This is a genomic window from Candidatus Neomarinimicrobiota bacterium, from assembly GCA_036476315.1.
Taxonomy (GTDB): Bacteria; Fidelibacterota; Marinisomatia; order Marinisomatales; family S15-B10; genus JAZGBI01.
In genome coordinates this window covers 173015-218158 of sequence record JAZGBI010000098.1, presented here as the reverse complement: position 1 = coordinate 218158, position 45144 = coordinate 173015, and the positions used below count along the sequence as shown (strand labels likewise).

40 protein-coding genes (1 of these 40 running past the window's edge) are annotated in these 45144 nt (G+C 49.6%); 9 read left to right on the top strand and 31 right to left on the bottom strand.

Translation table 11 applies throughout. From position 1 onward, the window contains the following. Nucleotides 1–6: 6 nt before the first annotated feature. The 16 genes from V3U24_10680 to V3U24_10605 all read right to left on the bottom strand — a co-directional run bounded on the left by V3U24_10680 (nt 7) and on the right by V3U24_10605 (nt 13602). The gene (locus tag V3U24_10680; protein ID MEE9167908.1) at nt 7–405 is read right to left on the bottom strand and encodes an Hpt domain-containing protein; all 399 of its coding nucleotides are present in this window, start codon (nt 403–405) and stop codon (nt 7–9) included. A 3-nt stretch (nt 406–408) separates the two neighbouring features. Then, complete coding sequence (locus V3U24_10675; GenBank protein MEE9167907.1) at nt 409–1008, bottom strand: chemotaxis protein CheC; 600 nt, start codon at nt 1006–1008, stop codon at nt 409–411. 37 nt (nt 1009–1045) lie between these two features. Beyond that, nucleotides 1046–2704, bottom strand: a complete 1659-nt coding sequence (locus tag V3U24_10670; protein ID MEE9167906.1) for a chemotaxis protein CheA — start codon at nt 2702–2704, stop codon at nt 1046–1048. A gap of 125 nt (nt 2705–2829) precedes the next feature. Then, nucleotides 2830–3885: a chemotaxis response regulator protein-glutamate methylesterase gene (locus tag V3U24_10665; protein MEE9167905.1), complete on the bottom strand. Its 1056-nt coding sequence runs from the start codon at nt 3883–3885 to the stop codon at nt 2830–2832. A gap of 12 nt (nt 3886–3897) precedes the next feature. Then, entirely contained in the window at nt 3898–4257 is a 360-nt protein-coding gene (locus V3U24_10660) for a chemotaxis protein CheD (protein MEE9167904.1), read from the bottom strand. 158 nt (nt 4258–4415) lie between these two features. After that, on the bottom strand, nt 4416–4790 hold the full coding sequence (locus V3U24_10655; protein MEE9167903.1) for a response regulator: 375 nt from the start codon (nt 4788–4790) through the stop codon (nt 4416–4418). 14 nt (nt 4791–4804) lie between these two features. Next, the gene (locus V3U24_10650; GenBank protein MEE9167902.1) at nt 4805–5308 is read right to left on the bottom strand and encodes a chemotaxis protein CheW; all 504 of its coding nucleotides are present in this window, start codon (nt 5306–5308) and stop codon (nt 4805–4807) included. Between the two features lie 4 nt (nt 5309–5312). Beyond that, nucleotides 5313–7679, bottom strand: coding sequence for a methyl-accepting chemotaxis protein (locus V3U24_10645; GenBank protein MEE9167901.1), 2367 nt, complete (start codon nt 7677–7679; stop codon nt 5313–5315). Between the two features lie 45 nt (nt 7680–7724). Continuing rightward, nucleotides 7725–8585, bottom strand: a complete 861-nt coding sequence (locus V3U24_10640) for a protein-glutamate O-methyltransferase CheR (GenBank protein ID MEE9167900.1) — start codon at nt 8583–8585, stop codon at nt 7725–7727. Nucleotides 8586–8600: 15 nt separating this feature from the next. Next, the gene (locus V3U24_10635) at nt 8601–9014 is read right to left on the bottom strand and encodes a response regulator transcription factor (protein ID MEE9167899.1); all 414 of its coding nucleotides are present in this window, start codon (nt 9012–9014) and stop codon (nt 8601–8603) included. Between the two features lie 271 nt (nt 9015–9285). Further along, nucleotides 9286–9945: a response regulator transcription factor gene (locus V3U24_10630; GenBank protein MEE9167898.1), complete on the bottom strand. Its 660-nt coding sequence runs from the start codon at nt 9943–9945 to the stop codon at nt 9286–9288. Next, a complete protein-coding gene (locus tag V3U24_10625; GenBank protein ID MEE9167897.1) occupies nt 9942–11864 on the bottom strand; it encodes a PAS domain S-box protein in 1923 nt (640 codons plus the stop codon). Before V3U24_10625 ends, V3U24_10630 begins: the two co-directional genes overlap by 4 nt. A gap of 54 nt (nt 11865–11918) precedes the next feature. After that, complete coding sequence (locus tag V3U24_10620; GenBank protein MEE9167896.1) at nt 11919–12065, bottom strand: hypothetical protein; 147 nt, start codon at nt 12063–12065, stop codon at nt 11919–11921. 11 nt (nt 12066–12076) lie between these two features. Next, a complete protein-coding gene (locus tag V3U24_10615; GenBank protein ID MEE9167895.1) occupies nt 12077–12367 on the bottom strand; it encodes a hypothetical protein in 291 nt (96 codons plus the stop codon). 230 nt (nt 12368–12597) lie between these two features. Then, a complete protein-coding gene (locus V3U24_10610) occupies nt 12598–12996 on the bottom strand; it encodes a helix-turn-helix transcriptional regulator (GenBank protein ID MEE9167894.1) in 399 nt (132 codons plus the stop codon). Nucleotides 12997–13326: 330 nt separating this feature from the next. Continuing rightward, nucleotides 13327–13602, bottom strand: coding sequence for a tetratricopeptide repeat protein (locus tag V3U24_10605; protein MEE9167893.1), 276 nt, complete (start codon nt 13600–13602; stop codon nt 13327–13329). Between the two features lie 29 nt (nt 13603–13631). Here V3U24_10605 and V3U24_10600 point away from each other — a divergent pair, with 29 nt between their 5' ends. Beyond that, on the top strand, nt 13632–13829 hold the full coding sequence (locus V3U24_10600; protein ID MEE9167892.1) for a hypothetical protein: 198 nt from the start codon (nt 13632–13634) through the stop codon (nt 13827–13829). On the opposite strand, the gene V3U24_10595 is transcribed toward V3U24_10600, so the two are convergent. The 5 genes from V3U24_10595 to V3U24_10575 form a co-directional block, all read right to left on the bottom strand. Beyond that, nucleotides 13815–14828 (bottom strand): hypothetical protein, encoded by a 1014-nt coding sequence (locus tag V3U24_10595; protein MEE9167891.1) that lies wholly within the window; start codon nt 14826–14828, stop codon nt 13815–13817. The two genes, V3U24_10600 and V3U24_10595, sit on opposite strands and share 15 nt — an antisense overlap. Further along, nucleotides 14807–15847 carry a DUF5916 domain-containing protein gene (locus V3U24_10590; GenBank protein ID MEE9167890.1) on the bottom strand — a complete coding sequence of 347 codons (1041 nt, stop codon included), beginning with the start codon at nt 15845–15847 and terminating at the stop codon, nt 14807–14809. Before V3U24_10590 ends, V3U24_10595 begins: the two co-directional genes overlap by 22 nt. Nucleotides 15848–16001: 154 nt before the next feature. Next, on the bottom strand, nt 16002–19412 hold the full coding sequence (locus tag V3U24_10585) for an efflux RND transporter permease subunit (protein ID MEE9167889.1): 3411 nt from the start codon (nt 19410–19412) through the stop codon (nt 16002–16004). After that, complete coding sequence (locus tag V3U24_10580) at nt 19412–20575, bottom strand: efflux RND transporter periplasmic adaptor subunit (protein MEE9167888.1); 1164 nt, start codon at nt 20573–20575, stop codon at nt 19412–19414. Before V3U24_10580 ends, V3U24_10585 begins: the two co-directional genes overlap by 1 nt. 28 nt (nt 20576–20603) lie before the next feature. Next, on the bottom strand, nt 20604–22100 hold the full coding sequence (locus tag V3U24_10575; protein MEE9167887.1) for a TolC family protein: 1497 nt from the start codon (nt 22098–22100) through the stop codon (nt 20604–20606). 567 nt (nt 22101–22667) lie between these two features. Here V3U24_10575 and V3U24_10570 point away from each other — a divergent pair. Further along, the gene (locus V3U24_10570; protein ID MEE9167886.1) at nt 22668–23270 is read left to right on the top strand and encodes a DNA-3-methyladenine glycosylase I; all 603 of its coding nucleotides are present in this window, start codon (nt 22668–22670) and stop codon (nt 23268–23270) included. Between the two features lie 87 nt (nt 23271–23357). Here the strand turns inward: V3U24_10570 and V3U24_10565 are convergent, their stop codons facing one another. After that, nucleotides 23358–23927, bottom strand: coding sequence for a hypothetical protein (locus V3U24_10565; protein ID MEE9167885.1), 570 nt, complete (start codon nt 23925–23927; stop codon nt 23358–23360). Between the two features lie 449 nt (nt 23928–24376). Between V3U24_10565 and V3U24_10560 the strand changes: the two genes are divergently transcribed. Beyond that, nucleotides 24377–24589: a hypothetical protein gene (locus V3U24_10560; protein ID MEE9167884.1), complete on the top strand. Its 213-nt coding sequence runs from the start codon at nt 24377–24379 to the stop codon at nt 24587–24589. A 50-nt stretch (nt 24590–24639) separates the two neighbouring features. Here V3U24_10560 and V3U24_10555 read toward each other — a convergent pair whose 3' ends face one another. Further along, nucleotides 24640–24852: a hypothetical protein gene (locus V3U24_10555; GenBank protein ID MEE9167883.1), complete on the bottom strand. Its 213-nt coding sequence runs from the start codon at nt 24850–24852 to the stop codon at nt 24640–24642. Nucleotides 24853–25182: 330 nt separating this feature from the next. Then, entirely contained in the window at nt 25183–27264 is a 2082-nt protein-coding gene (locus tag V3U24_10550) for a T9SS type A sorting domain-containing protein (protein MEE9167882.1), read from the bottom strand. 384 nt (nt 27265–27648) lie between these two features. On the opposite strand from V3U24_10550, the gene V3U24_10545 reads away from it, so the two are divergent. Together V3U24_10545 and V3U24_10540 are read left to right on the top strand one after the other, a co-directional pair. After that, nucleotides 27649–28056: a hypothetical protein gene (locus V3U24_10545; GenBank protein MEE9167881.1), complete on the top strand. Its 408-nt coding sequence runs from the start codon at nt 27649–27651 to the stop codon at nt 28054–28056. 196 nt (nt 28057–28252) lie between these two features. After that, nucleotides 28253–29137 carry a haloalkane dehalogenase gene (locus V3U24_10540; GenBank protein MEE9167880.1) on the top strand — a complete coding sequence of 295 codons (885 nt, stop codon included), beginning with the start codon at nt 28253–28255 and terminating at the stop codon, nt 29135–29137. Between the two features lie 270 nt (nt 29138–29407). On the opposite strand, the gene V3U24_10535 is transcribed toward V3U24_10540, so the two are convergent. Continuing rightward, nucleotides 29408–30697 carry a pepsin/retropepsin-like aspartic protease family protein gene (locus tag V3U24_10535; GenBank protein ID MEE9167879.1) on the bottom strand — a complete coding sequence of 430 codons (1290 nt, stop codon included), beginning with the start codon at nt 30695–30697 and terminating at the stop codon, nt 29408–29410. A 591-nt stretch (nt 30698–31288) separates the two neighbouring features. After that, nucleotides 31289–34606, bottom strand: coding sequence for a carboxypeptidase regulatory-like domain-containing protein (locus V3U24_10530; GenBank protein MEE9167878.1), 3318 nt, complete (start codon nt 34604–34606; stop codon nt 31289–31291). A 268-nt stretch (nt 34607–34874) separates the two neighbouring features. Here V3U24_10530 and msrB point away from each other — a divergent pair, with 268 nt between their 5' ends. Continuing rightward, nucleotides 34875–35963: a peptide-methionine (R)-S-oxide reductase MsrB gene (gene msrB / locus V3U24_10525; GenBank protein MEE9167877.1), complete on the top strand. Its 1089-nt coding sequence runs from the start codon at nt 34875–34877 to the stop codon at nt 35961–35963. 18 nt (nt 35964–35981) lie between these two features. Here msrB and V3U24_10520 read toward each other — a convergent pair whose 3' ends face one another. Next, nucleotides 35982–36587 carry a class I SAM-dependent methyltransferase gene (locus V3U24_10520; protein ID MEE9167876.1) on the bottom strand — a complete coding sequence of 202 codons (606 nt, stop codon included), beginning with the start codon at nt 36585–36587 and terminating at the stop codon, nt 35982–35984. Between the two features lie 532 nt (nt 36588–37119). Between V3U24_10520 and asnA the strand changes: the two genes are divergently transcribed. After that, on the top strand, nt 37120–38256 hold the full coding sequence (asnA, locus tag V3U24_10515; GenBank protein MEE9167875.1) for an aspartate--ammonia ligase: 1137 nt from the start codon (nt 37120–37122) through the stop codon (nt 38254–38256). Between the two features lie 8 nt (nt 38257–38264). Here the strand turns inward: asnA and V3U24_10510 are convergent, their stop codons facing one another. From V3U24_10510 to V3U24_10500, 3 genes are all read right to left on the bottom strand, one after another. Continuing rightward, nucleotides 38265–38918 (bottom strand): nitroreductase family protein, encoded by a 654-nt coding sequence (locus V3U24_10510; GenBank protein MEE9167874.1) that lies wholly within the window; start codon nt 38916–38918, stop codon nt 38265–38267. A 94-nt stretch (nt 38919–39012) separates the two neighbouring features. After that, on the bottom strand, nt 39013–39228 hold the full coding sequence (locus V3U24_10505; GenBank protein ID MEE9167873.1) for a dodecin family protein: 216 nt from the start codon (nt 39226–39228) through the stop codon (nt 39013–39015). A 299-nt stretch (nt 39229–39527) separates the two neighbouring features. Continuing rightward, nucleotides 39528–40730: a PQQ-dependent sugar dehydrogenase gene (locus V3U24_10500; GenBank protein ID MEE9167872.1), complete on the bottom strand. Its 1203-nt coding sequence runs from the start codon at nt 40728–40730 to the stop codon at nt 39528–39530. Between the two features lie 245 nt (nt 40731–40975). Here V3U24_10500 and V3U24_10495 point away from each other — a divergent pair, with 245 nt between their 5' ends. Next, a complete protein-coding gene (locus tag V3U24_10495; protein ID MEE9167871.1) occupies nt 40976–42754 on the top strand; it encodes a 2-oxoacid:acceptor oxidoreductase subunit alpha in 1779 nt (592 codons plus the stop codon). Between the two features lie 13 nt (nt 42755–42767). Further along, a complete protein-coding gene (locus V3U24_10490) occupies nt 42768–43685 on the top strand; it encodes a thiamine pyrophosphate-dependent enzyme (protein ID MEE9167870.1) in 918 nt (305 codons plus the stop codon). Nucleotides 43686–43748: 63 nt separating this feature from the next. On the opposite strand, the gene V3U24_10485 is transcribed toward V3U24_10490, so the two are convergent. Next, nucleotides 43749–45144, bottom strand: partial view of a lamin tail domain-containing protein gene (locus V3U24_10485; GenBank protein MEE9167869.1) — the end only. 2864 nt of this gene lie beyond the right edge of the window; the window shows 1396 of its 4260 coding nt (coding positions 2865–4260); its start codon lies beyond the right edge, outside the window — the gene reads right to left on this strand; the stop codon is at nt 43749–43751.

The following is a 45144-nucleotide window of genomic DNA, read 5'->3' as shown; positions in this document are numbered from 1 at the left end:
TCACTCTCATAGCTTAAGAATTCTATTTAGTTGCTTCAGCAACTCCTCATAGCCAACAACTTCCTCTCTACCTATCAACTTCTGACACTTATTTACACCTGTGATAAGTAACTTGAGCTCACTTGTAGAAAATTCAGCTTTTCCTTCACTGGCATTTAAGAAAATACTCTGCAGGATTTCAGAGATTTCCCTCAGGCGGAAATAACCGACAACCTCAGAAGACCCTTTTAGTGTATGGGCATTACGGTAGAGACGCCGATAGATTGGCTCTCTGCCCCGTTCTTCACTGTCCTTATCTTGTTCTCCACTCAGAATAGACAAGTCCGTTGTCATTTCCTGTATTAAATCCTGAGCTTCTTCATGAAAGACTTCTAGAAGTTCATGATTAAATGTAAGATTTGTCATCACTCATTCCCTGCTCTGGCCTTGCTCATCCCGTGATCCCAATGCCTTGACTACTGAGTTCAAAGAACTCGGTTCTAGGATAAATATTAATTGCCCGAGAAATGTCTCCTCTTTTATGATAAATTCACTTTCCATGACGATTGCAGACTCCACCTCTGTAGGTAAGCGAACTACGATTTCATCAAGAATAACCCCGATCATATCGTGGTCAAATCCGGGGATTGAATATGTGATCCTCATTTTCAGTCCATCAGCCAGTACCCGCACATAAGACCCGGCTACAATATTTCCCAACTCCATTAGAGCTGACTGTCCCATCTCATCCAGGTTCTTATCCTGAGATGTATTCCTTTTTGTAAGAATATTGGCAATCTTCACAGATTGAGAATAGGAAAAGACCAAAGCCATACTTCCCGATATTTCGCCTGATACCGAGAAGGAGACCGCAGATACGTCCTTCTCCCTTTTCCCAAAGATGTCAGCAACTTTATCTAAAGACTCAACCATAACATTAGGTAGTGAGATATCCACTCTTCTTTCGCTCATCGTTGACAGACTATTGGCCGCATTGCCGGTAGCTATTGAGCAAATCTCTTTTAACACATCCAGTCGGATTTGATCAAATTCTTTGAAACTCATACTAAATCTCCTTTTTGAACAACGATGCGATATCTATTATAAGTGCTACCTTTCCCGTTCCCAGGATGGTAGCACCAGACGTGTTCTTGATTCTTGTCAACATTCCGGTTAAAGTCTTGATCACAACATCCTGTTGCCCCAAAAGTCGATCTACAATCAAACCGGCCTTGTTTGATCCCACTTCAACTACTACAATAGGAATCTTACCATTGTTGGATTGTTGTCCTGAAGTTGGAAAACCAAGTTTTTTCCTTAACTGGATAAGCGGAAGGACGGAATCTCTGTAGGAAATTATGTCGTGATGCTCCATGGTCCTTATCGCCTGTTTAGACACCTTTATTGTTTCAGCAATAAAGGATAATGGGATACAATAGGTTTCATTTTCAATGCCAATCAACATGGCCTGGACTATAGCCATAGTTAGAGGTAGTTTTAAAAATATAGTGGTTCCTTCTTTGGGCTTGCTATCAATGTTTAATGTCCCCCCCAAAGATTCCACTTTAACCCTCGATACATTCAGACCCATTCCCCTGCCGGCTGCCTCAGTTACTGTCTTTGCCCTGGTATATCCAGGGTAGGTGATAAGCATTGCTATTTCTTCCTCGGTAAGATCTAAAAGTTCTTCCTCGCTGATGACTCCCGTTGCTATTGCAGCTTCCTTTATCTCTTCTATGTCCATCCCCCGCCCATCATCGGACAGTTCCAAGACGACTGAGTTTTTCTCTCTTCGGGCGATCAGCTTAATCGTGCCCCTTCTTTCCTTACCAAGTTTTTTCCTCAATTTGGGTTCTTCAATCCCGTGAGTAACTGCATTTTTAATGATATGAATCAGCGGCTCATTTATCTCATCCTGTATGCTCCGGTCCAGACCGATGTTGCTCCCCTCAATGATCAAATCGATTTCCTTCTTCTGAGCCACTGCAATGTCTCTCACCAACCGGTGATAAGGAGAAAATATATGTTCCAAAGGTATAAGCCTGATCTGCATCATCTGATCCTGAAGCTGGGAAGTCAACCGGGACATTTGAGCCACCACTTCTTCCAGAGTCTCATTCTCAATTGCCTTCGATATCCGATCGAGCTGGATTTTATTGATAGCCAATTCACCCGTGATATCCATGAGGCTGTCCAGATGAGTCAAGGGAATGCGTACCGACTGAATTTCACCTGTGGAAGCAGTTGCCTCGATGTCTTTTCCTTCGTTCACCTCCCTGTAAAGATTATCAGACGATTCGGATCTTGATGTCTTTGTTTTCTTAGATTTCCCTTTATTTGATGAGATTGTGGAAGCAAGCAAATCAAATCTCTCAATCAAGGGAGCCACATCTATTGGTTCAATCTTGTTCCCCTGTACATCCTCAATCAGAGTATCCAGAGTATCCAGGGATTTGAAAAGTAAATTCACTATATCAGTCTCTGCCTGTGGTACTTCACTTTTCAACACTGCCAGGGTGGATTCCATCGAATGGGTAAGTTGAGCAATATTATCATAACCCATAGTCTGAGCCATGCTCTTAAATGTGTGACTCAAACGAAATAATTCATGGAACAGAGATACATCCGCTGGGTTCTTCTCCAGTTCGACCAGAGTTTTATTTTGTAACTGGAGAATCTCCCGCGCCTCAGAAAGGAATAGCTGCTGATATTCTGATATCTCCATCACTATCGTTCCGATAAACCGAATATTTTGTGAATAAAATCGAGCGATCTTTGGTTCACTGTAAGGTTCTCAGAATCAAATCTAAAATCTTCTTCCTTCATAATTTTGATGTAGACTGCACACTGTCAACTGTTAACTGTCTTAACGATCTCCTTCGCTATTTCAGGTAATGGAATAATCTTGTCGACAACCCCCGCGTCAATAGCTGCTTTTGACATCCCAAATACGATGGCAGTTGATTCAGCCTCTGCGATTGTGTAACCACCATGCTTCTTTATCTCCTTTAGACCTTCGGTACCATCATTTCCCATGCCTGTCAATACTACTCCAACCACATTCTTTCCATAAATGGGGGCAGACGAAAGCATCACTTCATCTGCCGATATTAGTCGGTTTTTTTCTTCTCGTGAAAGAGGAATCAACTCGATTAATTGTTTATTCTTTCTTTCTGAAACAATCCTGAAATGATGGTCGGCTGGCATAATCAGAACCTTTCCTTGCAGAACAGGCTCCAGATCTTCAGCAACTTTCACATCCAATACCGATTCCCAATCAAGCCTATTTGCAAAGGATTGGATGAATGCGGCCGGCATATGTTGAATTACGACCACCCCTGCAGCCAGGCCCACAGGTAGCTCCGGAATTATCTGTGATAAGGCCCTCGGGCCTCCTGATGAACTGGCAATGACTATAATCTTGTCAGAAGACTTGTGAACTGGTTTCGATACTCTCTCTACAGCCCTTCCCACCTTAATCGGTCTTAGTTTCTTCATATCAACTCTGACAGCAAGCTTTATCTGTTGGATTAACTCCTTTTTAAGGTCTTTGAAATTCGCAGAAACCGCTCCTTTGGGTTTTTGTATAAACCCCACGGCTCCATATTCCAGTGCTTTGATTGTTTGTTCACCCAGGAACGTGCTTAAACCAGTCACCATAATCACTGGTGTTGGGAATTGCTCCATAATGTATACCAGGGCAGTAATACCATCTATCTCTGGCATTTCAATGTCAAGGGTAACAACGTCGGGCTTGAGTCTGTGGACTGCTTTTAGGGCGTCAACGCCATCGCGAGCGGTTTGAATGACTTCCAGCTCTGGATCAGACTCGACTATGTTTGTTATAAGTTTTCGCATAAATGCTGAATCGTCCACAACCAGAACACGTGTCTTCTTTTTAACCATGTCTATTTCTTTTTAGCCTTCTTGACTGTTCAAGTTGGCACTGCTCACTACAACTGAACCATCCTTTGTGTCAAGTATGACAGAACGCCCAATATGACCACCAGTTTCCTCGAAGCTGATTTCAATACTGTGTGTATCTAGTTCTTTACGGACTGCCATGATATTTCGTTCACCAATATCCATATCACTGCTAGCGTTAATGATCTCTGGGAACATATTTGCACCACCAAATATCTTCGCTTTTATGTTTTGAATCTGCGCGCCCCTTCTCTGCATCTCGTTAACCATTCTGGCGATGGCTACATCTGTGAATTTTAGAGAATTGGCTTTATCCAAAGATTCTCCAGAAGAGGGAAGCACAATGTGAGCCATACCCCCGATTTGTGCCTCGCGATCATACAGAGCCACAGCAACACATGATCCGAGACCAATTGCCTTTAGCACGTGGGGGGATTGAGTGACTTTTATTTCACCTAATCCAACCGAAATGTCCATAGCCCGATGTAATATGCATACCTTATTAGTTGATCCTAAGAATTCACTATTGCATTAGTTACAGCCTTTGCTACATCGGAAGCTTGAAAGGGTTTGATTATAAAATCCTTAGCTCCGGCTTCAATGTATTCTTTGACTATTTCCTCTTGCCCCATCGTACTTATTATGATGATCTTGGTCCCGGAATCCATTTTTACTATCTCTTTTACGGCAGAATATGTATCAACTCCTTCAACCTCAGGCATGATAACATCCAGAGTCACCAGATCAGGGTTGAGCACTTTGTATAGTTCAATAGCTTCCATGGCGTTCTCCGCTTCTCCTGCGATCTGGTGCCCCTCTTCAGTAAGGATGTCTGAAAGCATCTTGCGCATGAATTTGGAGTCATCAACGATTAAGATACTTGCCATTGGTTTACCTCCAGCTATGTTTCCGATTCGGGACTACTAAGGTCAGCCAGTTCTACTACTTCATGGGGAGCTAATACCTTCTCTAAATCCAGAAGAATTATGAGCCTATTTTCTAATTTGGCGACCCCTTTTATATAGTCTTTTTTTATCTCGATCTGAATTAATTCTGGAGTTGGCTCAATATTCTCTTCAACAATTTTCAATACTTCCGGAACCTCATCCACCAGTATTCCAGCTATCTGTTCATTTACCCCCGTCACTATGATCCGGGCACTTTCCGGTAGTGTTTCCAGGGGAACCAAGTTAAATCGCTTTGATAAATCAATTACCGGTATTATCTGTCCACGGAGGTTTGTCACTCCTTGTATGAAGGAGGGAGCTTCCGGTATGCGACTGATATCCGTTACCCTGATTATTTCCCTCACAGAGCTGACCTCCACCCCAAATTCCTCCTCCCTTAGCCGGAAGTTGACGAACTGAAATTCTTCACCTGTTGGTTTCTCTTCTTTTTCCGGCATAGTATTACCCCCCTTTATCTCCGGGTTTTTTCTCTACTTTGTTTTCCGGCTTTATCTCCTTCTTAACCTTTTTTGGAACTGGCTGTGACAGGGTTGGTTTCGGTTGTTCCGGTCTTGATGGTTTTGGTTTAACTGCGACCGGTTTTGTCAGAACTGGCTTTGGTGAAGTGGGTTTCGGTTCCGGTGGAAACGGCTCTCTAATTTTCTCCATCTTTTTTCTTGCTTCAGAAAGCCGTTCATTCAAGGGTACTACTGAGGGTGTCACCGGCCGATGTTTCGGCATTGGGGGAGCCGGCTTGACTGGAGCTCTTTTCACCACCTCTTCGCCGGTCTTAAACTCGGAAACGAGGTTGTTCAATTCGACACCCATTTCAGCCAGAGATTGGGCGCTGGAGGTCATCTCCTGCATGGTAGCAACCATCTGTTGTGTGGAGGCGCCCGCCTGTTGAGTAGAAGTGGAAGCTTCTTCGGCAATGGTCGCCACTTCTTCCACCGAGCCTACAACCTGCCGGGCACCAGATGACATCTGCTGGGAAGCAGCCGAGATCTGCTGAAGCATGGTGGATACATTCTGGTTCGCAGCCACAATCTCTTCCAAAGCAGCGCCCGATTTCGTAATAAGGTCCTTCCCCGCAGTAACTTCTCTAGAAGTGGTATCCATATTTTTTACCGCTTCATTCGTCTCTTTGATGGTTTGTTTAATTAGATCTCCTATCTCCGATGCGGACTTACCTGAACTTTCGGCAAGCTTCCTTACTTCCTCGGCAACCACGGCAAATCCTCGACCCGCTTCACCTGCCCTGGCCGCCTCAATGGCCGCATTTAACGCGAGAAGATTTGTCTGGTCAGCAACATTGGTAATAACGTCTACAATTTCTGCCATCTGTTCGGAACGCTCGCCTAGTTTGCTTACTGCTTCAGAAGTAACCGTGGTGGTGTCGGATATCTTATCCATGGTCTCAACACTCTCTTTCACCGTCTCGGCTCCTCTCTGCGCAGACTGGCTGGCCCGGGTGGATGCTGCGGCTGCCTGTCCTGCTGATTGTGCTGATTGCGTGATGGCAGCATTGAGTTGCTCCATTACCCTGGTAGTCTCTTCAACCCGCTCGGCCTGTGACTGAGCTCCCTTTGCCAATTGTTGAATTGTGGATGATACCTGCTGAGCCGATGCGTTGGTCTGTTGAGCGGATGAGGAAAGCTGCTGGCTGGACGCTGAGACGCTTGCGGCATTGCCCATGATCTTTATGATCATCTCCTTCAGTCCTCGCAGCATCTTGTTGAATGCACCAGCCAGATCTCCAACTTCATCCTTTGTCGTCACCGGTACTTCAGCAGTTAAATCCCCGGCTGACCCAGCGATTTCACTTACTCTGTCTACCACCATGATAAGCGGCCCTGTAATGCTTCGGGTAATGAAAACTGCAGCTAGACTGCCGATAATGATTCCACTTAGTAGAAAAACCAAAATCATAGTAGTGGCAAAGTTGTTTGATCTCTTGGCCTCATCCTCTGAGATTTCAAGATCTTTGTTAGTACGAACCTGGATTTCATCATCCATTAGAACATCCATACTTCTTCGAATCCTAACAAATTCATCCCGGCCTGTTCCTATATCTTTATCTATTTTGATAATCTCCTCGGAAAGCGTTGCACTATTTTCAAAAAGACGGCCAATCTCTGATGCCCATTGTCTCTCCTCGAATGTGAGACTTAGACCTTCATACACCTTTAAGAAACGTCTGAAATCTGTTTCATCCTTCAAAACACGATCTTCATATTGTGTCTGGTGGGTTCTCAAGTATTCCCCCAGACCCTTTGCAATTCCGTTGACATTAATTTCCAACTCCATTGCAGCCTGCATCTTTTCATAGGCTTGAGGTTCACCTGATTTGATGGACACTTGAATCTTCTCATCCAAAAGATTGTCCATCAACTCATGGTTGTTAAATAAAGTGACTATCTTTTTATCCTGCTCATCCTCTAATGCGATAATCTTGTTGGCTAAATCCTTAAACGTATCGTATTCCTTACCAAGCGTAATCGCTAACTCTCTAGCTTCCTCTGTCTTTTCCAATTCTCTGTACTCTTTGTGATATTTTCCAAAATCCTCTATATCGTCTTTGATACGCTCCAAGTGCTTTGGATCACGATCCTCCAGATAGCCTAAGAGGCCAAATCCTGTACCAATCAAATTGATCTCCATCTCATAAGCTGCCGCGTTTGCAGGCTGTCTTACACTGATTATGTTATCCAAGTGATTGCCAATATCCCGAAGCAGAGTAATAGTGAGCACTCCAGAGATTGCAAAAATCAGTAGCACGATCCCAAAGCCTAACAACAACTTACTTGCAATTGTCGCATTCAATTTCATCTTAGTCCTCCACTTCATTTGTTATTAAGTCCTTAGTCTCATGTCTCATTTTTTCACATATGCCCTTATTATTGGATCTATCGCCTCAAAATAATCAACCATTGGTACTGGTAGCGTCTCAGTCATGCCCAGGATGAGCAAACCATCAGACTTCATGGCAGAGTGAATGTTGTAAAGCGCTTCTTCCTGGAGTTCCCTCTCAAAATAAATCAACAGATTCCGACATAAAACCAAATCCACCTCGGACATGGGATTACCCGAGACCACATCGTGGTATCTGAAAGTAACTAATGCTCTCACGCGATCGTTCACTATATAGTCATCATCAAACCGGGTAAAATATTTATACAGTAAGTGTGGCTTCATTTTACCTAGTGCCTTGCTCTCATATGAGCTCCATGCTGCTTGCTCCAAGGCATTCTGATCTATGTCTGTCCCTATAATCTGTACATCATAATCATTCAACCTGTTGCCCAGGTTTTCGCAAAAGAGTATCGCCATACTGAATGCTTCCTGACCCAATGCTGATCCACACGACCAGGCCCTGATCCGTTTACCACCCTGCTTCTCCTTTTGAGAAATGACTTCCGGAATGATAACCTCTCCTAATAGATCAAAGACCGGGGGATCACGAAAAAACTCACTCACCTTTATAGTCAAACTTTCAATGAGTCTGTCATACTCTTGAGGATCTTTATTAAGTAACATTATATAGTCCAGATATGTAGCACATTGGGTCAGGTGTAGTCTATGTTCGATTCTCCTTTTTAAAACCTGCGGCCGATAATGGCTAAAATCTAAGTTTCTATTTCTCCTTACTTTATCCAGGAGAAACTTGAACTCTTTTTCGATCTCTATTTTGTCAATATTCGCCGGTTCCCTCCTTCTTGATTCAACCAGATCCACACATCAACCCCAGCTTCAATCACAAGCTTGATGAATGGCTGGAAGCAGATCCGTATGGAGGTTTTTCTTCAGCACAAAGCCCCCGGAACCGTTGGCTTGTCCTCTTTCCTTGTATGCGTCCAGATCGAAAACCGTCAGGATAATTATTTTGACTCCCGGCATCTCATCCTTAATCAGTCTTGTGGCATCCAGCCCGTTCATCACCGGCATGCGCACGTCCATGAGAACGACATCCGGCTTGAAATCTCGGGTCTTGAGAATCGCTTCCTTGCCATTCACAGCTTCACCTATTACCCGTATTGACGGTTCCTTGGCGAGAAAAACTTTGACCAGATCGCGAAAACGGCGATCATCATCAACTATCAGGGTTCTTATGGTATCCTTACGGATTCCATCCCCAAGTGAGTTACCGTTAGTATATGAAAACATACATTAAATAGTACGCCAAGGCAAGCTGAACTAACAATCGGGCAAAACCCCGATGTTTTGCAGGAAAAGCCTGTATTATCTATTAGAAACTTCCTGACGGGTCCGTCAGGGACTCTGTAACAGTCTTACGATTGAGGAGATATGAGACCTGAGCTCCTCGAAAGGGACTTGTATAGACTCTAGTTGCCTACAAAGAAGAGGCTAATTCGTGTGTAGACTATCCGAACGGTTGAAATCAATGTTCATTTAGACACGGTCAAAGCCTGTGCCGCTACAATTCTCCGCTTATCAATCCCCTGCCAATCGCAAACTTGGTGAGCCCAGCTATTCCATGGATGTCGAGTTTACTCATCAAACGCGATCTGTGGGTTTCAACAGTCTTGACGCTGATAAAGAGTTTCTTTGCTGCTTCCCGGGTAGTATTCCCCTCGGCGATCAACTGCAACACCTCACGCTCCCTTGCAGTCAGTCTGTCCAATGAATCTTCCCTTCTTTCTTCTCCAGCCAGGTGAACATACTCTTCCACAACCACCTTGGATACGGCCGGGCTGAGGTAGGTTTCCCCTTGGCTAATACTGTATATGGCGGTAATGAGTTCTTCGGGTGCAGCCTTTTTCACGACATACCCAGAGGCACCTGCCCGAAGGGTCTGAAAGATGTATTCTTCGCTAGTGTGCACCGAGAGAATCAGGACTTTTATCTCTGGCAGCAGTTTCTTGATTTGCCGGGTTGCTTCCAACCCGCTCAGGTTGGGCATGGAAATGTCCATCACAATCACATCGGGATGAAGTTCCTGAGATCTATTTACAACCTCAAAGCCATCTTCCGCTTCGCCTACCACCTCTATATCCCCCTGACCGTTCAAAAGGGCCTGAAGACCCTTGCGAACAATGGTGTGGTCTTCAGCCAGCAAAACTCTAATGGGGTTCATACGACCTCCTCCATGGGCATTTCTACCCTAATCGTGGTTCCCTTGCCAGGGGTAGATCGAATATCCAAACTACCACCAAGATAGCCCACTCTTTCTTCCATCCCAATCAATCCTAATCTTCCCTCGGGTGTTTCCCGATCTACCACGGCCTGAACAACGAACCCCTTCCCGTCATCCTCAACCAACATCATAACTGACGATTTCTTGCGCTTCAGGTCTATACGAACATTCCTGGCTTCCGCGTGCCGGGATATATTCGTCATAGCTTCTTGCATGACGCGGTAAATCACCGTTTCTATCTCCCCTGGTAGTCGTTCTTCAAAATCACCCACATTCACTTCGACATTGACATTGAGCCTCTTCGTAAACCGATCGGTATACCACCGAATCGTTGGTGCCAGGCCGAGATCATCGAGCAGGGTGGGTCGTAATTCCAGTGATAACTCCCGAGAACGTTCCGGCAACTCATCAGTCAATGAACTTGTTTCCTCTAATTTCTCCAATAGATCAGAAGGTGAACCGGGTGGCAATTCAGTTTTGATGGAAGCAAGGTTAATCTGCGCGGCTGTCAATGCCTGTCCGAACTCATCGTGGAGTTCCATGGAAACTCGCTTCCGTTCTTCCTCCTGAGCAGTAACTAATCGGATGGTCAATCTGCGCAGGTCCCTTCGACGCCTTTCCAGCTCCTCTCTTGCCTTCAGCTGTTCGGAGATATCCCTGGCGATCCCGCACAGTACCCTTCGGTCGCCCATCATGAATGTGCTGGTAGATATCTCCAAGGGAAATATGGTGCCGTCTTTCTTTTTGTGATAGCGGACCGGGATTCTCTTCAGACGTCCGTCGATCATGTCTTTGATTGCCGCATCAGACTTCTCCGGTTCTGCAGAGGTGTCTCTCACCGTCATGTGTCTGAACTCTTCCTGGCTGTATCCGTAGAGCTTTTCACACGCCTTGTTGACCTCAATGAAGCTCTTCGTTTCGGCATCGACCAGTATGATCGCATCGGTAGAAGTCGATACAAGCTGCCGGTATTTCTCCTCGCTTTGCCGCAGGTCATGCTCGGATTCTTTTTGCTCGGAGATGTCTCTGACAATCGCAGCTACTCCGATTGGCAGGCCAGTTTTTCCCAAGGCTGCGAAAACTGTCAGAAGAATCGGAACACGTGATCCGTCCTTTTTGATGTACTCTTTTTCATACTCTACTGGCTCACCTGTTCTGATCATACTACCCACCATTTTGGCTTCGTAGTCGTGATACTCCTCAGGCGTTAAATCCTGATATTTCTTGCCGGTGAGCAGTTCTTCCCTCGAGTAGCCCGTCAGGGTACAGAACGAATCATTGACATCGAGCAACGTTCCATCGATATCGGCCCACCCAATCGCCTCCTTGGAAGAATTGTACAGACTTTTGTAACGTTCTTCACTCAAGCGCAAGTCTTCTGTCAGTTGCTTACGCTCGGTGATGTCCCTCCATGCGGCGACAAACCCGTCGCCCAGCTTGGAAGCTCTTATGTCAAATGCTCTGGAAAGACTCTTCTTTCCATACGCGTCCTCGTACTCCAGGGTCTCTTTCTCCAGGGGCCTGCCCGAGTCGACAACGTGACAGTATTCATCGAAAAGGCCCGTTTCACGGTGGGCCGGTAATAATTCGCAAAGCCCTTTTCCAATTTGCTCTTCCCTGGTCATTCTGTTACTTCCGCAGGCTGCTGCGTTAATAAAATCGATTCGAAAATCGACAATAACTCCCGATTCGTCACGAATGGCCGTGTATATGCCAAAACAATCAAGCATATTTTCGACGGAAGTTCTGAACCGCTCCTCGCTCTCTTTCGGGCCGGCGAGTTCAAGTTCGGCAACGCGTTCGCGCAATTCCTCCAATTCTTTTATAAGCTGATTCTTAGTTTTTTGTTGATCTTTCATACGGACTCCATGAGATAAATACTTACTTCTGAAACGGCACAATCAATCCCAGCTTCAATCATGAGTTTGATGAATGGCTGGAAACAGATCCGTATGGAGGTTTTTCTTGAGCACAAAGCCGCTGGCACCCTTGGATTGTGCAATTTCCCTGTATGCGTCCAGATCGAAAACCGTCAGGATAATTATGTTGACTCCCGGCATCTCATCCTTAATCAGTCTTGTGGCATCCAGCCCACGCCGGCGCGCAGCAGTAGGGCATCGGCCTCCGGCGGAATTTCTAGCACCACGGCCTTCTTCTCCTCCATCAGGGCCTGTAGGTCAGTTTCCCGGAAGGCGTGCAGGCTGAGTTGTGACAGCACTGCTTGCTGAGCGGCGTAGTCGCGCAGCTCGGCCTCCAGACGCTTGCGATCGCCCTCTAAGGCGTCCAACTCGTTAACCCGATTCCGCCCTTCAATCAATTCATATTCAAGTTTGTCGTCTGTCTTTGTCCTGTCTTGTTTCATGTTGGGAGGAAACTCGTCATCTATCTCACTCCCTCAGGTTTAGGGTTGCTTATGATCCTGAGCAGATTCAGAGTCTATGTTCTGGAAAAAGCGAATCAATTACTTAGAACAGAAATCATCTTACAAGAAAACGAGCCATGTTCATGAGGAAACCAGGCAAAGAAGGAGAGACTCAGCGAGTGGATTCCACTAGGCGATAGAATAGAATTCATGTGATTTAAAGCATTTTATTAATCCTCCGAATCAAGTGGATCGTTTCCCAAGGCTACCCATTCGTTTAATTCTCTGTTGAACTCTTGCATAATTCCCGTAAATCTGTCAAAACGCATTTCCTTCCCGTCTTTGATTGTCCAATGTTCCCACCTCATTAGCTGAAACAGTTCTTGAACATTTCCAGGCAATTCCTGTCTCAGTGCTTTGAATTCACACTCACTTTTGTCATCACTAATAACAACTTCCCATCCAAGCACCTGAGCGATTGCCAGGATGTTACGCTGGTGCGGGTCTTGTTTCCCATTCCGCCACCCCCAAACCGTTTGATATGTTACATCGAGCTTCCTCGCCCAGGTCAAATCGGACCACCCGGTTGATTTGATAGCTTCTTGAATTGCCCGTGAAATCGGTTTCATTCAGTAAAACTCTCTATGATTCATTTATGCTATTAAAATTTGATAAACTTTTAACACATCTACTGTGTTTTGTATCACATTTCTATATCGGATGTTGGTTTGTTATTATGACCTTCTCCCCAAGAGTTATACCAATGTTCAAGTTAGGAGGCAGGTCCTTGGCCCACCCCCATCTCAACTGCTGAATTGGTGGATCGTCAAGTGGGGGTTCCTTGCCTTCCCAACGTTGGCCTCGAAGGCGCAACATTATCACTCCCCTCGGAGCGTCTCAAGAATCCTGGCCGTCAACGGATTCTCACCTGAGCGTAGGGCATCGATCCAGCCTTGGCGCTATGCCCGCGCCTCGCCGGATGATGTGTAGACTACAAATGCTTCAAAATCATCAATGGCGCCTTCAAAATCCCCCGTCAGTGCCTTGGCGACCCCGCGGCTATCCCTGATATTCCCATCTTTAGGAGAAAGTGCCACTCCTTTCTCACAGGCCGTCATGACATCAATGGTGGATCCCCAAAAGTTGCTGTTTCTCGATCCTGTCATTCCCCGGTCGATGTCGCCAATGAAGGAGACCCTGATAGCATTGTTTTTTATATTTCTAAAACAGGACACGATTGTCCATTCATGGAAATGTTATGTTGATGCCTGTCCCAAAGGAAGGAGGACTATGCGTCATAGAGCCCGAGGAGGTCAGCAATGTCCGGAGCGCATCATGGGATAGACTGTCAACTGGATCTCACGCAAACGAAGACTATCTGGACAAAGGCGTGTCCGAACATGATGACCTCTTTTGCTCTGCGCATCGAGTGGTGGCAGCCATCTCTTCAGAATACCCATGACAGCTTGGTGAAAAGTGAATTGCCTTGGTCAGAGGAAGTACCGAAACGGGACGTGCCACGCTGATAGGCAATCTGTAGGGAACCGAAAGGCGGCAGGAAGCGCCAGGCCAAGACTGCCTGTACATTATGCTTATCGATCACCGAATTGATTTGGTAGAAGAGCTTCAGGTAGAAATCTTTATTGATGTAATAGCTGGATCGCAGCACGTGAATCCACGTTCCTTCAGTTTCCGGGTCGGGGTCAAGCCATAGTCTCGTGAGGCTGTAGCTGGCATTCCAGGCGTCTGTGACCTTGAGGGTCGTGTGTGTGCCGAAGCGACGCAGGTCGCTTTCGTAGTTGCGCCCGAGTCCGAAGGAAATCTTGGCCGAACGGCCAGCGCGGCTGTCGTAGCCCAGCTCCACCTTCGTCTCGCGGTTTCGAAAGTCCTTTTCGTAGCGCTTGAACTCGTCATTGTGGGATAGTTCAATTTCCCACTTGTTGGTAAACGTCACATCACACTTGGCGTCCAGCTCCCAGCTCCTTAAGACACCCGCCTGGCTCCAATAGTGATTGTAATTAACTCTAGCATCGACCTCCTCCACGGCTCCTTCCTGCATCCAGAGGGTATGGGATAAGTTAGTGTCGAATTCCCTCCGGTTGTCATCGCGGATAAAGCCCACAACATTCATGTTCTCCAGGAGTCCTTCATCCCAATGGGAGTACCGAACGTGGAAATGGCTGGTAGCATTGTCGAAGGCCGGTCGGAGAAACCACGCCGTGGCGCCATCATGGAGGGGGCCGTGGGCACGGACAAATTGAGCCGTTGCCCCTAGTGTCTCGCTAAAGAAAAGGGTGGCGTCCATGCCCGCTGATCCCTGGTTATCAGTGCCGTAGATCCGGTTGGCCGCCAGGAAGCCAATATTGGAAGAGCCGAACAGACCCTTTTTGGCCCGAACGACGGTGTAAGTTGCATCGGAGCTATCTGATCCGTGGTCCATCAATTCCGACTGAGCGCCCATGAGGGCCAAATCCCAGGTACCCACCTTGCCCGTGAGCTTTGCCCCCAGGGGATGTCCCCAATTCGCCGGGAGTAAAACTGCTGGACCCGCTGGCGGAACAATTCACCTCCCTCAAGGAAAAAGGGGCGCTTCTCGGGGATTTCGAGCTCAAATCGCGTCAGGTTGATCTCCTCCACGTCGGCTTCGATTGTGGCGAAATCGGGGTTGACAGTCAGATCGCCGCCGAGGTTGCTGCTTATGCGGTAGCGAAGATCAAAACCGGCTTTCCCCCCCGGTGTCTGCCCCTCTTCGGCCTGGGAGAGCGCGTAGGGGATCAGCTCAAGGCGCTCGACTATACCGTGGAGGTCCAGATACGTCAAATCTCCGAACTGGGAGACACGCCGTTCGTCCTCAAGAGGTCCAGCCCAGTAGCTCTTCTCCTGGCGTCTCGGGTAGAAACGACCCAGATTAACACCCCACGTCTGGTCCTCTCCGCTCTCAAACCTGAGGATGCGGAAGGGGATTGCGAATTCTGCCGTCCATCCTTCCGGGGTTCGAACTGCGGCGGAGAGCCATGTGGCATCCCAACTCTCGTTTCTTGATCGGCCGTTGTCGGCGACCTTTCCATCCGATTGCGTGCCGAGGCTGTTTGTCGTGAAATAGGTGCAGGTGGTGTTGTCGTTGAAAGTGTCGAGCATGACAACTACGGCATCATCGTCATCGAGACTCCCGTCGCGCTTTGTAACCGCGGCGGCAATCCCTTCCGGCTCAGGATCGTAACAAGTGAAGGCTACGTAAAGAGCCTCGTCACCGTAGCCAATATGTGCAACCGTACTGAGGTGGGAAGGCTGACCGTGTTCAGGCTCATACTGGATAAACCCCCCAATCTCTTCTGCCAGCTGCCACACTTCTTCGTCAACTCTGCCATCAATCAACGGAGGTTTTGGGAACTTAGCCGCTCTGACGAATCTCCCCGACTGACCCTGTAAGGCAACGGTTAGGGTAATGAGAAACAGTAAAGTGTGAACGGAAGTCCGCATCTCAAATCCCGCCTTTCGTATACGGTCGGGTCCTTTATCCACATTCAGACTAAAGGTGGGGAACGGCTTTGTTACAGCGAAACCTGTGGCCCAACTCCCTGATGTAACAGAAGTTGAACGCCGTGATGTGAGGGTTATCCAGCCAGATCCTGCTTTATTCCGGCGACGGCGCTAGGCCTGTGGCCGCTGATTCCAGTCCAGCACCTGATTCCTCGCCTCTGCGCGTGAAATACCTCCTGAAAAAGACTTCTACACTATCCAGAGTGGAGACCATGACTGGAACCAACAGCAGCGTGAGAAACGTGGCGAAGGTAAGCCCGGCAATAACGGCAATGGCCATGGGTCCCCACCACGCCGATTGCTCGCCTCCCCAGTAGAGCTCGGGCTCCAACCGGGAGTACATCCCCAAAAAGTCAATGTTCAGTCCAACGGCCAACGGGACCAGTCCCAGGACGGTAGTTATAGCTGTGAGGATTACCGGCCGGAAGCGGGTCATTCCGCCAGTCACCAGGGATTCCAGCCGGTCCAACCCATCGCGCCAGCGGAGGGTGTTGATATAGTCGATAAGAACGATGGCATTGTTTACCACCACTCCGGCGAGGCTGATCACCCCCAGGCCGGTCATAATGATACCGAAGGGCATGCGGAAGACCAGCAGCCCGATGAGAACTCCGATGGTAGACAGGATTACGGAACTGAGAATGATCAAGGGTTTAAACACGGAATCGAATTGTGAAATAAGAATCAACGCGATGAGGAGAATGGCCATCATAAAGGCACCGCTGAGGAATGACTCGGCTTCCTGTTGTTCCTGCTGCTGACCTGTGTAACGAAGCTGGTAGCCCGATGGAAGGGATGCTTCAAATCGTGCCAGTTCCTGCCGGACTTCCCGCAGCACGGCATTCTCATTGTACCCGGAGCGCACGTCGGATGATATGGTCACCACCCGCTCAAGATTCTTGCGATTCACATCGCCGGAGCCCTGCCCCACCCACCAGGTACTTATGGACGAGAGAGGGATCTGCTGCCCGTTCTCATTCACAACGGTGAGATCGGCCAGAGTGCTCAGATCATCGCGATACGGTTTGGCCAGTCGGACAATGATGTCGTACTCATCCTCACTGTCACGATAGGTGGAGGCCTCGGTGCCGTTGATGGCGCTGCGGATGGTGTAGCCCACATCCCTCGTGTTGAGTCCGTACAGCGCAGCCTTTTCCCGGTCTACCTCAATCACGAGCTCAGGCCGGGCGTCCGCCATGTCACTCTCCAGTCCGTCCAGTTTGCCGAAAATTCGGGAGCGCTGCAGCTGTGCCACTGCCTCGTCTCCCAATCGCTTCAGAATACTAGGGTTCTGTCCAGAAATCTCGATGTTGATAGGAGCCCCCGTAGGCGGTCCCATACTGGGTTCTTCCACCGAAACCTCGGCCCCGGCAATAAGTTCGTCAAGCGTTGCCCTCATATGCTCCAGAGTATTAAAGGTATCATAGGACCGGTCCTCAATATCCACGAATTGTACCGCCACCGTGGCCAGGTGCGTCCCTCCCCGGGCACTAAACCCTCCAGACAGGCTGGATCCTACCGTCCCCACCAGGGACTCGTAGTCGACGTCGGCCGGAAGTTTGGCGAGTGCCTCTTCGATGCGCAGGGTGGTCTGATTGGTTTGATTGACATTAGTGCCCAGAGGGGCCTCCACCTGCACGTATGCACTGAAAGGAGGGATGTTTTCAGGAAAGAATTCCACTCCGGCGTTGAACAGACCGAAGGCGACCATGGTCACAACGAAAGCCAGGAAAGATCCTGCCAGCATGCGCAGCCGGTGTTCCAGAGCCCACCTGAGCCGCCGTTCATAAATCCTCAGGATGGCAGGAAGAACCCGGCTCATGAACCAATATGTCACATGATGAAAAAGGTAACGGTGAAGCAGATAAAGCCCGCCCGCCGTCAGAGTAAGCAGGATAGTGGTGAGCCAGTTGGTGGCCAGCCCCACCAGCAATGCCAGTAGAGCCGCGCCCGCAAGGGCCATGCGCATGGAACGAGTCAGGTTCGCCCTCCGGGTCCCTTCCGGCTCCAACCAGAGGGAGCAAAGGGTGGGGACAATCACCAGCCCCACAAACAGGGATGCGCTCAGGGTGATGATCAGAGTCAGAGGCAAAAACCTCATGAACTCCCCCACAATCCCGGGCCAGAAGGCCAGAGGGAGAAATGCCGCCACCGTGGTGGCGGTGGAGGCGATGATGGGCATGGCCACTTCTCCTGGAGCCAGCTTGGCGGCCTCCACTTTGCTGTAGCCCAGTTCACGAAAGCGGTAGATGTTCTCCACCACAACAATGGCGTTGTCCACCAGCATTCCCAGGACCAGGATGAGGCTGAACAGAACCACAAAGTTCATGGTGAAACCGGCCAACTGAATGATACTGAAGGAAAGGAGCATCGATAGGGGAATGGCCAGTCCCACGAAAGATGCGGTGCGTACTCCCAGGAAAAAGAGCAACACGGATACCACCAGGATAATCCCTGAAATAATGTTGTTCTCCAGACTGCTCACCATGTCCCTGATGTCTTCAGACTGGTCCGAGGTGATCTTGACCACGGTCCCCATCGGAAACTTAGGTTTCACTTCAGCGATAACCTGGAGAACCGCTTCGGCCGTCTCGATAATGTTCTCTCCACTCCGTTTGCTCACAGCCAGGGAAATCACCTGGGAGTGGTCCAACCGGGCATAGCTGTCTCTCTCTTTGAAGCCAAAATCAACGGTGGCCACGTCTCGCACGTAAATGGGCCGCCCCCGCCGGGCAATGATCACCACATCGGCGATGGGGGCTGTGGCCGTGAATTCTCCGGGCACCCGTACCAGGTATTTCATGGCGCCGACAGCCATGGCTCCTCCGGGAGTGGTTACATTCTCATCGCGGATGGCATTAATGACATCATCAAAGGAGAGGTCGTAAAACTTGAGCTTGGCCAGGTCCACGTCTACCTGGACCTCTCGCTCCAATCCGCCAGACAGGGTCACCTCAAGTACGCTGGCGATTTGTTCCAGCTCGTCCTGTAAATCTTCCGCCACTTCCCGTAACCGCACAAGACCGTAATCACCGGAAATATTCACCTGCATGATAGGAAACTCCGAGATATTAATCTCGAAGATGCGAGGATCTTCCGCCGCGGCGGGTAGTTTCGGCTTCGCCACATCAATCCGCTCGCGGACTTTTCGGAGGGCCTCGTTCATGTCCGTCCCCGCTATGAACTCTACGTTGATACTGGAATACCCCTCAACGGAAACCGAGGTGATCTGCTTTACATCGGTAATGGTGTTAAGTTCCTCTTCAAGAGGCCGGGTCAACAGGGTTTCAATATCGCCTGGTGCAACGCCGGGGTAGATGGTGTTGACAATGATGTTGGGGATGACGATCTCCGGAGCCGATTCCTTGGGAACAGTGAGGTACGCTCTCAGCCCCATGAGGATAACGATCCCGGTGAGAACCAGTATGCTGGTGGCATGGTCAATGGCAAAGGAGGTTAGTTTGAACTCCCTGAATACCGGTTCGATGTGCCTGCGTTCGGCCATCAGTCGTTCTTCCCGCCCGCAGCTCCGGTCCCAAGGTTTACAAGGCGGATGGGGCTCCCTTCGTCCACCTGCTGATAGCCCACGGTGATGATCAGGTCGCCCACACTTAGCCCCTTGTCCACGACGAGCTGATTCCCATGAGCAGGTCCCAGATGTACGGGCCGGGTGGACGCGAAGTGCTCACCCCGGTTTTCCTGGGCCACGTAGACAACGTAACCGTCTTCCATCCGTTGTACCACCTGCCGGGGCACAATGATGACCTCCTTGAGGCGTACTCGAACGAGCCGCAGATTGGCCACCATCGAGGGTTTGATCTCGTGGTGCGGATTGTCCAGAACTATCTCGATAGGAAACGTCCGGCTATCGGGGTTTACCGTGCTGCCGACGTAGTCGATCCGCCCGACGAACTGCTGATGGGATAATATGTCAAATGTGATCTGTGCGCTGTCGCCGGGGTGAATGGAGAGAGCAAACCGTTCGGGAACACCGCCGGTGATTTTGACCTTGTCAGTTCTTACGATGCGCACCAGGGGAGATCCCACGGCCGCCATTTCTCCCACTTCCAGATACTGATCCTCAAATATACCCCCGATTGGCGCCCGTACCGTGGTGTTGGACAAGCGGGCCTGGAGCATGTTGAGTCGGGCGGCGGTAGCGGCAGCCTGGGATTTGGCCTGCAGATAGGCAAGCTCACTGCCAACCTTGTCCTTCTGCCACAGCTCCTGTTGTCGCTCATATTGTTCCCGTGCCAGGTCCGCCACCGCCCTCGCTTCCTCCACTTGTGCCGTGAGAATGTCGTCCTTTAATTTGGCAATGGGTTGACCCTGTCGCACCGATGTGCCCTTACCCAAAAAGAACCGTTCGATCACACCGTTTTCCTCTGCCCCCACCGTCACGTCCTGCCAGGCTTCTACTTCGCCCACAATGCGGATGTAATCGGTGAAGTCGGAGGTCGCAGCCGGGGTCACTTCCACATTCACTATCCGGGAGACAGCCATTTCCCCTTCTTCAGAAGTACCCGGATTCTCCGCGGAATTCTCCGATGAAGAACACGTGGTGGTCCACAAAACCGCGCTCACACCCACGAATAGTGTCCAAGGGGTTGAGTTGGTGAGTCTTCGTGCAAACTTCCACATGGTTACAGTGCTCCGTTCTAAGCTCATATTTGCTTCCAGACTTGGGTTAAACTCATTAGTGGCGGGTGTTCAGGTCAGAATCAAGTTCGTCCAGACTTACGGGCACGGTTCCCGCGGCGGCGTCCAGCTGTGTGCGAACCGTCAGGTAGTCGAACATGGTCCGGGAGTAGTTGAATTCCGATTGGCGCAGGGCCACTTCAGCATCGGTGATCTGCAGCTGGGAACCTACTCCCGTGCGATATTGTGCGGTGGCAATCTCGTATCCCCGTCGAGCCTGCTCCAGCGCCTGGCGCTGCCTTTCCGCACGGTACCTCGCACCCTCCAGACTGGACAGCAGAGTTCTTAGACGGCTTTCAGCCCGCTGCTGTTGCTGCTGTTGCCGAATTTCACCCTGACGCACCACGACCCTCTGCTGCTGTATCCGGGCATTCCGTGCAAAGCCGCTGAACAGAGGTACCTCCACGTTGATGCCGGCAATGGCAAAGTCGCTCCGCTGGCTAGCTTTTTCACCGAAAAAATCGGGGGCCAAGTTTTCCTGCGCAGTTAAGCTGTAATTGTAAAAGAACGATAGGGAAGGGAAGTATTCCGCTCGCTGAGCCGCCAGACGAGCTTCTTCCAGAGCGATATTGATCTCTATCTGCCGCAGATCACTTCGGTTCCGGAGCGCCCGTTCGTATACCTGCTGAAACTGTGGGGTGGTATCATCGCTGAAGCCCGCCTGATGCAAAAGGACCAGGTTGCCTGGTGTGTTGAGAGCCGCCTCCTGGAGGTCCAGTTCACTGAGGCGACCTTCAAGGGTGATGTCCAATTCAAGGGGGAGTCCCAGCTCCACAAGGAGGTTGCGCCTGACAGCGTCCCGGTTTATCTGTGCCTGATGGAACTGTGACTCCAGGTTTGACACTTGGACTTCCAGGCGCAGGACATCATAGTCGCTTACCATCCCGGCACGGTTCAGGGCTTGGGCTTCTTCTCGTGATTGGCGGACACGCTGCAAACTTTTCTCAGTCAATTGAACTTCTTCAATACTGAGCAGTGCATTGAGGTAGACCTGGCGCACCCGCGTGATTACCTGCTGAATGGTTCCCCGCAACATCTCTGACTGCAGCTGCCGAACCCGACCTGCGGCGCCCACGCCGATGAAAGCCGCCATGTGGAACAGGGGCTGGCTCAGCGTTACGCCAGCCCCCCAGATGTTGTCGGCTCCCACTTTCACCGAGATCTGATCATCACTGCTCGCGGTGGTGTCAAAAAAAACAGCCGGGAGGAAAATCGACTGTTCTATGATGCTTCGGGAATAGGACGCATTAGTCGAGAGCCGCGGTAACACGTTGCTCCATGCTTCCCGGACCTGCTCGTCAGCGATAGTCAGGTTGAGCCGGGCTTCTTTCAAAGTGGGGCTGTTTTCGAAGGCCACAGCGATTGCCCGCTTCAAGGTGAAGTGGGTGTCCCGCGGGTCGGAAAGATCCCTGCCATGGACAAACTCCCCAGAACATAGTACAAGAAGAACCAGAAAAATCGACGCCCTCTGGAAACGAATATGGCTGTTCATCATAACTTTTGTCCAAATCCTTTTGCTGTGATTCTCTTCTTTGGTATCACCACCGCTCCACGAAGAAAACCCCAAAAGAGGTCTTCTAAAGTCGAAAAATTAAAGATGGTTTGGACATTCGTCCTAAGTTTTTCTCCAGGGTCAGTTATCAGGGCCGTGACCTCGTCCATTAGGTGACTGGGAGATTAGGGGACTAGGGGACTGGGTAACTGGTTGATTGATGATTGGTTAACTGGTTTGCTGCCACTGCCTACTGGTGTCTATTCTCTTGATTCTTGGTTCTTGGATCTTCTACTGCCTACTGCCAACTGCTACCTCGTGATTAGGTGACTGGGTAACTGGTTGATTGGTGATTGGTTAATTGGTTTGCGGCCCCTGCCTACTGTTGGAGCGCAGCGGAAATCCCGCCAGCGGCGGGGCTACTGCCGCTGATGATTTGTCAACTCCAGACTTGACAATGGCCTTACGCTTCCTAAATTACTGTCGGTGATTAAAAGTCATGCAAAGGCTGTATAGGTGCGTTTGAAGAGAAGAGAGCCACTAACCGTGTAACGTTAACGAACATGAAGGATGGCCAAAACGGATAAACCACCCCGGTGTCCCTGGGTAGACCTGGACAAAGAAGATCTCGTCCATTACCACGACAGAGAATGGGGCGTTCCCATTCACGATGACCGGCTCCTGTTCGAGTTTCTTACCCTGGAAGCGGCACAAGCAGGACTGAGCTGGTATACCGTGCTGCGGAAGCGGGAAAATTACCGAATCGCTTTTGATGATTTCGATCCAAGAAAAGTTGCCGGATACGACGAGAAGAAAGTTGAGTCACTTCTGGGGAATCCCGGCATCATCCGCAACCGGCTGAAGGTGCGGGCGGCCATCAACAACGCCCAGAAGTTTCTGGACATCCAGGATCAATTTGGCAGCTTCGATGCCTATGTCTGGCGTTTCGTGGATGGCAAGCCCATTGTGAATGAAATCAGAACCTTGACCGATTACCCGGCAACCAGTCCCGAATCCGATTCGCTGAGTGATGATCTCCGCCCGAGAGGGTTCAAGTTTGTGGGATCCACGATCTGCTATGCGCACATGCAGGCTACGGGAATGGTTAACGATCACACATTGAACTGCTTCCGAAGGCAAGAGCTCATTGATGGCTACACCCGGATCTCCTAGCCTGCCCTCTCCGGACGTAATTTGTGATGCCCCGATGTTCATCGGGATCTGCGCTTCGCTCCGACGTGATTCGTAACTCGTTACGCGTCACTTGTCACCAGTCACTTCGAGCGGTCTGAGGGGATGGATCTCTTCGTAAATGTCCGGATGCTCCTGGATAAAATCCCAGATGTCATCAGGGTTGGCTGCCCCAGGTTGGACTCCGAAATGTTTACCCCCTTTGCTAAAGGAGTGGGCGACCAGCCAGGAGCAGATCGGGTACTTGTCCATTCTGGCAATTTGCCGAAAGAAATAGGCGCCCAGCAGCAGCCAATCCAACAGGTGAGCGACAATCTTCAAGTAGCCATACTTGCGGCCAACATAGCTTTCCGCCGCACCGACAATTGTTTCGACTTCGCCCCGGGAGAGATTCTTTTCCCGGTAGACCGCAATTGAATACTTGCCCGGAGGACCGTACCGGTCCCACAGCTTGTGGCGCTTCACGCGACTTAAGACCTCTACAACAACAGCCGCCTCCACCGGTCCGCCTTCCACAACAATGCCAGCGTGATTGACCTTTGTCCGTTTTTCCCCAATGCTTCGAGTGAAGAACCGGATGAGAGCGCTAAGAAATGAACTGCCACGGGTGAGTACAACATCTGCTCGTTTTAATTCCAAAATCCCTCCCGGTGCGGCTAGTGCACCATGGGTTAATTCGTTAACGAGTCATCGCCTGCCTGCCGCAACGGCAACGCACCCAGGTAATAACCTGCAAATAGTTAAGTTCTTAGCACGACACTGCACTTGAATGTGGACTGCATCATCTCCCGATGATGCTGAACCATCAGGAGATGGTTCGCTCCATGCTATTGAGACCTAATATAGTGCATAAAACCTGAATTGATATTGAAAAGTTCTGCAAAATGTTGTACTCTTCTTCCGCATGTACGAGTTTTCCAGTACGACGTGAAATGACATGACCTGGTACCCGAAAAGAGTCATCTCATCCAGAAGACAGACACCTCATTGGAGATCCTGGATGGCTCTTACGAAACGGTGAAGCGGATTTCAAAAGAATTGAGACCAGAGGGTAGTGGACAGGCTCAAGATTGACCTGAGGAATTCAGTTGAGAATTAACATGTTTTTCCTGGCTACGGGAATCTTCGTGGGTCTTTTCGGCATTCTATTGATCATTGCCCCGAAGGTCGTCATACGAATCGAGAGATTGACCGACCACATTGTTGAGACAGACCCAAAGATTCTCACAAGGAGATTCCTGTGGGGTGTTCTCCTGATTCTTGCGGGGACACACATGATCTATGTGTGGCTTAGTCAGTAACGAAAGATCGGGGCGATGATCATTCAGACAGGGAATCTTCTTCTGTCGCCCTAATGTTCGTTATGCATAGACGCAACGTCCTCACGTGCGAACTTTGTCACCCTGAAAACCTCAGCTTTTCCCCTTAGTAGCGTGGGGACAACCATACGTGCCTGGCTTTCGTCCTCCGCCTCTATTATCGCCCATCCGCAATGGTTCTCACTCTCGCATCCCCAATCAAAATGGGTCAGATATCCTTGTGCCAGAACCTGGTCCAAGATCATCAGTCAGTCGCCTGGGTCGTGGCGCGATTGAATCAAGAATCTTTCCATCATTGCTCCTCCTCTTTATCAATAATTAGATTCGAATTCTCTGTACAGGTAAGAGAAGCCCCGGTGAACTAGAGGATCCCCCAGCTTACAGGTGAGTTTAGGTGTTCAAGGGATCAGAGTCAAGCAACGCAGGGGAGAACGGTTGCCCGGACTTCGAGGAAAACCTGAGCTGACGAATTCCCCGTCAGACGTAGTTAGTTATCAAGCAACGATATGTCGGGACAATCAACGTTAATCATTTGCCAGTTCCACTCTCTTCTTGAGGGCCACGGAAAATGACGTCTAGCGAAGCAAGGTTACCTTGCGAGTCCGGATAAAATCCCCGGCCTGCATCCTCACCAAATAGATGCCGGACTGGACTTCGCTTGCGTTCCACCGAAGTTCGTGCTGTCCTGCCTCCATGGGCCGGTTCAGAATCGTCTTGACTTCTCTTCCCAAGAGATCGTAAACCGTGAGCACGACCCGGCGCTTCTTGGGAACCGATAACTCAATCGTGGTGATAGCATTGAAAGGGTTGGGGTAGTTCTGGTAGAGAGCAAATTCGGCGGGTAAGGTCCCCTCTGTTACAGCGCCCACGGGGTGTTGGGGTGATTCAAACGCCCCCATGTCAGGGGCGCTGCCCTCGTAAGCAGTATCCGGCAGAAGTACCAGTGTGTCCCCTTCCAAAACCAGGAACGCTGTGCCGGCATCGATGCAGGGGGAAGTTTCCTGGAGGTGGAAATCACCGCCATCAGGGTCTGCAAACAAGGGGTCTGCCATGATATTGCCCGAAACCCAGTTTGCCGATCCGTTCTCATTCGTAACAATTCCATTCTCTCCACCCTGAAGATCACTGTAGAAGATCGCCACGTCATTTTCAGCCCCGAAGGCAAAAAAGTTGATTTCCTCGGGGAAATCATCCCACAGAATGCTATTCGCAATTACCGGACTGGAATTATTGGTACAATAAATCCCGCCTCCGTAATCAGCCACATTGCCGCTCATCGTAACATTCACCAAAATTGGACTGGAATCTGTACAATATATCCCGCCACCCAGATAATGAGCCACATTCCCACTCACTGTGACATTAACCAATTCTGGACTGGATGAACTACTGTATATCCCTCCTCCAACCACGGCAGAACCACCCGTGACAGTAAGATTTTCAAGGCGAACCCCTTCAGCCTGACCCAAATTTATCACCCCACTCTCTCCCTCAGCGTCTAGAACGACATCGTCTGTAGATTCCCCCGACAGTGAGACAAAACCTGGCACACTCAGGGGAAAGGCTTCTCCTGTGGTGGAAGGGCTGTAGGTCCCTTGATCGAGGAATATTGTGTGAGGATGCCGATCTTCGGCCAGAATGATCGAAAGGGCATACGACAGGGTCTTCAAAGGACTCGATGGGGATAGACCGTTATGAGTATCATCTCCATCCGGGCTCACATATAAATCGGATTCGACCTGTTCTATCTTGGCATGGAGGATATCAAACGTGAAATTGTTCCGGAAGAATGCGTGATAGCTGGTGGGATTCATGACCGTGAAAGTGTCCACCACTACCGGAATGACAGGCGGTTCATAGGCGTATAGGTCGCTGCCCACGTTAGCGTGATTCGAGTAAATATTGCATCTATGTAGGGAATCAAAGACGGGATTCGAATCAACCCAGAAGATTCCCCCACCCCGTTCAGCCGAATTGTCCCTCAGTTTCACGTTCTCCAACGTGGAATTAGATGAAAGAAAGTAGATCCCGCCTCCCGCTGAGGCACTGTTCCCCCAAAAAGTCGCATTGGACAAACTCAACTCGGAATTATCACAATAAATCCCACCTCCCAGGTCAGCCGTATTATGCCTCACCTCCACATCCCCGAGACTAACGACGGAATTACTACAGTAAATCCCACCACCGTCATAATAGGCCACATTACGGCTAAGCGTCACATCTGTCAACTTTGGTGCGGCATCCTCACAAAGTATCCCGCCGCCTATATAGTCTGTTGCATTGTCACTGATCAGCAGACTGACCAAACGGGGACCGGAAGAATTAATGACCGAAATTCCACCACCATAATACTGGTTATTAACTTCTGCCCCTTTCCCATTGGTGATATGAAACCCTCTTAGGACCGCGGATGAATCCTCCCCGCTCTCGAACGTTACCGTGCTGGCCCCATTGCTTCCATCGATCACGGTCTGGGAGATATGGGACGTGTCGCCTGTTACCAGCAACAGACTCGCCACCACAATGTTCTTCCCATTAAAATTGATATTCTCCACATATCTCCCGGTATCTACCAACACCGTATCCCCATCAATTGAACTGTCGATCCCTTCCTGAATCGTCAGTTGATCCTGTGGAACCCTAATTGTGGAGGCCATGGATGCTGAGGTGCAGAGAAACGCGAATGCTGTGTACAAACCGTTATTTGCGCGCCTGGAAAACATTACGGAAGAAATTTACAACCCTCCGCTTGAAACTCAAAAAGCCAAGACAAATGAAAGTTGACGCTCACAATAGGTTTCTCCTAATTTCAGACCAAACCCTTTGACCACGTGGTAGTATGGAAACTAACGGCTCCGAGCTGAGCAGCGCCCGACGCTTGCTTCAACTATTATCCAGCATCAACTTGTTCGAATCCAATCGCCTTTTTTGCGCGCTGTTTGAGCATCCGCTCGAGCGATGTGCTAAGCCGACCGCCCTGTCCGAGACCAGCTTCCGATTGTACCTTTCGCGCCGCAAGGGCACATTGGAGTCCCGCTACCATGGCTCTTGAACTGCAGCAAGCAGGGACCTTTTTTCGGCCCGGCCTCATCGGGCGGGGGTTGCGCCTAATCTCGGGCCTGGTGATTCTGTTCCTCATCAGCCCACTGACTGCGCTTCGCCCCGGTGGGGTAATCAGCATCGGCAACATACCCCTCTGGATCGGACTTGCCTTCACCTTATGGCTTGTAAATGAAGTAGTGAACATCGGCTTCGGGCGTGACTTCGGACAATGGCCGCGCTACGGCTTGGTTGGGTTGCTGGTGTTGAGCAGCCTGGGCGACTACCTGATCAACGGTGTCTGGTGGGCAGAGATCGTCACGATGATAATTGCTACCGAGTTACTACTGGTGCTGGGCTATCTTGGGATCTCATATGTGGTGGCCTCCGTGCTTGCGGTACCTGGCTGAGAGATGCGCGCCGTGCCCCAGTTGGTGGGGCGCTTGAGAGGCAAACCCGTCACGGAACACACGTGAAGTGGCGGCCTCACCCGGCTGGACAGGTGGGAAGCAAAGCGGAAGCAGAGGTAGCCTCCGGTCTAATGGTCATGGTGCAACTCTTGGGGTGCAGGTCAATCCATTAAGTATTAGTTTTGAGAAGTAATAAATGAAGACATTCAAAGAAATCTCGGCTGATTTTCCTTTCGCATCCAAGTACATTGAGATACACAACGCCAATATGCATTACATCGATGAGGGCTCTGGAGATCCAATTCTTTTCCTACACGGTAATCCAACTTCTTCATATTTGTGGCGCAATATTATTCCCTACTTAGTACCTCACGGAAGATGTATTGCACCTGACCTGATCGGCATGGGCAAATCTGACAAGCCTGATCTCGACTACCGCTTCGTTGACCATTCAAAATATATTGAAGGGTTGATCGAGCAGCTAGAGTTGTCCAACATCACTCTTGTTATTCACGACTGGGGTTCCGCGCTTGGTTTCCACTATGCCATGAGACACGAGGACAACATCAAGGGAATCACTTTTATGGAGTCGATGGTGAAGCCGATGATCTGGGCGGACTTCCCTTCCGGTTTCAAAGTGGGTTTTAAGCTAATGCGTACACCCGGTGTTGGTTGGCTTATGATTGGCGTCATGAACATGTTTCTCAAGAAGATATTACCACAATCGATTGTCCGCGAGTTGATTGAAGAAGAAAAGAGCTGCTACGGCGAACCCTACATGACGATCAGAAGCCGCAAACCGGTGCGTCAATGGCCCCGCGAAATTCCGATCGACGGCAAACCGGCCGACATGCATGAGTTGATATCCAACTACAGTCAAAAGCTGCAGGAGTCTGAGTTGCCAAAACTGCTCTTTTACGGCACGCCCGGCGGTATCATCAACGCCAGAACGCTTGATTGGTGCAAGCAAAACCTGAAGAATCTTCAAACGGTTGACATAGGTGAAGGGATTCATTTCTTACAGGAAGACAATCCGCATTTGATCGGCGAAGAATTGGGAAAGTGGTATCAGGACTTATGAGTGTCTACCTTGTTGGATTGCACGAAGACCGACCACTCCCGGTCGTTTTTCAATCACAGTTTGGTGGTGCTTTTGGATGAGTATCTCTTCTTCAGCTGCCATGAACCAAATCACAAACAGAATGTGTTCCGAACGGTGTAAGTATATGACTGGCCCACTTTTAGCGTGTGACCAGCCCCCATTCCTTGGACCACATCTCGCCTAACTTAAAACTGGTACAACCTCTGGCGGTAAGGTCAGTGGTATCCGGGATAGTCATAAAGATACGGATCAATTTGCGGAGTCATTCACAGGTTCCCAGACATATAATTTTCGGTTTTGAAAATCTATTGCTGTCCTGAATTGACTCAAAAACTCGTAGCCTAACAAACCATCAATGATTGACTCATGCCCCCATTTTAGATCGCCTATTACAAATGAGTGATTTTCGTATTGAATTTTGCCAATCTTAAACATATCTAACCGTACAGTCTTCACCAATTGCAAATTCGTATCGGCTCCTTTGAGAGTGTCATTTTTCAGGAATTCATAATGGGTGTTGAGCGGCTCCTCCCATTTCGAAAATAACATGGCTTCTTCTGCGCCGCAATCAATCCCCAAGCGCAAGAAGTAATTTCCAATTTGGGCGTCAATGACCGGAATATGGTTAACCATTGTGAAATCTATCACTTGATTGGGTGCTGTTTGCCAAGAATCCATCGGGTTCTCTGAAAAAAGCGTAAGTGTTTTATGGGAAAAATCAAATTCTATTGTGAAGTTCTGCAGGAAATTCGCCCCGATAATCCCTACTATTTCCGTCTTTATGTTTTCTTCCAGATGGGTTAAATCCAATATCTGGGCTTTAACCAAACTGAGTTCGGCATTCTGCCATTTAAAACCGGATGCCTCAACCCATTTGGCATCTCTGATCGCTCCACCGGCTCCATGTGGTGTCCGGTCTGCAGGCTGGGCTTGTTCCGCCAGCTGGTGAAAACGTTTTGCATTCAAAACAAAGTCACTCGTACCACTGTCGATCATAAAATTGCCTCGCACACCTTCAATTTCTGCCGCCACGGAAATTAGACGGCCCAGCAGGCGGAAGGGGGCCACTATTTTTGCCGGAATTACCTCATTTAGCGACGGTGTTATAGAATGTTTCGAATTTTGCTTACTTGGATAGCTCGCCAACTGGATCTGTACAATTGGTGCCTGTACGATTTTATAGTCACTCGACAAAATCAATTCTTTTATATCCCGCTCACTTTGAAAGACAAACTCTGCTGACACGATAAACTGTTGACCTTTTTCTTCGAACTTCTGAATCATAATAGATTCAATGGTGTTGGGATATTGCGCGACTATTTGACGCATAATCGTTCGCCCCATTTTACCATCATATCCGTTAAAAGAAAAATCTGCGGACAAATAAGGCGCTAACGCGTCAAAATCATGCTGATTCAGCGCTGATACTAACCGGTTAAGCGTTTTCTGAATGTTTTGCTGAGTGTTTTGCTGTTCGGCCCTGCTCGCGGAAATGATGAGGGCCAGGACGATTAAGATACTTCCACTAAAACGTTTCATGTAAGTACTCCTAAGATACTGTGTTTGACTAGCCCCATTCCTTCGACCACTTTTCGCCAACTCAAACATTGGCACATCTTTTAGCATGCAGGTCACCACATCTATTCCTCTTGTACCTGGTTAAGTCAATTTGGTTCTACAAGTGCCAACTTTTTCCTTTTCTAGTCGTGCTGAGACGGTCCGGCCTCTGAACCATCTCTATGACCCAATTCTCTTGAGCCGGCTTTTGGATATGGGATTGAGGTATGTATGATGAACGGAAAGAACCGTTCACCATGCTTGAGATGTTTCAGGGGGTGCGAAATGCGATCCGGTCTGAACTTTCTCGACCATCAGACATTAACAGTTTTCGCCGTGCGCTACAGAGGGCGTACCTGAGAAAAACTCATCGCAGTAGTCATCAGGGCAGCAGGAGACACTCCGGAGGACGCATCAACGCTGGCTCGAGCCGATCTGATCACGTTGGATGGTGACTGGATAAGACCCGTGCACAGATCGAAGCGACGCTGAAGGCAGGGATCGAACGCCAGGTGGGTTTGCGATCTCAGTAAATATCAGCCAGACAGAATGTCGGAGGTCAAATCCGGGTGATTAGAAGAGATATCGGAGGCCGAGCTGAACCCGCCAACGCGAAAACTCACCCGGATCGTCTATGTACGTCTCGGAAGGTCCGGTAAAGTCAAAGATTGGCTCTCCGCCGTCCGTCCAGCCTACCAGCTTAAGGGGTGAAGTCGCTGCCGGGCTAGCCACTTTCCGTACGCCAAAATTTGAACTTAGCAGGTTAGCCGCATTCATAATATCAAGGCTCAATTGCACCGTATGTCTTTGACCTCCGAGATCCATTGAATAGTCCTGAAGTACCCTCAGGTCGATATTACTGAACCACGGATTTATGGCGCCAAATCTCTCGGATATCTCTCCACGATGTTCACTCAAATAATCATCCTGTTTGATGAATGCGTCTAAGGCATCCCAGTCATCGGGGTCATCAAGATTTATGTCACTGGCACTTTCGGGAATATAGATGAGATCGTTACCCCCATACCCATCCCCATTCACGTCGCCGGAATAGATAAAGGAATATCGGTTGCCTCCAGAATAAATATACCGGTTCCCTTGCGCCATCTCAAAGAAGAGACCCACACTGGTACCCATATTTGTCGACCATACATGACGGTAGTTGGCACTACCGATGATCCTGTGGGGGTTTCCGAATTCAGACCAGCTGATTCTTGGGTTGTTGGGATCACCTTGAACCGGCTGATTCTGCCACAAGACACTGGCAATCTCGGTAGATTTCAGGTTGTTTTTTGCCTGTAGGTATGTGTATGCCAGACTGGTATTCAGTCCATTCTCGAACTGCTTGCGTAGCTGAACCGTCAGCGTCAGGTTGTAGCCTTCGTCCGTATTGTCAAGAACGTAGACCCCGGCACCCCCATCGGGATTCAATTCAAAGACACCATCCCCATCAGTGAAGTACGGTCGTCCGTCCTTCAGTGTACGGTCCGGCTTTATCATGTCAGCATTCCGCATATAGATGGCGTTGATGTCCTTGCCGTATAGCAATTCCAACGTTCCCAGCATGTTTCCAGGCAGCTGTTTATCTACGGCCAAATTGGTGGTCCAAACCTGCGGCCAGTTGAAATCCGCATCGATGCCATTGAGATCAAAAGACTGTTGCAATACAGACTTGGTACCCTCAAGTCCTCCCTGCCTTCCGTCACCATCATCCGTGAGGTGATCATCCAGCGCCTCGTCTTCCGAGATTGTTGGATAAAGGTTGAGATTGACTCCCGGATTCGATATCACGTTACCCACCCAGACGAAGGGGAGCCGACCGGTGAAGACACCGGTGCCGCCCCGAATCTGAAAGGAACGATCTCCATTCACGTCCCAGTTAAAACCAGCTCTAGGCGAGTAAAGCGGTGAAGCGTCGGGCAGCTTGCTCTGGTCCACCGTTTCAGATTCGTCGTTCTCATCCAGCAGAGTCAACTCCCGGGAAAAGGGATTGTCTACCGGCTCTGTGTTGTATTGTGGAATATCGATCCTCAGACCGGCCGTCACTTTCACGTTGTCACTCAGCCAGAACTCATCCTGACCATAAACGGACAACTGGGCCACGTCGATTTCTTCACCTTTGTATGGACCGGAACCGCCGACGTTCCAGTCAGCTAAGGCATTGAAGTCATAAAAGTCAGCACTGTCCTCGTCCGTACGGGCGAAGAAATTATCCAGGGATGAAAACGTCGTGGCACCCAAGAAATCCAAGAACCCGGCACCAGGAAACAGATAATCTAAATCCCCTGCAACCATAAATAGCCCGTGACGAAATATGTTAAATGAGTTGAAGAACTTGAACCGTTCGTAATTGAACCCGGCTGTCAGAACGTGCTTGCCCATAAAGTAGCTCAGGTTATTCGTGACCTGAATAACATCCTGGTCAAGGATATTGTGGATCGAGAACGGTTCATGCCCCACTGTCGTGTAGGTCACGCCCGCCTCCCCGATTTCAATGGTGGGGAAATCCCGACTGAAGGGATCGCGGAAATCGCGGAATCTGTTATAGCTAAAAAAGAGCCGATTGGCCACCTTGCTACCAAACGTGCTGTTGATTTCCAGGGCATAGGAATTGAGCTCGTTGTTTATCTTATACCCCGAATTCTGGAAGGGAAGGCTGCTTGAGTTGGGTCCCCGGCCAGTATTGTTGAAACTGAGAACAAACCCGTGTGGAGGCAATGCACGCACCGCGTCCAACATATTATATCTAAAGGTCAGGTTGTGGTTAACATTGATGTTCCAGTCCAGCTTCAAAAGGAGCTTGTTGTTGTCTGTCTCATGGATAAATCCTTCGTAGGGTCCCGTATCATAGTCGTAGACGTCATTCATTATTTGACTGATTTCGTCCATGACCGACGCTTCAACCCGTGATTCCCCGAATTCCACATTGCCACCCTTGTCAGCCACAAAGTTCGTCCCAGGATCATCTCTCCGCTCCAGTTCCGCGTTAATAAAGAAGAACAGTTTGTTCTGTATAATGGGACCACTCAGCGTAAAACCCGACTGATTAAACGATAAATCCGGGTTGGCAATAACGTCCTCACCACCAACCTTATTCCCCATCAGGCTTTCGTTCCTGAAGAAACTGTAGATCGATCCTCTGAATCGATTGGTGCCACTTTTCGTTACCGAGTTGATACCGGCACCAATAAACCCGCCTTCCCGAACGTCAAATGGAGCGATGGAAACCTGAACCTGCTCAATGGCGTCATAGGGGACGGGCTCAGCATTGGTCTGTCCTCCCACTGCTGGATCATCTAAACCGAAGGGATTGTTGAAGTACGAACCGTCGAGGGATATGTTGTTATACAACCAATTTCTCCCGCCAAAACTGAAATTACCGTCACTGCGGGGATCCAGTCTTGTTATGTCCCTCGTGCTCCGCTTGATTGAAGGCAGTTGAGCAACCTGGTCGGGACTTACGTATGTTGCTGCTCCGGTTCTGCCACTGTTTAAGACTTCATCTTGTTCCGCCACCACCTGAATCATTTCCATCTCGATGGCTTCCTCTATAAGACGGAAGTCGAGCCTTACCGTCTGCCCCAAGCTCACAAAAACATTTTCTTCCTTACGTGTTTGGTAACCGATAAAAGACGCCGTAACCGTATATGGGCCACCAACTCTAAGATTCAGTAGATCAAACAGACCACCGATTCTGACGACGGCTCCATACTGGGTGCCGCTGGGTTCATGAACCACAACTATGTTTGCCCCGGTAAGGGATTCGCCTTTTTCGTCTGTGACGAGACCGTTTATGCTGGCGGTGGTGACTCCCTGGCCGAGTACCATCCCCGGAATGGTTAAGGTAATCAACAGTAAACTCGAAACGACATAGAATCTGAGCGGCTTCATATGAGCCTCCTTTTCATGAACCCTGTGAGTACGGATACGGAGAACCGCATGGTTCTTATCTTCTCTTTTCTTGTTGACCTCACACCCTCGTAAATGGAGAATCAAAAATCCACATTTTCAGGGAAAGAGTCAACTACATTTATTCGCTTTTGTCCGGCACCACTGCTTCTAGGACAGGGCAGTCAATGGGTGGGGAAGAATTCCCCTGGTTCTGCTTTATCTTTTCCTTTATTTTAGCGCGGTGCTCAGTTTGCGGTATGGCTCGGAAATGAAAAATATAAGCTGGTTCACCATTAGTCTGCTTCTTGTAGCAATGGGGGGCTCCGACGCGACCGGTGGAGAGAAGCAAAAGGAGAGTTCCAAAATGGAAAACGATTCTGCCAGATTTAGGAAGGCCACCCTCGCTGGCGGTTGCTTCTGGTGCATGGAGCATCCGTTTGAAAGTCTTGATGGAGTAAAGGAAGTCATTGCCGGGTATTCCGGCGGACACAAGGAAAACCCCACGTATGAGGAAGTGTCTACTGGCAACACGGGTCACACTGAAGCGGCTCAAATTATCTTCGATCCCCACAAGGTCAGTTTTTCAGAACTTCTTGATGTTTTCTGGAGACAAATTGATCCCACGGATGCAGGAGGTTCGTTCGCAGACAGGGGTTCTCAGTACCGAACGGCCATTTTCTACCACGACCAGGAACAGAAGCGGCTGGCGGAGGAATCAAAACATGAGCTCGGGAAGTCAGGACGATTTAGCCAGCCCATCGTTACCGAAATTCTCCCTTACTCCAAATTCTGGAAAGCAGAAGACTATCACCAGGACTATTACAAAAAACATACAGTGGGATACAAACAGTACAGAAAGGGCTCTGGTCGGGATGAATACCTTGAGAAAACGTGGGGGAAATCTCTGAAGAAAACTTCCGGGTTCCAAAAACCGTCCGATGAAGAGCTAAAGAAGCAGTTAACTTCCCTGCAGTATACAGTTACCCAGGAATCAGGAACAGAGAGACCCTTCGATAATGAATACTGGGACAGCAAAAAGGAAGGGATCTATGTGGACATTGTTTCCGGGGAACCTCTTTTCAGCTCTCTGGACAAATTTGATTCCGGAACGGGGTGGCCCTGTTTTACGAAACCCTTTGACTCCGATGCCCTGGTGGAAAAAGAAGACAGAAGCCTGCTCAGGCTGCGAACGGAAGTAAGAAGTGTGCAGGCCGATTCCCATCTTGGCCACGTATTCAACGATGGCCCCAATCCGACCGGACTACGTTATTGCATCAATTCAGCGGCCCTTAAGTTTATCCCAAAAGAGGAGTTGGAAGAAAAGGGGTACGGAAAGTATAAGGCCCTCTTCGAATAGTCTTATGACCCGAGTCCCTCAAACCCTCTGAATCAGACAAAACAACGCTCTGGGGTACGGACGTCTATTCCCCATGAACTTCGATTCCTTGACTGATTCGACCCTGAAGGAAGATTGAAATTGTTCCCGAATCTCGTGAGGACTGAACCGGTTCGGACCTTCCTCACCCGGTTCCAGGCGACTGAAGCATTTGAGGAACAAAAAACCTTCAGGCCTGATCAGATCGTGGACGGTCTCAACGTATGTTGGCCTGTCATGAGGTTCAAGGACATGAAAGCAACCGCGGTCGAAAACAAAATCAAATTCCCTTTCCAGTCCTGTTTTGAGAATGTCATCATGCACAAAATGGACGGAAACTCCCTTTTGTAGAGACCTTGCTCTCGCCTTGGCCACAGCCGTTTTCGAAACATCAGTGGCAGTAACCTGAAAACCCATCTTTGCCAGGGCAATAGCCTGGGTTCCGGGGCCCGTTCCAAGATCCAGCACAGCGGCCGACCGAATGTTGAATCGTGCCAGCGCATTCTCGAGATCATGGTCGAGCCGGGGATGGAACCAGGGCATTGATTCAACCTCTTCCTCTTGATAGTACTGTTCCCAGTCACGACCCTCGCGGGATTTTTTCATGCAGCCCTCCCGACTGTGCCACTAAGTCTAATCGTCACCGGAATGAGATTCAAGGAATATGGGTGGCAATATCCGGCCGGCTTAGTGAAAGTCTGACTGCCGAAGCATGTAGAAATTTGTGGTCTTATTATAGCCGGTTTGTTGATGGGTTTCCATTTATTCACTGAATACCCGGTGCCTTTTTCCTGTCCTTTTCTTACGCAAGAAAAGGACGAAAAATGGACAGCAAGAAAAATGGGGCGGGCGAGTTTCACGGATCACCGTGGCTCCAGCGGACACGGGCGGGTCCCGCCCGGGCGGGATTCAACCGGAGCTTCTGTTGATATCCCGATTTAGTCGGGAAGAAGTACGGAAGAAATTACGGCCTGGATGACCTTACGAGGAGAACGTGGCCGACAATCGCATAAGATTTTACATTCTTCTTCTGAGTACGAGGACATTTGTTCCTGTAAGCTGATTATTCGTAAACTTTGTAGATATCCCACGAACATCTACCCACTAAAGCATACGAAAACAACTTTATGGAGGCGCTATGACATCACCATCGAAAAAGGATGATCTTGCCGGACCAGGAATCGGGGATTATGATGAACTGGAAAAAATCCTGCCCGAAGAATATCAATCACTACTCACCCCAAAAGAGACCATGAAAGCGCTCTACGCTCTGAAGAACTATATTGAGGAGAACCTGTGCAAAAAACTCAATCTCACGATGGTACAGGTCCCTCTCATCGTCGATGTACAAAGCGGTGTGAACGATTATCTGGACCGCGACGGGTCGCGTGCCCCCATTCAGTTCCATATCTCCAATGATTACGACAAGCATCCCATCGATGCCCAAATTGTTCAAGCTGCCACCAAATGGAAGAGGGTGGCCCTAAAACAATTTGGAATGGAAGCGGGAGAGGGAATTTGTACCGATATGAGAGCGGTAAGAAAAGACTATTTTCTCGACCACGATCACAGCGCGTATGTGGACCAGTGGGACTGGGAGCTGGTAATCGCAGAGGAACAACGCAACCTGGACTTCCTCACCGCTATTGTCAAAAAGTTATGGAAAGTTCTCAAGGGGGCCGAGACGTTTGTCCAGGAGATGTATCCACAGTTGAAAACGGACAGATATCCCGGTTTGCCAGAGGAGTTAACGTTCCTTCACGCGGAGGATATTCTCGACCGGTACCCGGAGCTGGCTCGCAAAGCCCGGGAGACTGAAATCCTGAAGGAATACCCGGCCATATTTATCTATGGGATAGGCTGGACGCTAAAAGACGGTTATCCCCACGAAATGAGGGCAGCCGATTACGATGACTGGGTCACAGAAACCACCTCGGAAGACGGACGGCCCATGCATGGTCTAAACGGTGACATCCTGGTCTGGAACCCGATCACCCGCCGACGTCACGAACTAACATCCATGGGTATTAGAGTCAGCGCCGAGACTCTCAGAAAACAGCTGGAAATCACGAAACAACAGCATTTCCTCAAAATGCCCTATCATCAGGCTCTCCTGAATAATGAAATTCCTCTCTGTGTGGGAGGAGGGATTGGACAATCGCGAACCTACATGCTCTTGCTCAAGAAAGCCCATCTTGGGGAGGTGAGCGTTACCGTGTGGCCCACAATTCTTAAAGATATGTGTCGGTCAAGAAACATACGTGTTCTTGAATAGCGGACCCTCTAGCAGACCTCTACCACCTCCTGGAAGCTCTTCTTTGTTATGATGGGCACTTCCGCATCGTCCTCAGGATAGCCTACAGGAATGAGCAGATAGGGTTTTTCATTGGGCGGTCTTCTCAGGATTTTTGAGAGAAATCCCATGGGACTCGGAGTGTGGGTTAACGCAACCAATCCCGCGTTGTGGATTGCGGTCAACAGGAAACCCACGGCGATACCTACAGATTCGTTGACATAGTAATTCTTCCGATGCTTTCCATTCACGTTGTCATAACTGTGTTTGAAAACGACAATAAGGTACGGGGCCTTTTCCAAGAACTCCTTGTGCCAGTCGGTCCCAAACAGGTTCAAGTCTTCCAGCCACTCTCTTGTGAAGCGGTGCTCGTAATTCTCCTTTTCCTCCTTTTCGGCTGCCATCCGAATTTCTTTCTTAATTTTCGAGTCCTTTACAATGACGAAAGTCCAAGGTTGCTTGTTGGCTCCGGACGGCGCTGAGGCCGCTGTCATAACGATGTTCTTTATGACGTCGAAAGAAATAGACTTGCCCGAAAAATCTCTCACGCTTCGCCTCAATTTCATGCTGCACAAAAAGTCTGCGGAGCGGTGCAGCATCCTGTCCTCTGAGAACTGATGGAAGTCAGGTTTCATAAATCCCATGAAAAACCTCCAGTGGTGTGATTCTCACATGAAAGAGAGTACCGATCGAGAATTTCGGCTAGATGGCGGGAATAAAAGGGTATGAACGGGGAAGTTATTTCCCGGATTCATACTTGAACGAAAGCTTGACCCTGGCCCGGTAGGAAACTACCTTGCCGTTCTCGATTTTCATGTCCAGCTTGGTGGCTTCTGCAATTCTCAAATCCTTGAGACTTTTGCTGGCGGTCTCCACCGCGTTTCTTGCCGCATCCTCCCAGGAGCTTTCGCTCGTTCCCACAAGGTCTACAATCTTGTAAACGCTATCACTCATGATATCCTCCTTCTGCTTAGGTTCATAAGTCCAAACGTGCTGACCCGGATCTCTACTTGTGTCCACACTGCCTGTACCGAACGGCCAACCCGTTGAAATCTCCCCGGTAAAATCCATAGCCCTTGCTCTGATACGCAGGTAAACATGCCGACAATCCCCTACTGATCCTCCATCTGCCCACTGTCTTGCCGTCGGATCGAATCCTTGCTTCCAGGTCTGAGAGTTGAAGCTCACGCTTGGGTAGTGAAAATGATTTCTACGCAAAGTACTCACGGGTGTCCGTAATTCAAACACCTTGGTTATTCCGCCGGAACGATCTTGTATACGCCTCCATTATAATCAACGACATATAGTTCTCCCAGGGCATCTTCTCCGAAGGAAGAGACGTAGGTCGTATACTCCCCACCACCTAAATTGATCTCACGGGTCCTATCGCGGAAATTGGTGACCCTGTTATCATTCAATTGGAAACTCCAGATGTTACCGGAACAATAGTCAGCGAAGAAATACGTACCTTGAAGATCATGAAGGCGTTTACCCCGGTAAACGTAGCCCCCCGTCACTGAACAGCCGTTGACTTCAGGCTGGGACATTCCAGTCAGAGTGCGCATATAATCAGCATCGTTGGAATATTCCCAGATCGGTTTTATGAGGCCCGCCTGGCCGCAGCCCGCTGGCGGGTCGTAGCAGTGATTACCTTCCATAATGCGCCAACCGTAGTTTTCGGCACCGGGACTTTTTGATGATTGAAAATCTATTTCCTCCCAGGTATCCTGTCCAACGTCGCCTATGTACATGTCCCCCGTGGCCCGGTCGAAGGAAAACCGCCACGGATTGCGCAAACCGTACACCCAGATCTCTTCCCTCACTTCCGGGTTATTCGCAAACGGGTTATCCGGTGGTATTCCGTAGGGCCCACTTCCGTCTACATCAATCCTCAGAATCTTTCCGAAAAGATTATCGAGAGATTGTGCGTGATTGAAAGGATCACCCAACTTCCCTCCATCTCCTAAAGCGATGTAGAGATATCCATCCTTTGGGCCAAAAGCCAGGTGACCTCCGTTGTGATTGGAAAAGGGTTGTGCCAGTCTAATCAGAACACTTTCTGACGTGGGATCCACCTCACGGGAACGCCGGGAAGTCTCAAACCTGGATATGATACTCTCACCCTTCTTATTCACATAATTGACGTAAAGATAGCCGTTTCGTTCATAATCCCCGTGAAATGCGAGCCCTAATAGTCCACGTTCATCTCCGGGCGTGATGGGATTATGTACCCGGTCGGTGATGTTCAAAAACGGTTTTGAGACAACCTCTCCATCCTGGACAATCTTGATGATTCCCTTTTGCTCCAGCACAAAGAGCTGCCCGGCGTCTTGCGGGTGGGACGTGACGTATATGGGCTTCACAAAACCGTCGGCGACAAGCCTGGACGAAATGTCCGGATTCTGAGCTTTGCCCAAGAGTTGAAGGACGAAAATGCAGATGATAGACCGTATCATGAAATCAGATCCTTAATTCCAATATTATGGACTAAGAACTTACATGTATTTAACTTATCGAGGAGTCACCATTATGGCACTATCAGACGATCGGTGCGAGCGTAAAATCGACTTCGCAATTGCCTTTTGACATAAGAACATCCCTGTATTAATTTAGCCGGCGCCGGGGGACGAAATTGGTCCGATTATATTAATGAAGGAGCGCGGTCTCTCTCGGGAGCCCACTCGTAAGGAGTAATCTACTCATGAGCTCACGGAAATTTGATTTTGTAATCGCCGTCGGAGGGGCGGCAGGGCAGGGGATCGCGACTCCCGGCAATATTTTGGCAAAGATTTTTGCTCGCAGCGGCCTCTACTTTTTTGCTCATAATGCCTATCAATCGATTATTCGAGGCGGCCACAGTTTTCTCACCGTGCGTGCCAGCGATACGGAAGTGCGAAATCATGGAGACACGTTCCATGTCCTCATTGCTCTCAATCAGGACACCATGGACCGGCATCTCAAACATATGAGTACCGGCACGTGGGTGATTTATAACAGTGACACCATAAAACCCGGGGAAGCGAATGACGGCATACAATTCTGCCCTATGCCCGTTAAAGTGCTGTCGAACAACGACCGGAACAAGCTGGTCCAGAATACAGTAGCAATTGCTGCCGTGGTAAATCTTCTTGGAATGGGTTTTGAGACCCTGGAATCAGTACTGAATGAGTATTTCAAGAGGAAAGGGGAGGAGGTGGTAAACGCCAACGTGAACGTAGCGAAAGCCGCCTATGGCTACACAGGAGAAAACTTTAAGCCCTATCCGGCCAGCGTACCCACGGGATCAAAGCCCTTGGCCATATGGAGAGGAAACGATGCAATTGCCATGGGCGCCGCCGCCGCCGGAGTGAAGTTTTATGCTGCATATCCCATGAGCCCTGCAAGCGGGATTCTCCACTGGATGGCTCAGCATGCCCGGGACCTCGACATCATGGTTCGTCAGGCGGAGGATGAGATCAGTGTTATCAACATGATCATCGGAGCGGCCCATTCCGGATGCCGCGCCATGTGTGCCACATCGGGAGGGGGGTTCGCCCTCATGACGGAAGCAATAGGAAGTGCCGGCATGATGGAGATACCCGTGGTCATCGTGAACACTCAAAGAGGGGGGCCCTCCACGGGTCTTCCCACAAAGACCGAACAGGGAGACCTCTGGCAGGCACTGGGGGCGAGTCAGGGGGACTATCCACGCATTATCGTGGCGCCCAAGAATCCCCTGGACGCCTTTGATACGATTCCCCAACTGTTTAACCTGGTGGATAAATACCAGTGTCCCGGCATCCTCCTTTCAGACGAATTCTCGGCCGATGAAACGTCTACTATCGATCCTGACCTTATCAATCTCCAGCCCGAGATTGACCGGGGGGAGTTGATCACCGAGCCGGCACCGTCCAACAGCTACATGCGTTATAAGATCACGAAAAGTGGGATCTCCCCTCGAGCCCTTCCCGGACTCAAGGGGTACAGCCATGTGGTGGCTACCGATGAACAGGACGAGGACGGGGTTCTCATTAGTGACGAGTTTACAAACCCGGGAAAACGGAAGCTGATGATGGAGAAACGCATGCGAAAGATGGCTGACGTTGACAAGGAGGTCGATAGGCCACGTTTAGAAGGTCCAGAGTCCGATATCACATTGATCGGATGGGGCTCAACTCACGGAGTGATCAACGAGTCAATCCAGCAGCTCAACGACCAAGGCATCGTTGCCAATCATTTACATATCAAGTGGATCGTCCCTTTTCACGCCACGGAGGTGATCGGAATTCTTGCTGGCTGCAAGAAGACGATTATCGTGGAGAACAACTATTCGGGTCTCTTTTATCGCTACATGCGGAGTGAAACAGGTGTCGATGTGGATGGACACATTCGCAAATACGACGGTGAACCGTTCATGCCACATCACATCACAGACGGCGTGAAGGCGATCTTATCTGGGAAAACGAAGAAATACGTTCCTGAGCACGAACTTTTAGTATAGAGAGGCAAAACAGATGACTGAAATCACCGTACTTGAGCAAGAAAAAATGGACGCGGAGGTCAGACTATCGCCCAAGGACTACAAAGGAAAGGTAGACCCGGATTGGTGTCCAGGGTGCGGGGATTTTGGGGTGCTCACTGCCCTGAAAAAGGCGAGTTCTGAGCTGGGACTTTATCCCCACGAGATATTGGTGGTGAGCGGAATTGGATGCTCGTCGAACCTTCCCGGATTTCTGAATACATATGGCATGCATACGCTCCATGGCCGGCCGTTAGCCGTTGCCACAGGTGCCAAGCTCGCGAATCACAACCTGACAGTCATCGCCACAGGGGGGGACGGAGACGGGTATGGCATAGGCGGTAACCATTTCGTGCACACGGCTCGGAGAAACGTCGATCTCACCTACCTGGTGATGAATAACCAGATCTATGGACTCACCACTGGACAGATATCCCCCACCAGCAGCAGGGGAATGAAGACAAAAAGTACCCCCTTCGGCAGTGTTGAGTTCCCTGTTAATCCTATTACTTCCGCCATCATGAACGGGGCCACGTTCGTGGCCCGAGCCTACAGCAGTGAGGGCAAACACCTTGTGGACCTGATCAAGAAGGGCATCCGGCACAGAGGCTTTGCGCTGATCGATATTTTCAGTCCATGCGTGACGTTTAATCATGAGAATACCCACGCCTTCTTCAAACAGCGGGTACTGCACCTGGAAGACGAAGGACATGATCCCAGCGACTGGAAAACCGCGTGCGAGAAGGCGATGATCTGGGGTGATGAGATATACACGGGCCTCTTCTTCGAGAATACGGAAAGGCCCAGTCTCGACCAGCTGGAGCCGATTCTGGAGGATGGAAAACCTCTGGCGCATCGAATGCTCGGACTGACAAAATCACAGGCCAAAAGTATTCTTCAGATGATGACATAACCTCCTGCTGGTGATTGGTTGACTGGTTAACTGGTTACTTGCTACTTGTTTGATCCTCTGTCTCTACTTCAGGATGACAAGTTTACATGCCCCTGAAAATTCTACCTTTTTTGCGTCGGGATCCGTGGCCACGATCCTGAATATGTAAATGCCCGATGGCAACGCACTGCCCAGATCATCACTTCCGTCCCAGTTGACACGATGTATCCCCGGTTCGTGACGACCGGATATCAACATTCTCACTCTCCGTCCAGTTAGATCATAAATCTCCCCGCGAATGACGGCTGTCTGCGGAATGTGGTACCGGACCGTTGTGGTAGGATTAAATGGATTGGGATAGTTCTGCTTGAGAGCAAACTCTTTGGGCATAAGTTGGCTTCTTTCGTGTATCTCCACTGTCGTCGCATCGAGAGTCAGTCTATAAGGACCATTCGCCGCCTCCGTTTCAAGATTTCCGTCCGTCGAAATGACATTCCATGTCCCGCCGACTATGCCCGCGCCCTCCATCCGCCTGACGATTTCATCGTAGGTCACCCCCCAGGAATGGTCGACAATTCCCTCGGTGGTGAGAAACGAGAGGGTATCCGTTGAGACCAGGTCGTAGCTGACGGTGTCTCCGTCCACGTCATGCGTTTCTTCCCACGCAAATACCAGCGGCTGAGACAACATACCGGGGGTAATCTGGACTACCATACTGTCTTCTGGCCATACCAGATTGAAAGGGGCGGGGCCATCATTCACTGATGTCACCACCAGTGTGAACGATTCCATCACGCCCGTTGAACCGTCACTTACCATAAAGGAGACATGTGCCGTTCCATGCCAGTTCGCTAACGGAACTATTGAGAGGTGGAAACCCGTTGTATCCTCCTCGAGTGTGGCACTCACCCGGTCCGTGTCCACGGAAACATTACTATAAGTGAGACTGTCCCCTTCCGCATCCGTGTCCGGGAGGGAAAGGGTGATCGAACTGTCTTCCACCATCACAACCTCGCCAAGCTCAACAGATGGAGTGTCATCGACGGCTGCCACGGTCACTGTGAATGTGACCAGTGACGAATCAATCCCTCCATTTTCTGTTCCTCCATCATCTTTCACCTTTACCTCGATAACCACGGCACCGTTCGCATTTGCCAAGGGCGCATACGTTAAAGATCCCAAGGAATCGGGGCTGGAATAATCCACTTGAGGATCTGACAAGAGTTCATGATCACCCGATACTGCCGTGACCATGAGCAGCTGAGTCTCGTTCTCAGCCCCCGGATAAATTCCTCCTATTTCAATCCTCTGTTCCCCTGCGTCCTCCAGGATGATCTCTGGATCAGAGATGGGCGCTAAGAGAGGCGAATCGTTCACAGGAAGAGTAGTCAGGGTCGCCTTCGCCACTGGTGAGTTTTCGATCCCATCCGTGGCAAAATAAGTGAAGGTGTCACGGCCAAAGAAATCCGCATCGGGCTCA

Coding starts and splice junctions, on each gene's coding strand:
- V3U24_10600 (MEE9167892.1), top strand. CDS start 13,632: ATGCCTGTCCCAAAGGAAGGAGGACTATGCGTCATAGAGCCCGAGGAG.
- V3U24_10540 (MEE9167880.1), top strand. CDS start 28,253: ATGAAGACATTCAAAGAAATCTCGGCTGATTTTCCTTTCGCATCCAAG.
- V3U24_10520 (MEE9167876.1), bottom strand. CDS start 36,587: ATGAAAAAATCCCGCGAGGGTCGTGACTGGGAACAGTACTATCAAGAG.
- V3U24_10655 (MEE9167903.1), bottom strand. CDS start 4,790: ATGGCAAGTATCTTAATCGTTGATGACTCCAAATTCATGCGCAAGATG.
- V3U24_10575 (MEE9167887.1), bottom strand. CDS start 22,100: ATGATGAACAGCCATATTCGTTTCCAGAGGGCGTCGATTTTTCTGGTT.
- V3U24_10645 (MEE9167901.1), bottom strand. CDS start 7,679: ATGAAATTGAATGCGACAATTGCAAGTAAGTTGTTGTTAGGCTTTGGG.
- V3U24_10505 (MEE9167873.1), bottom strand. CDS start 39,228: ATGAGTGATAGCGTTTACAAGATTGTAGACCTTGTGGGAACGAGCGAA.
- V3U24_10510 (MEE9167874.1), bottom strand. CDS start 38,918: ATGGGATTTATGAAACCTGACTTCCATCAGTTCTCAGAGGACAGGATG.
- V3U24_10585 (MEE9167889.1), bottom strand. CDS start 19,412: ATGGCCGAACGCAGGCACATCGAACCGGTATTCAGGGAGTTCAAACTA.
- V3U24_10625 (MEE9167897.1), bottom strand. CDS start 11,864: ATGAAAGATCAACAAAAAACTAAGAATCAGCTTATAAAAGAATTGGAG.
- msrB (MEE9167877.1), top strand. CDS start 34,875: ATGAAAAATATAAGCTGGTTCACCATTAGTCTGCTTCTTGTAGCAATG.
- V3U24_10500 (MEE9167872.1), bottom strand. CDS start 40,730: ATGATACGGTCTATCATCTGCATTTTCGTCCTTCAACTCTTGGGCAAA.
- V3U24_10665 (MEE9167905.1), bottom strand. CDS start 3,885: ATGGTTAAAAAGAAGACACGTGTTCTGGTTGTGGACGATTCAGCATTT.
- V3U24_10670 (MEE9167906.1), bottom strand. CDS start 2,704: ATGGAGATATCAGAATATCAGCAGCTATTCCTTTCTGAGGCGCGGGAG.
- V3U24_10635 (MEE9167899.1), bottom strand. CDS start 9,014: ATGTTTTCATATACTAACGGTAACTCACTTGGGGATGGAATCCGTAAG.
- V3U24_10615 (MEE9167895.1), bottom strand. CDS start 12,367: ATGAAACAAGACAGGACAAAGACAGACGACAAACTTGAATATGAATTG.
- V3U24_10630 (MEE9167898.1), bottom strand. CDS start 9,945: ATGAACCCCATTAGAGTTTTGCTGGCTGAAGACCACACCATTGTTCGC.
- V3U24_10545 (MEE9167881.1), top strand. CDS start 27,649: ATGGCTCTTGAACTGCAGCAAGCAGGGACCTTTTTTCGGCCCGGCCTC.
- V3U24_10620 (MEE9167896.1), bottom strand. CDS start 12,065: ATGCCGGGAGTCAACATAATTATCCTGACGGTTTTCGATCTGGACGCA.
- V3U24_10495 (MEE9167871.1), top strand. CDS start 40,976: ATGAGCTCACGGAAATTTGATTTTGTAATCGCCGTCGGAGGGGCGGCA.
- V3U24_10490 (MEE9167870.1), top strand. CDS start 42,768: ATGACTGAAATCACCGTACTTGAGCAAGAAAAAATGGACGCGGAGGTC.
- V3U24_10535 (MEE9167879.1), bottom strand. CDS start 30,697: ATGAAACGTTTTAGTGGAAGTATCTTAATCGTCCTGGCCCTCATCATT.
- V3U24_10555 (MEE9167883.1), bottom strand. CDS start 24,852: ATGATCTTGGACCAGGTTCTGGCACAAGGATATCTGACCCATTTTGAT.
- V3U24_10680 (MEE9167908.1), bottom strand. CDS start 405: ATGACAAATCTTACATTTAATCATGAACTTCTAGAAGTCTTTCATGAA.
- V3U24_10530 (MEE9167878.1), bottom strand. CDS start 34,606: ATGAAGCCGCTCAGATTCTATGTCGTTTCGAGTTTACTGTTGATTACC.
- V3U24_10595 (MEE9167891.1), bottom strand. CDS start 14,828: ATGGGCGCTCAGTCGGAATTGATGGACCACGGATCAGATAGCTCCGAT.
- V3U24_10580 (MEE9167888.1), bottom strand. CDS start 20,575: ATGAGCTTAGAACGGAGCACTGTAACCATGTGGAAGTTTGCACGAAGA.
- V3U24_10570 (MEE9167886.1), top strand. CDS start 22,668: ATGGCCAAAACGGATAAACCACCCCGGTGTCCCTGGGTAGACCTGGAC.
- V3U24_10590 (MEE9167890.1), bottom strand. CDS start 15,847: ATGCGGACTTCCGTTCACACTTTACTGTTTCTCATTACCCTAACCGTT.
- V3U24_10650 (MEE9167902.1), bottom strand. CDS start 5,308: ATGCCGGAAAAAGAAGAGAAACCAACAGGTGAAGAATTTCAGTTCGTC.
- asnA (MEE9167875.1), top strand. CDS start 37,120: ATGACATCACCATCGAAAAAGGATGATCTTGCCGGACCAGGAATCGGG.
- V3U24_10550 (MEE9167882.1), bottom strand. CDS start 27,264: ATGGCCTCCACAATTAGGGTTCCACAGGATCAACTGACGATTCAGGAA.
- V3U24_10610 (MEE9167894.1), bottom strand. CDS start 12,996: ATGAAACCGATTTCACGGGCAATTCAAGAAGCTATCAAATCAACCGGG.
- V3U24_10660 (MEE9167904.1), bottom strand. CDS start 4,257: ATGGCTCACATTGTGCTTCCCTCTTCTGGAGAATCTTTGGATAAAGCC.